The sequence below is a fragment of the Chryseobacterium vrystaatense genome (assembly GCF_000737765.1).
In the GTDB taxonomy this organism is placed as follows: Bacteria; Bacteroidota; Bacteroidia; order Flavobacteriales; family Weeksellaceae; genus Chryseobacterium; species Chryseobacterium vrystaatense.
In genome coordinates, this window is record NZ_JPRI01000011.1 from 57,672 (window position 1) to 98,636 (window position 40,965).

The following is a 40,965-nucleotide window of genomic DNA, read 5'->3' on the forward strand; positions in this document are numbered from 1 at the left end:
TAAAGGGATTTCAGGAGAATACCATGCGATCCAATTTCTTCCTTTAAATGTAACTTCCGCTTTTTTACAATTAAATGTATTAATTACTTTTGTTCCATCTATAAGTTTCCAATTCTTTATTATTGGCTCTTTATAGGTGAGGATTGACATAGCAACTAAATTAAAATACTGTATATTTTCATTTGATTGTATTATGGTAAATGAAAACTTTGTTTTTGGCACCGATACTCCTTTCGAACTTAACAGTTTTGCTCCATTATCTAAAGTTTTTATTGGAAGTGCTTGGAATACTGAATCTCTTTTTAGTGATTGAATACTAGCAAAAAATGTATGTTTGTCACCTATCTGTAATGAAAAAAATTCTTCATGTCTATAATCAGGAGTCAATGTATTCAATTTAGCTTTTAATAAATAGGTAAACTCACCACGCAGAGTGTCTTTTTTATTTAATTGAGAAAAATATGTTACCCAAGAAAATAATAAAAATAACAGAAATATTTTTTTATGATAATACATATAATTGTTTTAATTATAAAATTGCACTTATAACTTTTATTATTTGGTTATAAGTGCAAATGATTAATGTTTATTTTACATTAACAGTAATTTGCTTCAAGATTAGCAAGCCACTGATTTGCTTGTGCTGGAGTCCAATCTTGAGTTGTAGTAGCAGTCTGACCACAAAATTCTGCAATCCAAACTTGTTTAGTTCCACCTTTTACAGTTTTAAGGTCATCGCGAGTTAATTTTTTTAACTTTTTCATTTTAGATAATTTTTTTAAATTCCTACTTATTTTGTTAAAACATCAACAGAGATATTTTAACTTTCCATTCGGGGGTAGGTTTTCGGTTTTTCCTACCTTCTGTTGCGCAACATATTCTTTCCAAGGATTTACTATCATAAAACCTTTTTGATTAGTCAAATATTAAACTGCTTTTCGGAAAGTAAGAATAGCCATTTGTGCTTTTTGAAGGAGATCAAATATAATTACTTTTTCAATTATTGGTGAAATATTTATAGTTTATTTTCACAAAAACACTTCCAACAAACGACAAAACTCGACGTATTAAAACTTACTTTTTCTTCATTGAATTATTTTTTAGTGCATTAATAGGATCTTTTGATTGAGCTCCTTGATTTGTTTTGGATTGGGAATAAAAACCCGTTTTCCTCTAATTTTGTTATCCTGAAAACGCTCCGAAGCGGGACAGTTCTGGTTATGGAAATCCATTAAATAACCGGGATTTTCAAGATGATTTCGTCGCAGATTTCGGCAAGGGTCTGCCCCTGCCTGACATTGTAAATCATCATAAATTTTGTGTTTTTTTAAATTATATCACTGAAGTTAGATAAAATATTGTATTTACACAAACCTTTTTTGATAAAAATCGTAATTGTAATCGGGCTTCGATTTCAAGCTTATGTTGCTATTTTTAAGCCGTTTACACACTTATCATTGAACGGAATCTAGTGATTTTTCAAACAGCTAAAAATTAGTTTACAGTATCCTCAAAACGCGCAAAAATTTACATCAAGATTTTATCGTTTTTTGCAGTTATTTATAAAAATAATTTAACGCATCCACATCCAAAAACACTCCCCCGATCATTTCTATATTATAACCTGATAAAAACCAATTCGATCTTAGCGGGATCTTCTCATCTATTGCTTATTTTTGCAAAAGAATTAATCTGCTAAATTGTTTTTCCTGCCATATGAACAATACATTTTCTGACAATCCTCAAATTGAACTGGTCTCTGACTTTTCAGAATTGATCAATACCCCTTTTCAAGGCGTTATGAATGCGATTTGCTGGCACAGAAATGTAGAAGGAGATTTTAAAGAAATTGTATCTCAACTTCAGTTAAGAGAAAATGTTACTGAAGTTTCGGCTAAAGACCTTTTAGCGCTGAATCTATCAGAGAGAGGCGCTATTGCAAGAGAAACTATATTAAATGACTTGAAGTTATTAGCAGATTTCGGTGCATTGCCTACACTCAATTTATTAAAGTGTTATGAACGGGACGATGAGCTGGGTTTCATTTCGACGGACGTGTATTCCTATCATGTAGACCGTTCACCTGTGGCTACGGATACCTTCTTATGTACTTATCATGGCACCGCAAGTGATATTCTGCCCAACCATCAGGTTGAACAAAAAATTCTCATTCCGGAAATCAGAGCAAAACTCAGAGAATTACATGACGGTCCGGAAGATGAATTTGAAACTTTTCTGAAAGACTATTTCTTTGACCTGCATTATCAGCCTAAACCCAATGCAGAACCTGTTAATTTAGAATTCGGCCATCTTTGGCGTCTGGCAGTAGATCATCCGACACAAGAAGCCTTACCTTGTGTTCACCGAGCACCTGTGGAAAACGATGGTGAATACCGGCTGCTTTTGATTTGCTGAGTGATGGTTTGTGATAGACCGTATTTTTTGAGTTGTTTTTGAAAGATTATTGTTAAAGGTGAACCCTCATATTCATGAAAAAGCCCTATAAATAAGGCTTTTCAAATATAACTGATTAATTCTGATGATTAGTTAAATACCTTGGTCTTGATATAATCTACATCTACGTTAGCAATGTAATTGACTAAGTTAGTATACTGCGGATGAAAATTATATCCTCCCTCTTTCATTTCCTGAGTAGCATCTTGTTTGCTCCAATTCTGGAAAACAATCCGGTACATGGCGAGAGTCACCCCGGTTCTGTCGCTACCATGCTGACAATGAATATCTATTGGCTTGGGAGCCGTTCTGATGATCCTTAAAGCCTTGATAATTTCGACATCGGAAACTGATGAGGCAACCATCGGTACATTATACAGACTCCCTGTGTAATTAGTTCCTCCCACGTTATCTGTATGACCTGACCTCAGATTGAGGATAGACGCTACATTCTTTTGCTGAAGGTAGTTGTAACCATCACTATCAGGCTGTTCACTTCTGTAAATGTCATCATTGACTTTATACAGATTATCAAAAGGTGATCCTGTCACTTTTTTAGCCCATTTTTGGGGCCTTGAATCTTTGGAAACAGTTTCCAGTTCAGAATTTCTGGACGTGTACGATGATGATACAGGTACTGAATCATCATAATTTTCGGAATTACAGGCAAGTGTACTTAATCCCAAAATGATAAAAATTACTTTTTTCATGTTTCTACTTTTATTTTAAAAATGAGTATGTCGTATTCGTGAACATGACTATAGTTTTCAGACTTTTGCTATCTTTTCACCTTACTTAAACAGGTCAAAGTAATATGCATTCTGCCCTGTTTATCTATAGCCTGTATCTTATGATTCGAACTAACCAGGGGTACAATCTGCATGGAATAATTATAAGCTTTTATAATTATTGAGTAACAAGAAGCAAATATAAAAACAAATCAACATATCACAATACAATGATTTATTTTTTTTAGATATTGCAAATACCTATTCCTAAACGTAAGAAATATGCAATAGACTATTTTCTATGATACTTACTCAACTTACTTTTTTTCAATCCGTACAGAAAGTAAAAACCTATCCCAATCAACATCCATATCAATAATCTGATCCAGCTTTCTACCGGAAGCCCGATCATTAAAAAGACACAAACCGCGATTCCTAAAAGGGGCACAAAAGGTACAGCCGGAACTTTGAAGGGTCTTGGTATATCAGGTCTTTTATATCGAAGAATGATGACTCCGAGTGCTACCAGAGAGAAGGCGAATAGAGTCCCTATACTCACCATATGTCCCAGATCCGCTATCGGAACAAAACCTGCGAGCAGTCCCACAAATACCAAAAAGAACATATTGGTTTTCCAAGGGGTTTTAAATTTTGGATGAATATCGCTGAAAAAGGAAGGCAGTAAACCATCTTTTGACATGCTGTAAAATACACGCGACTGCCCCATCAGCATCACCAGGATTACTGATGTATACCCAGCTAATATGGCAATAATCAGGGCACTGTTCAGAAAGCTATATCCTGTTACAGCAAATGCTGTAGCTACGGGGCTGGCATCATCTTTAAAAGCAGTATAAGGTACAAGCCCCGTCATTACATAGGCAAAAACTACGTACAGGACAGTTGCCACCGCTAGCGAACCTATAATTCCAATGGCCATATCTTTCTGGGGATTTTTTGCTTCCTGTGCGGCTGTTGATACCGCATCAAAACCAATAAATCCAAAGAACACCACTGCTGCTCCACGTATCACTCCCGACCATCCAAAGTGGCCGAACTCTCCCGTATTTTCCGGTAAGAACGGACTGTAGTGAGAAGGATTGATGAATGACCATCCTAATGCTATGAACAGGATAATCACACTTATTTTTACAACCACCAATAAGGTATTTAAACCTGAAGATTCTTTGGTTCCTTTAGCCAATACCAACGATAGAAGTGCTACAATACATACTGCGGGTAAATTGATCACTCCTCCATGCAAAAGTGATCCATCGGCAAGTTTAACGGTATCAAAAGGTGATGCGGTAAGTTCAGGAGGTAAATTGATGTGGAATTGAGCAAGGAGTTTTGTAGCATAACTTGACCAGCTTACCGCAACAGTGGCCGATGCCAGCGCATATTCCAGGACGAGATCCCAGCCAATAATCCAGGCCATAAACTCACCTAATGTTGCATAAGTATAAGTGTAAGCAGATCCGGCAACCGGTATCATAGAGGCATATTCAGCATAACATAATGCACAGAAAGAGCAAGCCACCGCCGCCAATACAAAGGACAGTATCACTGCAGGACCTGCATTTTCAGAGGCGACGATTCCTGTCAGGGAAAAAATACCCGCACCCACAATAGCACCAATACCCAATGCTACCAGATGAATAGGCCCAAGACTTCGTTTAAGCGTATTGCCGTTTTTTGATTCCTGCTCTTTAAGAAGCTGTTCAATGGGTTTTTTAGAAAACATTTTAAATTGAATTAGAATTAGACGATTGTATTATTTTTTGAGAATTTTGAACGGATCAGACAAAAAAAAAACTCTACACTATGGTAGAGCCTTCTTTAAATATATAATTAAACATGTCATATGAAATAAGGTTAACCACAGTAATATTGAAACATAGACCTACACATGTAGTACTGCATCATCATTGTTTTGATGGTGTTATTGTTCATTAAATGGCGATGCGTAAACTCAGGTTTCATTTTCTATTTTCCTTAATTCAAGTGCAAATATAAAATATATTCTTTCATTAGTCTACTAAAATTATAGACTTTTAAAAAAGCAATTTTCTCTTTTCAATCTATGTATTTGATTAAGAATTAATTATCTATGATCAGTGATTTATTTTATGATAAAAGTCATTCCATACTGTATGAAATGACTTTAAACTTCGATTAAACCGAATCGTATTATAATAAATTGGCTATTGCCTTACTCCATTAAAGGTCTGAAATTCTTAAAACATGAATACTCATCTCTCCGTTTACTCCTGCATTTGTGCTGTTGCCGATCTCTTCAGCTGACACATAATATCCACTGGTCCTTATTTCCGGTATAAACTCAACAGTATTGTCCTGTAATACCTTTATATTTCCAATAGCAATACCGCTTAAACGGTTAAATCCTGTACCGTCTTTTGTTGGAGTAACGAAGGAATTATGTTTAATATTACTGATATAAGAAGCAGAAGGTGATGCCAGGAAATTAGGAATCAACTGATACGTAATCTGACTGCCCGGCCTGTCAGGTAAAGCTGCGTTTATTGGATTGGCTCCAGCAACATCCCTGTTGATAACATAGGTAAACTGTACCGTCACACTATATATCCCTCTCTTTAAAAATTTAATTCCCTGGATAGCATCAGTCGTCCTTTGCTGGACAAAAGGAGATGCACTGAATAAGGTCTCTACCGTAGCCGGGACAGTCGCAAATCTGGTAAAAGAGGCCTGGCTCTGATTATTATAGTCTGTAGCGCCTGAACCTCCGGAATATCGGTTGATCGCTATTGCTGAAGAGCTATAACTTGTGGAAAATACAGAATTATCATACGCATTGACATTATACCATCTGTTTGCCGATGCCAGATAATAATACAGACCACTTTTAGTAATAAGGCTTGTTAAATCATTGGAAGATGTAGGCACCGTTGTGGCAAATACCTGCAGTCCATCCTGATTGGGAGTCATGGACATCCCCTGTATCTGATCACCAGTCATTCGAGGAATTAATATTCCCTGTGCTCCATTTTTTGTTGAGTCGTACCTAATATCCAACGTTGCATCAGGATTAGATGTTTGAATACCAACCTGTGCCCACAAAGGTACAGCAGCAAAAAGGATATTCATCATGAGTAATCTTTTTCTCATCATAGCTTTTGTTTAAAAAAATTTTTGGTTATTAAAAAAGAAAAATCTAAAGTAAGTCACTTTAAAGATTCATATACTGCATTATAGTTTTAGGTGAAAGTATAACTAAGTAAATTAATAATCCCTGTAATTTTGTTAGCATATATGGAAAATTGGAGTACTGTTGAGAGGATGAGAGCCGCAAATCGTCAACATCTGCTTTTATATTTTGTCAGGAACTTTCGAAAGTTGATGTAAATAATCCTTACAATCATAAATAAAGGTTTTGCAAATGCTGCCAATCTACTTTAAGATATTATCTTCTAACCTATTACTTAAATAACAATGTAGAAAATTAAATAAATTTCATTTTTTTGATGAAAATTATCTAATTTTCCACCTGCTAATAATCAATTTCATTCATGGAAAATCACAGTAAAAGTGAAACCTTCTCTTTAGGAATTACCATGGCAGGCGCAGTATCCGCCGGATGTTATACTGCAGGCGTGATGGACTATTTATTTGAAATACTCGATCTCTGGGAAAAAGCAAAAGACGGTAAAGTACTCACAGAATTTTCTGATATCATTCCGAAACACTGTGTAAAAATTGATGCCATGGGTGGCACATCTGCCGGGGGTATGACAACCACTATATCGGCTATTTATGCATTAAACGGAAGTATCAACCCGGTAACGAAACCTGAAAGACTGGATGAGATAAAGAATAATATTCTTTATGACAGCTGGGTTTTGATGGATGATCATAATAAGAGTGATACAAGACCTTTATTTGAAAAGCTCCTGGATACGGATGATTTGGAGGAAGGCGTATTTGGCTCACTTTTAAATTCTAAGTTTATAGATACGATTGCTGATCAGGCCTTTTATACAAGTGAGGAAACCCATTTAGAAAAAAAGACGAAAGAGCTTCCCTCCTACATATCCAAAGACCTTCAATTACTTTATTCTCACTGTTTTCTCAGAGGTATTCCGCTTGATGTCAATTTTGAGACTTCTATTTCAAAGTATGGCCGGAAAAGTGTGATACCCAATCACAGCACATTTGAACACTATATCGTTACCCAATATCACTTAAATAATGGAATAAAACCGGATACAGAAAAATATCTCTGGTTAAATCCTTATGATAAGCCCTATTCAGATGTATTAAAGCTTTCTACAATAGCCACCGGAGCATTTCCGATTGGGTTGGCTTTCAGGGAGTTTAAAACGGAACATTTAGGCGACGAATATTTAAAAACAACGATAAAGCGTATTATTACCGGTGAATTTGGACTTAATAATCCAAAAGCTGACAACATCAAGTTAAAATATTTTCCAAAAAACTATTCATCCGTTGCTATTGATGGGGGTGCAATAAATAATGAGCCTTACAGAGAAGTATTGAGTATTCTCCAACATCAGAATGGTGATGATTTTGAAGATGGCTATCCCCGGTATGGCGTCATCATGATTGATCCCTTTCCTGACAGAGCTCAATCTAAGAAGTCTTATTCAAAACCCAATGATGCTGTAGATGTAGCACAGGGTATTATTGGAACACTCATGGACCAGTCCCGAATAAAACGCAGAGAGATGCTGGAAACAGATTCTTCCAAATATTTTAAGAGTATTATATTTCCCAGAAAATGGAGAACCAACAAAGAAAACAAGATCATTGGACCTCCCGGGACCATTACATGTGCTTCTGCGATGGCTTTTGGCGGTTTTCTGGATCGCCGTTTCAGACAGCATGATTTTTTCCTCGGGCGTAATAATGCAAGAAATTTTTTACGGTACTTCTACTCATTTCCATATGATAAGGAGAAGGGAGATATTCATCCTATTCACCGATGCTGGACAGATCAAATGGCAGATGCTTTTAAATTTGAAAAGAAAAAAGGAAGTGGAAAATTTTATTTACCCATCATTCCCGATCTTCATTTGTTAGCAGAAACTGAAACCGAGAGGATAACAAAGCGAAATCAATATGATATCCCTAAAACTCCAATATATGATCCGGAAGAACTCTTTAAATTAGAAAACAAAATAAAAAAGAGGTTTAGAAAAATTTTCACCGTGCTTCAGGAGCGCGATTTCAGTGAAGCTGTACATCAGGCAAAAGCAGCCGAATTTGAAACATTAACTACTCTTCAAAAGAATGCCATAAAAAGAGCAGAACAAAAAAATTTAATCGCCGAAAAATGGATACAGAAAAAATATGGGCCTAACGGGTTCTCCAAAATGGGAGCATTCATTAGCACCCCCTTTTTAAAATTAGGAATGTTCTTTACAAAACGTGTGGCCGCAAAAAAAATAGCCAGAATCGTTATATCAGAAATTTTAAAAGATCTTGCGTCAAAAGGTCTGCTCAAAAAATGATCATAAGTAAAGTCTGATTTCCCATTTTTTTCAGGCAAAGAATTGTATGGTGAAAGCAGTCATATATTAAATAAAACCCCCTTTAAACATTATATTTAGAGGGGCTTTGTATTATTATAACTGAGATCTTTATAGAATCGAAAACATTGTTTACTTTCCAATACCCATCTGAAAAATATTTATAATCAGACTTGCAGTACATTTAAGGACATCAGCATTTTTACTGAAACATCCTTCTCCATTTGGTCATCGAGTTTTTACTTAATCCAAAGTGCTGAGCTACCTGAAGATTGTTCATTTTATGATTCTTCTGGTAATCAAGAATACGCATTATATCTGCTCTATTGTAGGAGCGAAGCATTTGATTCATCTTTTTTGTATCTTGATTTTTGGTGCCGAATATTTTTTTATTCAGTTCCATAATGTCCATCGCGGAAAGTATTTTTTTCTCCAATAACTTTTCGCACTCGGCTTTCTTATGAGGAAATTTTTGGTCAATAATATCTGAATAGATCAGTTTATAATTGGGCTGATTCTGTTTTTCCATGTCTGATTTCTGATTTGATGCTGTTAACTATTGTATTTTATCTATTATGTTTTGCTACCCACTTGCATAAAGTGGTATAAGGAATCCCGTAATGATCGGTAATTTGCCGTTTGGTTTTTTGTTGCTTCTCGATCAGCTCCATAATAAAATCTATCATTTCGCGGGTATAGATGTTCTTCCTGAAGAGGGGAAGTTTTGAGACAGCGGAATCCCGGACTGAAGCAGAAGGTGGGGCATAAAGGATCAGATGCTGCGAATACAGCCGGAAGAAATCATATTCAAGCAGTTTGCTCCATCTCAGTAAGATATTAGTGGATAGGTCTTCCTGCATATACATTTCGTTGATTTCAATTTCTGTACATTTCATAAAGTTGCAGATCCGGGTTAAGTCAATCTTTCTTTCCTTAACGCGGAGATGAATGAACTTTCCAATATGAATATTTCTAAAATTTGTAGTCATAAGCGGTATTATTTTTTTATAGGATAAGGACTGTATTTGGTCTAAATCAACATCCTGATGATATTTGATTTCACAAATGCCTTAGAATTAAAATATTGTTGATATGTGATTATTTAGTTTTCATCATATAATTCACCCTGGTGAACTGTAATTAATTGACTAAAAGTGATAGTCTCAGCTCCGTTTTGTCCAATACTTTCCGGAGCTGAGTTTCTATCAATTATTGAACCTGTACTTCTCTAATCAGGACAGGTCTGTGTGGAGATACAGTGCCAGGCCATGGCTGCATCACCTTCCTTAAGGGTGTACATCTTCATGCATTTGTTGGTCATATCATACACCATCATCCCCTCTACAGGAACTGTAATAACAGGCGTTATCCCATCAGCAGCAACAGGTTGGTTGGATGCATTGAACTTTAGTCTGTTTGGAACAAAACCTTTGGTTTTTGCTTCCAACACCAGCCAGCCCCCTTTTCTTACCATTGGCCAGTTGTCTGTATTTCCGGCTCCGGCTCTTCCAAGAGCGGTAATTCCTACTTTTGAAGGCAATGCAGGGTTACCGGTGGCAGCAATAGCGCCAGGTTTATAGCAGTAGGTTTTTCCTTCAGCAAACGTTATATACCTTGTGGTATTATCCGTGTTGAAATCATTCATAAATACCCATTTGCCGCCTGTAAATGTTCCGGTAACAGATTTTACATTCGTTGTGAATGCTGCATCATCCGCTACAATCATCTGGATATTGTTTCCGGCTGAGAAAGTGACTCCATAGGCTGATAAATCTGCCTCAAAGTACAGACCTCCGGGAGTATTTGAACGTTGCGAAAGCCATGTTCTCTGGATTCTCTTCAGTGTATTTCCGGCAATCGTGATGTTGACAAGCGGGGTTGCTGTAACATTGTTATCCCCCAGAAGGAAATATGTTTTATCACTTGTAAATCCTGTTCGTGCTGCAAGTTGGTTCGGAGAAGCAAAATCATTGATTGTAGCAATGGTAAGAACCGTCCCTGCATTGACACTTTTCGATACTTTTTGTTCCAACATTTCAATATCGTCACGGGATATTCCAAAGATATTATTATTGAACGTCGTATTCGCTGCTCCGTTCCATACTGTATTTCCATCTGTATTCAGATAATGGTCAGTATTTACTTGTCCGAGCGTAATACCATATTTAATAGCGAGATACGAATCTACTCTTCGTCTTTCCGAAGTTGTAAGGTTCCCTTCTCCATACACAATCGTTTCTCCCAGGTTTCCGACAAAACCTCCATTATCACTTCCATTGGAGCCTATTTGTGTAGAACCGAAGGTATGTCCTCCGTTGAGAAAGCCTATGGAAGTATGTGCTCCGCTCATGGAAACAGTACCTCCGTTGATTCCTTTACCGGTAGTGGTATTTAACAGATTGTGATATACAATGCTTGGAATCGTGGTTGACCTCGTTCCTCCAGGATTAGCAAGATATCTATATCCTTCATCAGCTCTCACTCTTTCTGTTCTGCTGTCATACATATCACCAAAACCATCCCAATAGTTGATGCTTCCAGTTAATTTAGAATTATCCAGTAAAGAGCTGAATATCCTTCCATTACTGCCAGGGTTTGACAGTCCTTCTTTGGTCAGGATAAAGATGTCATAGGTATTGTTGCCAAAGGTTCTTACTGATGTATTTCCAATGGTTTGGGTATTTGCCGTAAAGCTGACCCCTGGATTGAAGTTGAAATAATTGGCAGCACCTAACTTGAATTTTGGCAGGGCATTGGTTCCCAATTGTGCTGAAGTGGTTCCCGAGAACTGGTCTGTCCATGCCGTAATATCTGTTCCATCTCCCGTGTTGGCAGCGTCTTTATCAGCTCTGTACCAATAAGAAAGATTATTCACAACTCCACCCGGAGCAAGTCCGAAACCTGCAAAAGTGAAAAACTGCCCATTGCTTAAGGTTACGTTGGCTGTTTTATACATCACCCCATTTATAGAAACTTCCGTAGTCATTGGAGTAAAATTATCCGTTGTATCGAATGTTTCGTCCGGAGATTGTACCAGATATAGGTTTTTGATTCCCTTTGGCCAGGCAACGGTTACCTGTCCTACATTTCCTGTGTTCTGTGCTTTCCAGATCGCTTCAAAACGGAAATTCGTTTCTCCGTTGGTACCATTGGTATAAGCCAGAGCCGTTTTCAGTCCCTGTTTCAAATTGTTGTCTCCAACTAGTAAGAATTGCTGATTAGCTGGCAAATCAGTATTGTTGGCTTCATTATTATCGGCAAGTCCGGTTGTAGAGATCACAAGCTTTTGACTACTGTTGATACTTCCTGACTGCTTTTGGTTCAATACAGTGACCTCATCTTTTGCAATACCGAAGATATTGTTGTTGTATCCGGTATTTCCGGTTCTATCCCATACCACGTTGCTTTCTGTGGAAAGATAATTTTCATTCAGGGTAACCCCATTCTTTACAGCCAGATAAGAGTTGATTCTTGACTGTTCATTAGATGTCAGAGCACGTTTGTACCAAATAACCTCCATAATGTCTCCAGGGAACGCACCAGCGGCATCCCATCCGGCATGACCTACCCTTAGGTTGCGGCCGTAAAGCTGGAATTTATTGGTATTAGTGAAGGTGGTTGCTTCATAATCACCATTCAATCCCAATCTTTTTTCTCCTCCAGAAAAAGAGGATGTCCCTCCATTGGCAACAGAATTATTGGCTATCGTAGAGAAAACATTGGATGAACCTATATTGAAAGCTGTAGAAAAATCTGTTGACGTGGTAATATTATAAAATTCATAATGTCTTGGCTTTCCATTGGCAATCGATGCCGCAGGTTCAGAAGCATAGGTTGCATCATCATCAATTCCCGTAATACGTCCGGTTCCTGCCGCAGTAGGTCTTACTGCTGAGAAAATGGAATGAGATATATTGGGCAATTCGCCAGTGGTAGGATTCAATGTTGAAGCATTATTGTAAAATAATTTCGAAGCACTATATCCTGTCGTGTACGGATGGAAGTTATGATCTTTATCTGCTGAAGAAAGAGACCATGTACCCACAGCAGGAATATCATTGGCGTTGATGGAATTGTCTTTCCATGCTGTTGCGATGTTTCCTGCATCATCGGATCTGATCCAGAAATCTGATCCGGCAACTCCTCCGGGAGCGTATACATATCCTGCAAAAGTGAACAGCTGCCCGTTGGCTAATGTTACATTAGCGGTGTTATATACCGTCCCATTTACAGTTACTTCTGCAGTCATTGGGATAAACATATCTGTTCCGTCAAAAATGGCATCAGAAGATTGTACCAGATATAGGTTCTTCAACCCTTTAGGCCATGCAACCGTTACGGTACCCACACTTCCTGAATTCTGCACTTTCCAGATAGATTCAAAACGGTAGTTAACCAAACCATTAGAACCAACCGTGTAAGACAATGGTGTTTTAAGACTTTGTTCCAAACCATTATCTCCTGTCATCAGGAATTGCATATCATTGGCTAAACCTATACTGTTGGCTGTATTGCTATCCGCAAATCCTGTTGTGGAAATCACAAGCTTCTGTCCGCTATTGGTACTTCCCGATTGCTTTTGATGCAATAAGGTAAGATCATCCTTGGCCAGACCGAAAATATTATTGTTGTAACCAGTATTAATGGTTCTGTCCCATATCATATCGCTTGCTGTGGATAGATAATTCTCGTTCAATGTAACTCCATTCTTTACCGCCAGATAAGAATTTACCCTCGACTGTTCACTCGCTGTTAAGGCACGTTTGAACCATAAAATTTCCATAATATCTCCAGGAAAAGCACCGGCTGCATCCCAACCGGCATGACCCACTCTTAGATTACGGCCATATAGCTGAAATTTATTAGATCCGGTAAATGAAGTTGTTTCGTAAGTACCATTCAGACCTAATCTTTTTTCTCCTCCCGATGAGGCAGCAGATCCTCCGTTGGCAACAGAATTATTGGCTATCGTCGAGAAAACGTTGGATGAACCTATATTGAAATTTGTAGAGAAATCTGTTGAGGTAGTAACATTATAATATTCATAATGTCTTGGCTTTCCATTGGCAATCGATGCCGCAGGTTCAGAGGCATAGGTTACATCATCATCAATTCCTGTAATACGTCCGGTTCCTGCCGCAGTAGGCCTTACTGCTGAAAAAATGGAATGGGATATATCAGGCAGCTCTCCATTGGTAGGATTCATTACAGAAGCTGCATTATAAAAGAATTTGGACGTGGTATAGCCGGTAGTGTAAGGATTGAAATTATGGTTTCTGTCTGCCGGAGATAATGTTACCCCTCCCACATTCGGAATAGGGTCGGCAAATGCAGATTGGTCCTTCCATGCTGTCGCAATAGTTCCTGCATCATCTGATTTCACCCAAAAACTGGCTCCCTGAACTCCACCGGGGCCAGGAGCTACAACGGTAATGGTAAGATCACTGGTACTTGTACAGGTACCGGTGGTAACAGTCCATCTGAAAGTATAGGTTCCTGAACCGGTAAGTCCTGTAACATTGGTATTATATAGGGCTGGGTTGACTATCACCGGGTCCGGAGCTCCGGCTGGTTTTGAAACCAAAGTCCATAAACCTGTGGATGCCGTTCCCGGATTATTCCCGTTGAGAGAGGCTTGTGAAACTCCTATTCCCAAGGTTTGGCCGGATCCTGCATTGGCATTTACCTGTGGGGATACAAATATGGAAAATGTACCCTCCGGAGAAGTTCCTGAGCATGCATATTCCTTATCCAGAAATCTTGGATCCACTCCACCTGCATTAGAAGCAGCCTTTATCTTAAATACATACTCTCCCTGCTTATCCAGGTTACTTATCGTGGTAGAGGTATTTGTAAATGTTCTGAGATTACTGGCTTCGTAAACAGGATTGGCTGCTCCGGCTGGCTTGGAAACCAAAGTAAAGTTATAGCTGCCGGAAAATCCCTGAAAGTAACTGGTATTGACTACTCCCTGATATACAGCAGGTAAAGGAACCGTCGCCGTAACAACACCTGACCCTGTATAACATATTGTCGTATTAGGTACAGCCACATTGGGGCGGCTACCATCTGAAATATGAATATAATAATCCTGGCTATTGCCGCAGGTGCCACTTTTGATCGATAAATTAACAATGTAGGTTCCCACTCTCCAACCTCCGGCAGGTGGTGTTACCACTACATTCCTGTTCATGGTCCCGGCTCCGTTCAAAACCAAAGCAGGATTTCCTCCTGGAGGGGCTACCCCTGAATTACCAACTGTGGTAATAAGTGTTGCAGGGTCTGCGGGATCAATTTTAAAATAAATGGTAATCGGTGCTGTTGTCCCTGCCTTATTACAATACACGGCACCTCCGCTACCGCTTGCATAGTAATATTGCATTTGTTCAGGATATGCGGAATCAATAAAGCTAACGAGCCTGGGGTCTGTCCCGTTGTAGTTGTAGGTAATCTGAGGAGTCGTGTATGTTCCGTTGGCGTTGGTAACGGTTATGGTAAATACATAGGCCCCCGTAACAGTTACACCATTGAAATAGATTGAACTGTTCCTGATCTGATAAAATGAAATATTTCCCCCTGCCGGCTGGCTGATGACGTTCATGGTAACTGTCGTTCCAAATGTCGGGTTTCCTGATGAGTTTGTTGTATTGCTTGCGAACAATGGAGAAGTTCCACTCAAACTGATATACCGGTTGATTTCCGTCGACGGATAGCATCTGTTGTGGGTTGCCGGAAGACTGATTTGTGGATTGGGAATGAAACGGACAACAGCATCATCTTCGTACCAACAGTTTGGATTGTTGATGGATGTTATTCTTAATACCGCACGATAAGCAGGATCAATATCATGATTGGCTTTCTTCGTAAGGGTTAAGGTAGGAGTTGCGGTTGTCGTATTGGACATGGTGGCATTCGTTGTGGTAGTCTGATTATAATATTCTTTATTATAAATGTTGTAATACGTCCACGATGCGGTATACCCTGCAGGAATTACTGCATTTAGGGTTGCAGTACCCGTATTGGCAGAAACATTGGTAATGTCAGGCCCTGCAGTAAAAGTAGAGACAGCTCCCGGGGCCGTAATGGTTACCTGTGAGGTTGCTGTTCCTGCGGTACAGGTCTGGGCAATCTGGAATACATAATTTCCGGGAAAGGTCATTCCTGTAACATTGGTATTGTAACCTGAGGGTGTTACAATCACCGGGTCTGGTGCACCAGAGGGTTTGGACACAAGAGTCCATACCGGGTTTCCAGCTGTACTTCCGCCAGGGCTCCCTGATAGATTGGCAGACGTGCCGCAAATGACCGCATTGGCTCCTGCATTGATGTTGCAGCTTTGTGCCAAAATCATCATATTCCCCATAATGAGAAATAGGAAGAAAAAGAGGGTTTGTTTTTTCATTATTTAATAGTTTTTAGTCAGATTTATTTAAGGTTTCCAGAAAGTCCAGACTTTGCCGTTGTAAACAGCAAGTTGTCGTTTTACGGTGTCATAAGCCATCATTCCGGGAGCTGGATCGATGATGTTGAGGTGCGGACTGGCCACTTTAGGTACTATCATCGCCTTGTTGGTGTCGGATAAAACCAACATACCTGGTGTACTGTCTGTAGCAGCAGCTGATCCGATGACTGATTTTGCGGCCGTAGATTCCGTTTTGCTGGTCTGGATTAAAATATCGGCTGTTCCGGTGTTGTCAACACTTAAATCAGCCCATGTTCCGGTATCCTTCAGGTATTTTACTTTGTGGTCGGTAGTATCATAAATGACGGTCCCGTTTTCTGTAATTCCTGTCTTTGTTTCTACATAGGGAAGCACGAATCCCCGATTTTCTGTATCCGCAAATTCCAGGGATACAAAAGCATTCGTTACGGTCGGTTTCCCTATGGCAATCTGAGATTGTACAGTACCCGTTACCGCAAGTAAAATTGCGATGGGCAGAAGTTGTTTTTTCATGATTTTCAATTAAGTTTATAGGAGTGATTGAGGGTTTAGATGAGCATATCCATTATTATAATTCCGTCATTTTCATTATGATTTGAAGTCATATAAATGAATACTCTCCGGGAAGATGTGTTTTCTGATTTCAATCTTTGGTTAGCGATACACATCATGATTTTATTTGAGTCAGGACATGATCGTATCTGTTCGCATCGGATGAACCGGCGAGTATGAGTGAATCATGCGAAAATTTTCGTTCAATAAAGCTATCTGCTGATTTGTTAAGCGATAGCTATGGACAGAAATGGTGGGGGCCGGTTGAAGTATCTAACCGGTTTCAGATCTGAAGATCCGCGGTTTTTATAGATTTTTTTCAGGAAAACATCCAGTAGACAAACCAGAACAGGTATCCTGTTTTCGGACTCAAAAAGAAGGAATTTCAGCGTTTGTTGATTCGGCCTTACGATTTGTGTATTATTATCGGAACCTGTTAGTAAGAATTTCTCTGATTGTGTGTTGTTACTGAACACTAATGGGGATTTATTAATATTTTTAACGATTTGGGAGAAATCCTTTCTTTTTTTGTATTTTCTTTTACTGGATACGAGTATGTTCTTTCTTTTGGGAATTTTCTCTTTTTTTTCCTTGGGTTGTGAAACATATATTTGTTCTATCCCTGAAACTACAGTACCCTCTGATACCACTATCATAGTTGACGTGGAGCCAGCATCTGGCGAAGGAGCTTCATCCTGCCTATCAACAGCCTGTATAACCTGAAAGTTGATGAACAACAAGATGAATAAGAAAAACCTCCTCCCTCCAGGTGAATGAAGAGAGAAGAGTTGTTTCATCATGTTATTTTCAGAATCGGTTATCATTTTGATGCAATATTATGATTACCGCAATAGCTGCACAAACCTTATACAGGAATAATTCGGAAAGTTTCATGTATTGTTTGATCTGTTTTACAAATTTTGACTACTGAAAATCAGCATATTGACAAATATCAATATATCCAGTTAAAATTTAAAAAATCACAAATAGGTATTTGAATTTTAGGAATATATATTTCATTACATTTGCTCAAATAACAATTATGGATACAATCTTTACCATGAAAGTACCTCATCCTATGAGAATTTATGAAATGTAAATAAGGAATGGATCATTATAAATTTTTAGAAATAAAAAATCAAAAGACCACACATAAGCTATTATGCATTAACCTCTTTGAGCCATATGAATGCCACAGCTATTCATCGTCACGATGTTAACTCTTTCTTCTAAAAACTAATTCCTTATGAATAAAATCTATTTATTTCTGACCCTTTTATTTTTTTACACAGCTAATGCGGAAGTTGTATGTCCTGGCAATAAAAACATAGACCAGCTGATAGATCAGGCAACCTCTCTTGGTAACCATGGAAAAAGTAAAGAAGCCCTGAAATTGCTTCAACATGCTAATAATCTTGCCAAAGCTATTGGATGTAAAAAAGGAGAACTGGAAGCAACAAAAAATATAATGTTGGTCTACTCTCAGGATTATGATTATAAAAAGGCCCTGGAAATATCGAACACAGCCATAGATTTGGCCGATAGTCAGAAGGATTATGAAACATTATCCATGCTATACAATAAAAGAGCAATATTGTATGAAAACCTGGGCCTGTATGATGAAAGTCTAAAAGAATATGAAATTGCTCTACAATATGCACAGCTGATTTCCGCAGCAGATCAGAGGTATTACCAGACTTCCCTGGTTTATTATAATTTTGCCCCATATTACCAGGGACGTTCAGACGAAAAGGTTTTGTATTATCTGGAAAAAAGCAGACAGGAGGTTTTGAAAATAAGTGATAAAAGCAAGGATGTTCCTTTAGAGAAAAAGGTTGATATGCTGGTGTCAGTAAATATGAATCTGGGAATTCACTTCAGGGATTCCAAAAATAAAGGAAGAAATGTCAAGAAGTCTGAATTCTATTTTATGGAGGCATTAAAACAGCTTGATTTAATTAAAAAAGAAATAAATCCGGAAACAAAAATAGATTTATATCAGGCCCTTCAGGAGTTTTATCAAATGAAAAAAGATTATCATAAAGCGATAGAATATGGAGAGAATATGCTGGCTTTGGAGAAGTCGAACAGCATGCCTTATAATCGGAGAGTTGGATATATGGTATTGGCAAAATCTTATCTGGGAACTGGAGATCATACCACTTCGCAAAAATATCTCGATCTTTTTTCAAAATTGAATGACAGTATTAATTCCGTAGAAAAGCAAGCCGTGGAAGTTCCTGTCAAAAAGATGATTTCAGAAACCAAAATTAATGAAGAGAAAAATATAAAGAAAATTGCTGTTATCTCTTTTGTTATTCTTATTCTGATAGCCGTAGGCATGATGATATACCGAAAAAGAAGCAATAAGATTATCCGTAAAAAATATGAAGATCTCATTGCTAAAATACATCATGAAAACGGGGATAAAACAATAGACCTAACACCAGAAAAGAATAATGAAGGTATAGGAGTCAAATCTTCTGTCACCATTACTGATGAAACGGTAAAGGCATTACTTCTTAAGCTTGAAAAATTTGAGACTTCAAAGAAATATCTCCGGAAGGATTTGAGTCTTACCTGGATGGCCAGCAGCCTTGCTACCAATCCTAAATATCTTTCCGAAGTGATAAAAATCTATAAAAATCATAATTTCACAAGTTATATCAACAATCTTCGTATCAACTACATCATCAACAAGCTCTATGAAAATCCAATCTACAGGGAATATAAGATCACCTATCTTGCAGAAGAATGCGGATATGTTACGCCCAGGGTATTTGTAAATGCTTTTAAAAAAGAAACCGGTTTAACCCCCTCCTACTTTTTGGAAGAATTGAAAAATTCAGTGTAATGTTCAATGTACTTGGTGATCGGTTCTCAAGCCTTTTTAGTAGGTTTTCTCAATGCTTTAATGTTGTTGAAAGTCTGAGAATCATGAAAAAATACTCATCCGTAATCAATATACTCTTATGGATAAAAAATTATCTTGATGATGATGCTGTCTGGGTTGGACAGACAATAGTCAGTTTATTATAATTTTATTTTGTATTAGACTGTTTCCGGTTCAGTTTCATTTTTTAGACTGTTAATAAAATCTGAGGCGGTCAGGCCTGTTTCTTTTTTAAATGCAGTCTGAAACACCCTGGGATTGGCATAGCCACATAACTCTGCCAAAGAAGTAATCTTATATTTTCTATATACTTCATCCTCATACAGTTTCCTCGTAATGTATTCGACTCTAAGCCTGTTAATATAATGATTGAAGTTATTGTCCTTGTGTGATTTTATGACTTCTGAGAGATATTTAGTATTGGTGCCAAAACTACTTGCCATACTGGCTATTGTAATATCATTTTTCAGGTATTTTTCTGTTTTTTCAAATTTGGACAGCTTACTCAATAATTGGTTGACAGTTCCCTCCCCGATTGGAGCCTTTATTGTTTTTTCTTCTCCCTTCTCCTCTTCATCCTTTTGATTCTCTGACTCCTGCTTTATTTTGCTAATAAGTTCCTGAAACCTCTGCTGTAAGACTTTATTCCTGTTTTTCCAATAATACCAAATACCACCACATCCCAACACTATTACAATGAAGAAGACATATAAGTAGTTTCTGACACTACTGGTTTTTTCCTTATCCTTTTCTTTTTTAATTGCTGTGGTAACTTTATTCACCGAATGTTTATCTGCAGTTCTAATACTGTCCCTGAGTACTGTAAGAAGTTGATTGTATTTTTTTCCCTCCAGGGTATTGTTTTTAGCCAAATAGGCCTCTGTCAGGATTTCGTAGAAGACTTCCCGGCTGGAAGGAGACGAAATTTTCCGCTCCAGTTCTAAGCCTTTCTGGGCATAGTATATGGCCTTGTCGTTATTCTTTTGATCAAAATAAAAATCGCCTGCCGTTCTATAGAGGTTCATTTTATTGAGTGAACTTATGTCCATATTTTCAGCAATCTTCAACGATTTTAAAAGATACATTTCTGCCGTCTTTGGATCGTTGGGCGTAATGATCCATAAATAATACAATGTGAGGTTGGCCTGTATGGAAAGAATCAAATCATATTTCTTTTCCGGGGATATACTGGATTTTTTTTCTGATATTTTTTCTGCCTCGGCTAAACCTTTTATAAGGGCTAAGCGTACGGAATCAGGTTGTTTTTTGCTCTGATCAAAATATCCGGCATAGTTGGAATAAAATAGGCTGCTGTAGTAATGACGCACATCCTTATCTTTGATTTTCCCCAAATATCTTTTTGAAGCCTGATAAGCTTTGTGAGAGTCTTCCAGAAACCCCAAAGCTCCCAGTGAGGTTGCTTTCATCTTGTACATATTGGATACTTCCTGGGGTGATGACTCTTCATTGATATGGTTTTCCAGATCCGTTGAAACTTCAATCACTTTCTCCGAATTATCCAATGTTGAATATGTTCTCATCAGTTCAACACCTATGGAGAATGCAACATTATATTTATTCTCCTTGGCTGCTATGTAGCTTTTTTCCAGTTGTTTTATGGTAGTGGTTACGATACTTGTACCGCCGATCTTGTGTTGTATCTCGTGTAATTCTTTCTTTAATTGTTCTTCAGATATACTCTGGCCTTTCCCTAAGGCGAACAGGTGTAGGATAATGAGGAATAAAATAGATTGGTATGCTCTCATTTGATTGGAATTCAATGGTAATTAGTTAGAAAGGATGTTTTTACAAATGTATAATATTTCAAGTAAGCCACCAGTTAAGATTGTTGAAGATGATACAATTTTAATAATTAAGGAAAATGTGATGAAAATAAAAAAGATCAGGTAGATGATCATTGAAGCTTTGCAGGAAATTCAAGTTCGAAAAATATGGGTTGACAACTTAATGACCCAAGCTAAACCCTTGTTATAATCACCCTGAGGAACTCATCCATGCAGTGGAGAAGTCTGTAGAAAACTACAATAACAAGCGCTATCAGGAGTCGATAAATAACGTCACTCCCACGGATATGTACTTCGGAAGATCAGAACAGATTTTGGAAAAAAGAAAGCAAACAAAAGCGGAATCCATCCGAAAAACAAGACAAATGTATAATCAACAAAAATTAATAAGTTTATAAACCGAAAATCCTCCTTAAGGATTTAAACTACAATGTCTAAGTTGGTTTAAAGACGTACAGAAACTAGCTTGTCAATTTTATGAGCTTCTAATACTTCTTCTAAATGTTTTTGTTTGTCTGTTGCCATTAATTTAAATTTACATGATTATTGAAAATCAGCACAATAAGAATACCACTTTATGTTTTTGACAAATTGACATACAAAATAAATTTAATGTGATATTTATTACATAAAACAACCTATACATAACACTTTTTATATTAAAAATCTTTTTTTAAAAGAAAACTCTTCAATAATTATCGCAAAATATCTGAGCTATTCTTATATGATTAAATAAATAATTTCCTTTCTATTGAATAGTGGTGTTCAACTTATACTGCAAGTATTCCTTGTTTGATTTGGTATATTAAGTTTTCTGCTATATCACAATTAGTGAAGATCATTTGTCAGTTCTTCTGTTGATTCTCCGCAACTATTAAATAAAAAAGCCGCATCATTTAAGAAACGGCTTATATTATTATTCTTTATATTGATATTTTAAAGGTTTATTAGCTTTTAAATGTTCTTCTAATAATCCTTTAAAATCAATAATTCTATCTATTAAGCTGTCAATAGGAAATGTTTTAGTATGTAAATAATAAGTTTTTCCATGAAATTCAAAAGGTTGGCTTCCATATTGTTCTGGAAATCTTTGTCTCAACTCTTCTTTAAAAGGATTAAAATCTGGATGCTTTAAAAGTTCTTCTATTCTTTGATCTAAAGCTATTTGTATTTCATTAAAATCTAACAATGGAATTTCAAAACTTTGATTAGTATTAATATTGGTTCTAATATTTTCTTTTAAGAGATTTGATATTTTTAAATTTTCAAAATCAGATATAAGATATTGGCTTAATACTGAATTATAGTACATTCCGTTTTCAAGTATTCGTCCTAAATATTTCGATTTATACATAATTTTACTATTTTTTTGTTAATATTACTTTGACAGATTTTTCAGGAAATGCTGATTTGACTTTTGTAAATCCTTTTTTACTCATCGTTTTATAAAAAGTGGTTGATTTTACTGCTTCATCTGCATCACCAATTTCATCAAAAACTTCATAAAACTGCTTATATCCTAAAGATTCTCCACCAGGATAATCAGACAATTCCTTCCATTCTACTTTTATCGTTTTCACTTTCTTTCCAAAATGGTTAAATGCCTCATCTGTAAATTTTTGTCCTAATCCCTTTACTCCGTAAGTATTAAAATCAAACTCTAATTCACCTCCCCATACTCTTGCAGAATTCTCCCAAACAAACCTTTCATCAGCCACTTTCCAAATAATTTGGTCTTCGTATATTAAGATCCTATATTTCAGACCTTTGTAGTAATGATATATACTTTTAAGCAGACCTGCCTTCTCAAAATCTGTAAGTGATTCTATAAGCACACCTTGTATAAATTCTGTTGCTTTTGTTGGTGAAGCATAATATACTCTACTCAGAAAAGCTCCTACTTCTGCCTCTGTACCTGTTTTTACTATATGCCATTTATAATAAACCTCGTAAAGATTATTTCCTGCTTTTCTTACAGTAATTTTTTTCTCAGTAAGATTTTTTACTATATACTCGAAATTTGCATCTGAAGAAGAAAAAAACTTCACTAATTTTCGTAGTAATCCATTTTTCTCACCCATCAAAATCACTTCTTCGATTACATTACTCGGATTTCTCAGTCGGTAGGCTTCCAGCTCTATAATCAGTTTTTCCAACTGCTTTGTAAAAATAAGATAATTTCCTTTTATGTTTTTAAGATTCTTTATCGTTTCCAAAAGAGCCGGACCATGAGTAAGAATTCCCTCAATCATTACAGCACTTAAAATTCCTGCTCCAATCAAAGCGTAAATAGTATCCCAGTTTTCTACAAACCATTTTCCACCCGGTAAATCCGAAACCCATTTTTTTACATCCTCATTCATTAATGCTAAATCTATACTTGCTAAACCGATATCTGCAATAGCCAATACAGATAAATTACCAGTAAGTCCCATCGACATAAATCCTGCAATAATAGCAACAATATCTCCACCAATACGGATATTCTCCATTACTTCTGCCCATTCTTCTTCATCTGCAGTAGCTTTTATAAATAGAGCAGTTACCAGATTAGCTTTTTCCTGCCCTTTATCTGTAAAATGAACCAAATTCATTGGGTGGTATAAATGACCAGAATCTATATTTTCAGATGATGTTTGGGTTTGTTCTACTGTACTTCCTCCTTTGCCAAATTCATCAGTTTCTCGTTGTTCAATAGTCTTTGTAACTATTTTTTTCTGTTGTAGGAAAATGGCATCCTTGTAATCGAAATCCCAATCAAAACTCACAATTCCTTTGATCGTATTTAAGGTTTGATTCAATTCCAGAATATTACTTTCTATAAAATAACCTCCCCCATTAAGAAGTGCATTTTTAGTGGTTTTGCTTTTAGAATTGACATCTCTTTGAGCAAATACATTTAGTACAGAAGCAAAAAGAATACGGTTAGATTTACGTTGTCCCAACACTTCTGAATGTCCATCCAGATTATCATAAATCTCAGTAAGCAATTTTGGATTTTTCCAAAAATAATCTGCTACTTCCTGAAATTTCCTGAACATTCCCATTACCTTTATTAAAAGTGAGGTAGTATCTTTTGTCCAGCTAAACCATCCTGTATTATCTTCTTTTGTTAATATTTTCAAATGATTTACCACTACATCAGTAGGAAGATGTATTTTTATAATAAAACTGGTTGGCAAATCTCCATATACTTTATATAAATCATCTGCTCTTCCAGAGCCTTCTAAAAAGTGGGTAAATTCTCTGATGAAAAATAATGAAGCATCATAATCTGTTTCCACATTTCCATATCCCAAATAAAGTAACAGATCTTTGTATTCTACAAAAGAATGTGTCCTCAGCTCTATGGCATCCTGCATAGTGTCTTCATAACGAAATGTTAGAGAATAGGTAAGCCTGTCCTCTTCATCAAAAAAAACTTCCATGCGAGGTTTATCTAATCCCAAGTTTTGAGAAACTTTTACCATTCCGTTTTTGAGGTAAATCTTAGCGGAAACATCAATATGTTTTTTCCCATCCATTATATAGGTTTGGGCTATATCTTGAAAATATTCGTTAAATACATATTGCAACTGCTCTCCCTTCCCCTCACGATAGCTAGATTTTAGATCTCCCAGTAATTTGGTAAGATTAATGTATTCGTCATCTTTAGTTTCAATTTCTTTTGAATTTTGTATTCCTGAAAGTCCTTGCAAAGGATTTTTATTTCCTTTAAATCCGTTATTTACTTCTTCGAAAGACAAAACCTTAAATCCTGATAAATCCCCCAATTCGTGATCAAATTTTTCCATTTTCGTTGTTTTAGTTTCTGCTTTGTTTTACATCTATACTTTGTTTCTCTAGCGTAAATTTAGAGGCAGTGAACGACAAAACTTGACGTATTAAATTTTAATTGAAAATTTTTTATTTATTTTTCAATTTTTTCCAAAGGTCAGCTTATTACCAGAGAAAGTGAGTTTTCCTTCGGTGTATATGGGTGGGTTACAGGGTAAATCATCATCTGTAAAATCTAATTGATAAACGAAAATTTTCCGTTGGTTATTTCCTTCAATTCAAACTGATAATCAGGCTCATATCTGATTTCATCTACGCCTGTTCCTTATTTTGATATACTAAAATACCCCTGCCTACATAAATGCATCCTCCAATTTTTTCTACCAAATTGTAAATCTGGTGTTCTGAAAATTTGCTCTTTTTCATAATGTTTAACAAACTAAATCTAAATAATTTTAATTAGTCTGAAAAACAGGGAAGTTTAACGTATAAAATATGTCAGAAAATGTCAAATAACACTTTCTGTTTTTCCTTTATTAATGCGGGTTGTATTGTTGTATTATGATACTTAGAAAATGGCAATTACTTCCCGATACAGTATCTAAAGAACTCTGTATTAATGGTGGTTTACACAATACGAGGTGTACAAAAGTGGTACACGATTAAGATGCTGCAACATCTTTTTTTTCTACTTTTCCGCAAGAATTTTGTCTTAGCAAATACCGATGAATACAGGGTTTTATCGATTTTATAGTTAACATAAAAATAGCATATGTACTACTTCTGTACACCTTATATGTTATAAATTGCTGTAAATCAAATTATTAACAATTCCCGACTGTGTCGATGATAATTGATACATTTCGCCTGTACAACTCAATTTTTATATATATTCGAACAAAAATAAATTTACAAATCTGTCCAACGTTCGGGGAGACTTACAGATCTTTATCCTTTGCCGGAAAAAGAATTTCGGCTGTACTACACGTCAGAATCTTTAGTTTCACAACAATTTGATGTGTGGATGGTAGATAGTTTCGGCAATGAAAAGCAAATTTCATTTCAGTTTAACAATAAAAAAATAAACCCCATCATTATAGGACCGGTCAGTATCAACAGGGCGAAGGCCTTACACTACCAGAGTGAGAGCATGCTCATTAGGACAGCCGTTGGCTGTCCTTTTTTGTTTTTAATAGTTCAAGAATACAAGGTATTTTTTTCGATGTAAATCAATTTTTGCGTAAATTAGCTTTACTAATTACCATGTTATGAAAAGATTAAACCTATTATTGACTAGCATAGGGATATGCACGTTAGCAATTTCTTGTTCATCGGTTCAGGAGATTTTGCCGGGATACAAAATGTATGCAGCTCCAAATGGTGCAGATAAGCCCGGAAGAATTTATAGACTGGGAAATGATAAAAAAACTGATTTTCTGGTTGGATATCTGGATGTAAATCCTACTGCACAGATTATTGTAATTCCGGAACGGGAACAGACCAAGACTTTGAATTTGGGAACTTTAGTATCATTTATATCGACGGGCGGTACAATCTTTGGAGCCAATGCGGGACTAAATTTAAATCAGATTTCGAAATTTAAAATTAAACTTAACGATGCACATGTTTACAAGATTAGTGATCACGATATAGTAGGAATCTTTCCTGATCTTAAGAAACGTTTACAAGATGATATTAAAATATTCGGACACAAAGATCCAAAGTATTTCATCGTTCGTGAAGCAGTAACAGCCAAAGATATCTTTATACAAATTGATAAATCTCTTTCTTCAGATGCTGATGTAAAGGCAAATTTAGAAAAATTGGTTGATGGAAAAGTGAATGTGAAATGGACTAATTCTGCAAAGGATGAAATCAAAATAACATTGGATGATGGCTTATTTGTATTTTATAAACCAGAGCAGATAGTGTTAAGCAATAGCATCGACGGAACGGGAAAAATAGCCATTACCGAAGCTGATAAGGAAAGTTTTCAATTACTATCAATAGGTAATTAAAATGAAACCTATTTTTAAATTTCTCCTATTTTTTTTGCTTAGCCTTAACTTAATAAGTTGTTCATCTGCAAGGAGAAGCATGAAAAAAAATAACAAATCCAAAGAGACGCAAATAAAGGTTCTTTTAAAATGGCACAATGATCTGGTCAAAATTCCGGCTTTACCAACCTATGTTTTTGAGACTGAAATTCATAATAAAAAGAATATTGAACATCCTGATTTTGATTATATCCTTATAAATCCAAGCTGGTGTTTTGATGGGGATGCTTGTGCATTTCAGGGGGACCAAAAGCTTGTAAACATTGCTAAAAGCTATATGATAAAAGTGTACGGCACCAAGTATGACTCATTGTTTTTAGAACCTGAAATGCAAAAAGCATACACCTATCTTGATGCTAAAAAACTTAAATATGAGAATGTATGGCTTCAAATTCCTGTACAGAAATCAGGCCGTGCAAACGCTGATAGTATTCTTCAAGCCAGCTATTTGTTGAGTCCAAAATTACCATCGTATATACCGGATGACCAATTTGAAAAGATCTTTAAAACTTCTTACGAAAATTACGATAAGACAAATAGATTAAATAGTTACTACAGTTTCAAAAGAGAATGGGTTAAAAGGGAGCTATTCAAAAAATATTACGCACAACCGTTCGAAAATATTTCAGAATTAGTTGAATCAGATCGTTATAATCCTGGATTTAAGGTAAATGATCTTCCTGCTCCCTTACTAGATTCTCTATCTAAACGTTTTGATTATTTAAAAAGCTTACTTCCGGATTCTTTAAGAATAAAAATTTCCCAAAGTAAATTAAATATAGGTTATCTGTCACAGCCCTATTCGGTACCCAAATTATTTCTTGAGAATTTTGGAAAAGATATTTACATTTCGCCTTTGTTAATCCGAGCCGCCATAATCTCCGGGCTTTCAGAAATATTTGAATTTTATCGAAATGCTGAAGGTTTTGAAAATCCAAATTTATTCTCTGTGCAATTGATAGAAAATTATAATAATATTGTAGGAAAATCATATAAGAGACCGAAAGATAGAGGGAGTACTCTTTCATTAGAAATGGATGTTTTTTACCCACACATTCAAGATCAATGGAGAACTCAATTTGATTTTGTTTTGTTACATGAGTTAGGACACATCGTCGATAAAAATTTCACTGAAGAAGAGTGTGATCGTTTTGCAATAAATATATTAAAGAGGAACTTTTCAAAAGTAGATCTAGGTGTTTTCAGCAGTATGGTATTAACCTATAAAAATGACTATTGGGGCCGTTCAAATGATAAAGTAATGAGGAAAATTTTACTGGATCGATATGATAAAGCTATTAAAATGATCGAAGAATCGAGATAAAAGATCCGATAATATGATTTAGGGTCGTTTTACTTAGCTAATTGTTCTGAAATTGAACCATTATGAGAAGTTAGAGTGAATTAAATGTTGCAACTTGTATTGCTGATATATTATACTTGAAAACTTCTTTATTAAGGTATTTTTGTTTATTCTCGTTTATTAACATTACAGTTTATACCCAACTTTACGCAATGAGTTTATAAAAAATTATTTTCTGGATATACTTTTCCCACAATTTTTTTCTTAATCTTTTCACAATGGTAACTCATTCAAAATCTTTTTCTGTACTCTCCAAGCTGGCAAAAATTTATCCATCAAAATAATAAAATTCTTATTGTGATTTCTTTCTAATAGATGTACGAGTTCGTGCACAACAATATATTCTATGCATTCAATTGGTTTCTTAGCTAATTCAATATTAAACCAAAGCATCCGTTTTTCAATACTGCAACTGCCCCATTTGGTTTTCATTTTTCTAATTCCAAAATTGATGTCTGTGATATTCATTACTGGTGCATAATCAGAAATGAGATTTCCAATCTTAGCTTCTAATTCTCTTTTATACCAGTTATAAAGCGTATTATGTTTTTGTTCCAATAAAGCGTTTGGTATTGCATAAAGTTCAATTGTATTATGCTTTAAAACTAATTTTGGTCGATTGGCTTCAATGACTTTTAATAAATAACGCTTTCCAAGAAATTGATGACTTTCATGAGTAATCATCAACTTGGTCTCTTCACGTTCCTGACTTCTGATCTTATTCTGCTCTCTTTTAATCCAGCCTAATTTTGTAGCTGCATATATTTTAATTTTCTCCAAATCATAAAAATTGGGAGATGCAATGGTGACTTTTCCGTAAGGCGGATGTACACTTAAATGCAGATTTTTAATCTCCTTAAAAGTGACCTCTATTTCCACTGGACCAATATGTAATATTTCACTGGCCATTAATATTCATCTTTGTGGGCATCAATGATTTTGTAAATCTCTTCCACTTTACTTACATCATCCAGCACGTCAAAAATAGCCTTCTTTACTAACTTTTGCTTTGCTAAATTTTCTCTGAAACCTTCCTGCTTCGCATACTGAACTTTTTCTTCAAGTACCAATGCCAATTTTTCGTCTCCATCTAAAGTATGGTACAATGCTACTTTTCCTTTTGTATTTAACGACTTCGGAATATCATCTTTTTTACCTTGGTTAACTTGTCGCGCAATATCACTAATTTCTATCAAGTAATTTCTGTATTCGACCGTTTCTTGTTTTCTGCGTTCAATCAGTTCCTGCAGTAACACTGACATGTAATCGAAGTATTTTGGATCTAATAAATGCTCTTCAACGATTTTACTTCGGATGTTATTTTCAATAACCTCTGCCATTGCTTCTTGACTGCCCTTAATCCCCTCTGGAAGGCTTTCAATAGCCTTATCAATGTCAATTTCCAATAAGTCCAATAAAGAGATATTTTCAAACGGAGAAATCACTTCGGATTCATCTGCTTTGATATAGGTGTCAATTAAAAAACGCATGTCTGCTTCGTATGCTTTTAAATCAATGGTTTCGCCTGATGCAATACGGATTATTTCACGCAGGTTTAAATATTCATCCAATTTATCATTAAACCTTTTGATTTCTGCATCTGTAAATTCTGCAGCAATAAAATCTGCCTTAACATTGGCATAAGCACGGATGTATTCTACAATCGCTTTGTACAAAGCCATACGTTTGTATTCTGTTGCTTTTAAATCCTCCGGATTTTCGGTATTACCACAGAAATAATGAATGTAAGCTAAATCATTTTTGGGTAAAGCTACATTTTCACAAATGCTTTCTACCGTTTCCAAGGCAGTGAACAATCGGTCTTTTGCGATTTTTAAACGGTCTTTCAACTGAATACTTACTTGCTCATTCGTAAACCCTTCACTGTCTAATTCAGAGGTGTAGACATTAATGGCATCAGTAACATTTCCAAACAATTCCATATAATCGATGATGTAACCATAATCTTTATCGTCAGTATCCAATCTGTTTACTCTGCAAATCGCCTGGAACAAGGTATGATCCTGCATTCTCTTGTCAATATAAATATAGGTGCAAGGTGGCGAATCAAAACCTGTTAACAGTTTAGAGACCACAATCAACAACTTCATTCTTGCTGGTTCTTTCCTAAAACTTTCCTTTGAATCGGTTTCGTAAGTCTCTGTTTTTGATTTGTTGCCTTTTGGACTGACGTCTTTTAATAAGTCGGTATAAGTTTTAAAAATGAATTGTTTATCCGTTTCATTATCTGCACCTGTATCTTCCAAAGATACATCACTTGCATTTGGATTATACGAAGTGATAATGGCGCATTTATTTTTCAATTCTGTATTGAGAAAGAGATTGTAATATTTTGCAGCTTCATAAATACTGGAAGCAACTAAAATAGCATTTCCACTTTGTGATCTTAAACGAGGTTTCACAGAAAAGTCAACCACAATATCTGCCACAATTTTTTCCATACGACTTTTAGAGCTCAGGACATTTTGCATCGTACCCCATTTCTTCTTCAATTCATTTTTCTGAAAATCATTTAAGCCTGCTGTTTTCGCTTCAAACCATTGGTCAACCTTAGTTTGTGAAGTTAGATTCTGTTCAATGGAACGACCCTCATACATTAAGTCTTTTACAACACCATCTTCAACAGCCTCATTAAACTTGTAAGTGTGGATGTATCTGCCAAATACATCCATTGTTGTTTTCTTATCCTCCTTTAGTAAAGGTGTACCGGTAAAACCTATAAATACAGCATTGTGTAAAACTGCTTTCATTACCTGATTGAGCTTACCGCTTTGCGTACGGTGACATTCGTCGATAAACACAAAAATTTCTCCTTGCGTCTGTACAGGGTTGTTCTGCAAATCTTTGATGAAAGTGTCGAAATCGGTTTCCGTTTTATTGCCAAATTTGTGGATCAGTGAACAAACCAATCTCGGTCTGGATGAAGTTAAAAACTGCATCAATTCTTTTCCAGACCTTGTTTTGGCAACATCAGTTTCGCCTACATCTTTGAAGACCCGCTCAATCTGGTCATCGAGTTCAGTACGGTCTGTTAAGATGACAATTCTGGAATTGGCAACATTCTCCAAAATCCATTTGCCTAACATTACCATCATCAAAGATTTGCCCGAACCTTGCGTATGCCAAATAATACCGCCTTCTTTTTTACGCACAAATTCCTGCGCTTCTTTTAAAGCAAAATACTGGTGTGGACGAGGCAATTTTTTTATACCTGCATCGAATACTACGCCGTTGTAAATGATATCTAGAATTCGCTCTTTAGTACATAACTTTTTAAGATACTTATCCAATTTATAACCTGCATTATCTGCTTCGTCTTCTTTCCAGGACAAATAATATTTTGATTGCGTTTCTATCGTTCCATATTTCAATCCCTGCGTATTGTTACCTGCCATCAACAACTGAACGGTAATATAGAACCATTCATTGAACAACACTTTTTGGTTGGAAATAGATTGGTTGATACTTTCCGAAATATCGGTAGTACCTCTTTTTAATTCCAATACGCCAATGGCAATCCCATTGATATACAAAACCACGTCGGGACGGCGGTTGTTTTCTCCTTTGGTCAAAGTAACTTCTTCTGCAATACCAAATTCATTTTTATCAAAATCATTCCAGTCAACCGGAAAAATGGTATCGAACTGTTCGCCCAAATCTGGTCTTGCTTTTACTCCATAACGCAATAATGAATACATTGCTTTATTGCGATGATAGAGATTGCCGGAATTGGTGGTCGCCAAATCATACACTTCTTTTACCGCTTTATCTGCAAGGGTTTCGGAATAGCCACGCTTCAACAAATTCTGTTTTAGAATTTCTTCTTCCACATTGCTGTTGTGTTCTCTTTTTTCCCAATTGCCGTAATAGGTGTAACCCAATTCTTTTCGGAAGAGTTGGATAATGCGATTTTGGGTAATGCGTTCTATGGGATTTATCATTGTACTACTATATTGTTTGGATTAGAAGTATAACAACTCATACTTTCAATTAATTGATATAAATTTTCATCAATGTTTTTTATACTGTCTTTTGAAATTTCAACTTCACTATCTTCTCGTTTATCATAAAAGCGTAATACTAAAGTATCATAATCAAATATAATTTTTATTTTATTGCCGTTTATTGGCATTAAAATAAAACAATCATCATCTGATTTCATTTCTCCATAATTGTCTTTTGACAATGCCAGTTTTTCTTTCAAAAATCGATTAAATAATATCGACGTTCTCAATTCTCTATGATAATGACTAAGACGAGATTGCCCTAATAGACGGATATAATCTCCATTTTTTTGATAATTAATCAGGCCTTGTTTACAATAGTTCAATTCACCGGGATAATCCAAAATTAATCTTCTCCAATCATTTATGTCTTTCTTCCTTTCTAAAATTATATCTTCAAGGCTCCCAAATTGGCTGTATAAATCAGCTAAATCTTTAAAGATTTTTCTTTTACTAGGATTATTAAATACTCTTCGCCAATTCTCATCCCTTTCCCTTGAATTTGCTCTATCAGACAGACAGAACAAATATCGGTTACTACCATAATCAGGCATCCAATGATGATTAATGGTTAATAAACTTCTTCCGATTAAATTTTTGTCATTAAGATTTTCTTCGTTGAATATTTCTGAAAGTTGCGCATATAGATACCTAAATCGCTCTAGGTTTGGTTCATTTTCAACTTTAGACAATCTTATCAAAAAACCTATCTGACCATAGAAATACGAATGATTTTCTGCTGTAATAAAATCATCTTTCCATAGTTTGTATTTATCTTGGTTTTTTTTGAATTCTTCTTTTCTTTGCTGTTCTGGAAAGTATTCAATGAATTTTTCGTGTGTAACTACTGATTTTACACCGAGACATTTATCCCCAAACTTTTTTATATTTTGTATAGCACTAAAGAAGGGCGTAGCATCATCTATTCTTGAATTGTAGATAAGATTCCTACTTAGCCTAATCCAATCTAAAAATTTTTCTCCTTTAAACTCTTCTGAATTAATATTGAGCTGTTCTACATAAGTAAAAACTGCAAATAGAAAGGTTTGATGAAACAAATTAAAACCTGCAATATCTCTAACTAAGAAATGTTTAAATAATTGGTCATTGCTCCAATTTGCAATAAATGTTTTATTCCATACCTTCCGAATACAAGTTTCAAATAGTTCATCACATGAATTTTCTGTTAGTTTATCAAGATTGAACCAAATAAAATTTAAACTATCAGCATCAATAATATTGTGCTCAATGTAGAATTTAAAAGAAATGGGGTCTTTACCATTTAGCTTGTCATAAATCAGCTTTCGTGTTTTTTGGTTTTTTTGTTTTTCTTCCTCATCAAAGCCTACAATTTCTTTACTACAATATTTAAACACCAACATTTTTTTGATGAATTGATAAAGAAGTTCATCCGTTTTGTTTTTATCTACTTCCCAAAACAAATCATACCAAACAGTATCCAGCTTAGTTTCCCAGTCTTGCTCGTCTACTACAATGTTATTTTTTTTATCTTCTACATATTCGATTAGCCAAGATTTGAATTTTTCAAAATCTGTCAATTCTTTACCAGAGGCATTCATCTTAATATATAAAATGTCATCCAATTGATGCTCGTCTATATCCAAAAAATCAAAAGTCAATACATTTTCGCTTTCTAAGTTGGAATGTATGGTAACGATACTTTTGTGTAAATCTTCCTGCGGGGTTATTTTTTCTCTAAAAGCTTCCAGCATTACCATCATACTCATTACTGTAGGGTCGTATTTCCAAAAGTCATAAAACCAATTACGGTCTTGTATAAACGTTAGGAAAGAATGTGCCCAAACCTCATTTGTGGCAAAATCAGAAGCATTATTCAACAAGGCTTCCAGAAAATCTCTTGAGCTCTCACGTGTTTTATATAAAAATTGGCGTAGAAAAGAAATGTCTTTATCGAGTTTTGTATACACTAAAAAATGAAGCAAAAAAAGTGTCGTCAATCGTTGCTGACCATCAAAAGGAATAAATGTGTCTTTTGATACAAATTCGTTTAACCTTTTAAAATTTCTTTGAATTTCATAACCGCTTTTTTTAGCATATTCGCTTACGGTATCTAATAAACTTTCCAGATGCTCTTCACGTCTTTCCTGTTCTTCGCTCAAATCATCATCAATAATTTTGCCGTAGATAAAATCCAAAGTCATTTCATCAGGTTTCGGTTGTATCAAATGATTTACCAAATCTGCTACAAAATCTTCCCTAATGTTTTCTGCTTTTTTATCCTTCAAATTTCCTTGCACATAATCTCTTTGCAATACAGGAATTTCAACTTTTTGAGCCGTTAACAGTTGTTTTAATGTGAATTTTTTATTTCCCATACATTATAGTCTTTATATTTTCAAGATAACTTTCGGCATCTGCTTCACTCCAAAATTCATTTTGCAAATTAATTTTACTGGTGTATCTTTTTAAAAAGCAATTTACAGTAGCGTAAGGAACATAATTTCCCTCATCTTTCCCATCAATCTTCAATATTATTTCACGCTTATTTTTAAACAAGCCGTTACCCAATTTACTGTTTGTTGTTTTATCCAAAAGCGCCAAATTATTAATTTTATGAGTGGTAACTTCTATTTCAAGGAGGTCTTTAATTTCTCTTATTTTATCTTTTTTCTCTTTATTATAAATTGTATTTACGTCTTTTGCTGCTGTTATAAAAGCGTCAATCTTTTCTAATACTGGAAGTTTTTCATCTAGTAATTTATTTTTTTGTTGCAATGTATTTTTGGTGTCTTCTAACCAAAATAAAACATCATCTATATTTGTAAAATCTTGCGGATTTTGTGGGTGAATATGTTCTAAACTCCATTCTTCATTTACATACATATCAAACGGAAACTTCTGCTTAGGGAAATCTTTTTCAAAAATCAGAATGTTATACAGCAGTAAAACATTCTTACAGATAAAGCGCTGGTCTTTGTAATTGATACTACTTAAATCAAATGATTTTTTAAAGTTCTCTATTGTTTTTTCCAGTTCATTATAGAAAACAGATTTAGGCTTTGTTTTATGAGTTTCATATAAATCTTCAATAGCTGAAAAGCTCATTTTCTTTGAGTTTACCAAAAAACCTATGCGATGATAATATTTTTCATCGGTATACCATTCGTGTATTTTTCTGAATATATCCAATATTTTGTTCCAGTCCAAAGGTTCAGAACCTTCAGCATATTTAATGTAGGAAGCATACTTATTGCTGCTGTCTGTATTATTGGTAATTATGTCAAACAGCAGAGCGATACGGGTAGCATAATTTTCATTTTCCCCATTATTAATAAAAAACCAAAAGCTGTCTTGATTGAGTTGTTTTTCAATCTCATTCCATTGGTTTGCAAATTCCGTTTTTAGCTGGTTTCTTTTGGCGAGTGGTAGGTTCAGATTTTGGAAGTGTAATACAAACAAAGCCTTAATCAAGTCAGAACTTGTCAATCTTATTTTTCCGCTATTGATATTTCTGAACAGCTTTTTGGCATTAGAACTTTCCGAAACCATCACGGGATGCCATATCAGCTTTACATCGTTCACCATCTTTTCCAGAAAATCGCTTTCATTTATTTTTGCTTGTTCTAACCATTGAAAGATGGTGTGATAGGAACTAAAAAGATGATAATTATCTACGTTCTTGTCTTGGTCTGGCACAGCATCCCAGCTTACTTCAATGTCTTCTTTTTGTGTAACAAAGGGATGCGCTTCTATGTCTTTTAAAAACCCGATACAAGATTTTCTGGTGGCATAGTCAATGGTAAAAGGCAACTGGAATTTGTTGCCTCTCTTATTTAAAACTTTTAGAATAATGAAGAGCGTGGTTAATCGTTGTTGCCCATCAATCACTTCAAATGAATGATTGGCATCTTCTTTTTTAGTGAGCATTACCGGTTGCAAACAATAGGTTTTAGCTTTGAGATTTTCATTAACGTCTTTAAGCAATTGTATCACTTGAATACTTTCCCAGCGATAGCCACGCTGATAATCTGCTACGTAAAAAGTGAGTTCATTATCAATCTTACCTAGCTCATTAATACTCAGCAAGTCAATATTTTCAAGTTTATTTTTAGAGAACTCCTTTTCCATAATTTACATAATTTTCTACACCAACCTCACTCTCCCTGTCAGTAATTCCTGCATCATTCCTTGTTTTATCTGTTTAGCTTTGCCCAGTTGCCCTTCCAAAGCTTCCAGCTCCGCATCCATATCTGATAAGATCGTGGCGATGCAGGTTTGCTCGGTAAGAGATGGAATTATTAACTCTACAGTACTTACTACTTCTTTATTTAAATTTAACACACCACTTCCTGCTGCTTTACTTTTATATTGGTCTGTAACATATTTAGAAGTCAATAAATAATATAAAAATTCTGTATCAAAATATGCTTTATAATTTTGTAAAACAAGCCATCCATCGTGTATGCAACCATCTATTTTAAGAATATAAGGTCTTCCAAAACTCATTGAATTTGATAACAGAAAATCTCCCGGATAAACTCTTCTAGAATTCTTTTCACCATCTGGAGTAATTTTCTCATTAGTACTTACAATATATTTTCCAGACGATGATGTATCGCCAATTTTTATCCAATTTATTCCATCCGATTTATCTGTAATAAAATCTTGAATTGGTCGTGGCGAACCTCCTCGATAGACATGTACAACCTCACCCAACTTCTTCACCTCCCAATCCTCTTTAAGCGTTAACAATTCCTGCATTGCCCCTTGCTTGATGAGGCGTTTTTTGGCGATGAGTTGCTCCAGGCTTCCTATCCACGCATCGGCATCACTCAAGGCTTCCGCTATCGCTTCTTGTTCGGGTAAGGGTGGAACTATAATAGGCATTTTATCCACAACTGTTATATAAATGTGCTTGATAGTAGAGCCTCCTGCATTTTCAATCATTACTTTTTGATAAAAATTATCTTGAAGTAAATGTTTTAAGAAAAATACATTTATATATTTATTAGTTTTGATAACTGCAACAGACTGATTTATACAAATTACCTCATTGCCTACAACAGCTAAGCGACCTAAAGTACCATCTTTTGTTAGTAATAAATCATTCTGCTTTGGTTTACTTTTTTCAGTGAGATATTTATTAAATGCTTCTATCGAAGTTTTTCGCGCAGTTTTAAAATTGATTTTTCCATTCTTAACATCATTTGCAGTAACCATCCAAATTCCAACATTAGTTGTTGGCATAGGATTAGTGAAACCATAAGAAATATAACTAATAACTTCACCTAACTTTTTCACATCCCATTCCTCCGGCAACAAACCAATCTCTGTTTGTTTCATTGTATTTTCCTTTACCATACCAATCCCATTTTTTGCAGGTGAGCCAATACTTTTTGCGAAGCTTCCGCCGTCTTGGTTTCCAAAGTTGGTAAAGCCTGTTGGTAGCGGTCTGCCAGTTCCTTAATGCGTTGCGTAAGGTTTTGGCTCAGCTTTTCCTGTTCGCTTTGCAATGCCTGTTGCAATACGGGTGTCCATTTGTGGTTAATAACCATATCTTTTATCTCGGCTTCGGTTAATAAAGGATATTGCGCCACCACTTTTACTTCCAGATTCTCTTTTGCAATTTTTATCAGTTTGGTAATGCCACCCAAAGCTTCCTGAGTATCAATATAGTTTTTAATGTATTTCAATTCTTTCTTAGAGGCATTATCGGCTTTACATTCTTTGTAAAAGTCTTTTACATTTTTAAGATTTATTTTTTCCAAATCACTGAAGATGCCTTCCTCTCCGCTGTTTTCCTCTTCTATTTCCGCGAGGGCTTCCTGTGTAAGGTTCAGTTGATTTTCTAAATCCTGCAAACTGTCATTTTGTTCTTTAAAGAAATAATGTATCATCATTTCCGGCGTTACCATTCTGCCTTCAATACCCGCCAAACCTGCAATCTCTTTGTCCTGTGCAGTTTTACCGTCTTTTCCTTTTTTACCTTTGATGACCAATCGGGTGTATTCGTTTCCTGCCTTCCAACCGTCTAAAGCAATCGAATAAAAATCGTCCTGCATCGCTTCGTTCCAGTATTGCATCAGGTGTTGGTACATCGCATACCGGTTCACCAAAGCATTGTTTTCAAAATGGCTCAGAATGGTTTGTGCCGAGGTTTCTATGACTTCTTTTACTGCAAAACCTTTATCCAAATTATTCCACTGCGTTTGTTGTTCGTGCAACCATTTATCAAAAGCGGTGTGCATTTTTGTATTAAAGGCTACAAATTCGGGATGATTGAAAATGGTGGTTTTAATGGTTTCCGCAGGTACTTTTAATTCAAAATAACCTGCTCTTGCCGGATTGAACAAATCGGCTTTCAACGAAGGGAACAAATCCCAATACACCTGCAAGCCATCCACATCTTTATGCGGAATGCCACCAGACAAATGCCCCGCCAAATCCTGAATATCTTCGGCTTCCTGTGTATCAATATACCGTGGAATGTTGAGATTGTAATCGTTTTTAGGGTCGGCAATTTCCGTCATCAACACCATTCGGCTAAACTTTGGCACTTCGGCAAAAGCATCAAATACATCGGTAATCTTGCGGATGTCTTGCTCTCGCAATCGATTTTTGTTGCCGTCTTTCACAAAGCCTTTACTCGCATCAATCATAAACAAACCTTTGCGGTGTTCGGCATTTTCTTTATCCAGCACAATAATACAAGCCGGAATGCCCGTACCATAAAACAAGTTGGCAGGTAAACCTATAATAGCTTTAATATACCCTTTCTTTAAAATATTCTTACGAATTTCACCTTCGGCATTCCCACGGAACAAAACGCCGTGAGGCAATACCACCGCACCTTTTCCATTGGCTTTTAAAGATTGTAAAATGTGCAAAAGAAAAGCATAGTCACCGTTTTTTTCCGGCGGAACGCCTAAAGCAAAACGGTTATATTCATCGCTGTCTACGTTTAACCCATTTTTCCAGTTCGAAGACGAAAACGGTGGATTTGCAACTACATAATCAAACTGTTTCAAAATCACTGAAGAATTGGTACTGCCAGTTAATACTGAAATTGCGTCTCCTTTTATTGGCTTTGAAATGTCAACGGGAATTGTTGTTAGGTATGCTGGTCGAGAAAGTGTGTTATCAGCTGTAACAGTAGCTGTTTCAGCACCGTGCAGAATCATATTCATTCTTGCAAGGTTCGCTGTAGCTGTTTCTTTTTCTTGTCCGTACAGGTCAATGTTTTTGCCCGCTTCATTCATCACCTTCAGCAACAGTGAACCCGAACCACAGGTCGGGTCATAAACCATTGTCTGGTGCGAAGAATTGTTTTGGTTAATGCCAATCACTTTTGCCAACACCCTTGAAACTTCGGCAGGTGTGTAAAATTGCCCTTTTGATTTCCCGCTATCTTTTGCAAAATTCTGCATTAAATATTCATACGCATCGCCCAAAATATCGTCGCCCTCGGCAGAATTGCCAGAGAAGTCCAGACTCGGGTCGTTGAAAATACGCACCAGATTAGACACCGTATCTACCAAATCTTTTCCCTTACCTAATTTGCTTTCGTCATTAAAATCAGGAAATTCATTCAGTTTATTCGCTTCCTTTATGGGATTCAAAATTTGCTTGTTGATTTTATCGCCAATTTCTGGCGTTCCCACCAAATCAACCATATCGTCAAAAGTCGCTCCTTCGGGAACAGTAATAGCCCCAAACGGGTCACCTTTATATTTGTCTGAAATGTACTTTACAAACAACATCGTAAGTACATAATCTTTATATTGAGAGGCGTCCATTCCGCCACGTAATTCATCACAGGAAGCCCATAAAGAGCTGTATAATTCTGATTTCTTGATTGCCATTAACTATTTTATTCAATTCAATTGTTAAATATAATCAAAAAACCGTTTTTTAAAAACTTGTTTTTAAGTTTAGGATTATTTCGGTCGTCATTTATTATCGTAAAAGAAAATTATTAATCATCTTCAATAATATTTTCTTTAAGTATAAAAATCCTTACATCAGCTGAGAAATATTTACTCTTCAATTTTATATTTCGTAATATCAAAATCGAAATCATATAATTCTTTAGGATGTATTCCAAACATGATAGCAAACTTCGAGATTGTTTTTAGGGGTTAAATCAATTTCAAATTACTAATATCCGTTTGAAAATCAAATAAATACAATAAAAAAAAAAAAAAAAAAGAAATCAAAAGAAGTATATTTACTTCCCGATACAAAACTTAGAAAAAATATTCCCCAGCACCTCATCATTCGTTACCTCACCTGAAATTTCTCCAAGATGTTCTAATGCATTTCTCAGTTCATAAGCCAGAAGCTCTGTAGAGATCTTGAAG

General features: G+C 35.7%; 26 protein-coding genes (1 of these 26 cut by a window edge). 6 read left to right on the forward strand and 20 right to left on the reverse strand.

Going from position 1 to position 40,965, the window contains the following annotated elements; genetic code table 11:
- Nucleotides 1-516, reverse strand: the 5' portion of a protein-coding gene (locus IW16_RS22230; RefSeq protein ID WP_034749902.1) for a GLPGLI family protein. 333 nt of this gene lie to the left of the window's left edge; the window shows 516 of its 849 coding nt (coding positions 1-516); it begins with the start codon at nt 514-516; its stop codon lies beyond the left edge, outside the window.
- 80 nt (nt 517-596) lie between these two features.
- Nucleotides 597-764, reverse strand: a complete 168-nt coding sequence (locus IW16_RS26760; protein WP_165572023.1) for a bacteriocin-like protein — start codon at nt 762-764, stop codon at nt 597-599.
- A gap of 952 nt (nt 765-1,716) precedes the next feature.
- On the opposite strand from IW16_RS26760, the gene IW16_RS22235 reads away from it, so the two are divergent.
- Nucleotides 1,717-2,415 (forward strand): DUF1826 domain-containing protein, encoded by a 699-nt coding sequence (locus IW16_RS22235; protein ID WP_034749905.1) that lies wholly within the window; start codon nt 1,717-1,719, stop codon nt 2,413-2,415.
- Between the two features lie 128 nt (nt 2,416-2,543).
- On the opposite strand, the gene IW16_RS22240 is transcribed toward IW16_RS22235, so the two are convergent.
- The 3 genes from IW16_RS22240 to IW16_RS22250 all read right to left on the reverse strand — a co-directional run bounded on the left by IW16_RS22240 (nt 2,544) and on the right by IW16_RS22250 (nt 6,332).
- Complete coding sequence (locus tag IW16_RS22240) at nt 2,544-3,164, reverse strand: phosphatase domain-containing putative toxin (RefSeq protein WP_034749908.1); 621 nt, start codon at nt 3,162-3,164, stop codon at nt 2,544-2,546.
- A 310-nt stretch (nt 3,165-3,474) separates the two neighbouring features.
- Nucleotides 3,475-4,926 carry an amino acid permease gene (locus IW16_RS22245; protein WP_034749911.1) on the reverse strand — a complete coding sequence of 484 codons (1,452 nt, stop codon included), beginning with the start codon at nt 4,924-4,926 and terminating at the stop codon, nt 3,475-3,477.
- A 476-nt stretch (nt 4,927-5,402) separates the two neighbouring features.
- Nucleotides 5,403-6,332: a hypothetical protein gene (locus IW16_RS22250; RefSeq protein WP_131327958.1), complete on the reverse strand. Its 930-nt coding sequence runs from the start codon at nt 6,330-6,332 to the stop codon at nt 5,403-5,405.
- Nucleotides 6,333-6,730: 398 nt separating this feature from the next.
- Here IW16_RS22250 and IW16_RS22255 point away from each other — a divergent pair, with 398 nt between their 5' ends.
- Nucleotides 6,731-8,692 (forward strand): patatin-like phospholipase domain-containing protein, encoded by a 1,962-nt coding sequence (locus tag IW16_RS22255; RefSeq protein ID WP_034749917.1) that lies wholly within the window; start codon nt 6,731-6,733, stop codon nt 8,690-8,692.
- A gap of 220 nt (nt 8,693-8,912) precedes the next feature.
- Here IW16_RS22255 and IW16_RS22260 read toward each other — a convergent pair whose 3' ends face one another.
- From IW16_RS22260 to IW16_RS22280, 5 genes are all read right to left on the reverse strand, one after another.
- Nucleotides 8,913-9,239 (reverse strand): hypothetical protein, encoded by a 327-nt coding sequence (locus IW16_RS22260; RefSeq protein ID WP_034749919.1) that lies wholly within the window; start codon nt 9,237-9,239, stop codon nt 8,913-8,915.
- 37 nt (nt 9,240-9,276) lie between these two features.
- Nucleotides 9,277-9,699 (reverse strand): hypothetical protein, encoded by a 423-nt coding sequence (locus tag IW16_RS22265; RefSeq protein WP_034749921.1) that lies wholly within the window; start codon nt 9,697-9,699, stop codon nt 9,277-9,279.
- 239 nt (nt 9,700-9,938) lie between these two features.
- The gene (locus tag IW16_RS25910) at nt 9,939-16,112 is read right to left on the reverse strand and encodes a hypothetical protein (RefSeq protein WP_131327959.1); all 6,174 of its coding nucleotides are present in this window, start codon (nt 16,110-16,112) and stop codon (nt 9,939-9,941) included.
- A 27-nt stretch (nt 16,113-16,139) separates the two neighbouring features.
- Complete coding sequence (locus IW16_RS22275) at nt 16,140-16,664, reverse strand: hypothetical protein (RefSeq protein WP_034749924.1); 525 nt, start codon at nt 16,662-16,664, stop codon at nt 16,140-16,142.
- A gap of 266 nt (nt 16,665-16,930) precedes the next feature.
- Entirely contained in the window at nt 16,931-17,527 is a 597-nt protein-coding gene (locus IW16_RS22280; protein WP_034749926.1) for a hypothetical protein, read from the reverse strand.
- Between the two features lie 422 nt (nt 17,528-17,949).
- On the opposite strand from IW16_RS22280, the gene IW16_RS25915 reads away from it, so the two are divergent.
- Nucleotides 17,950-19,557, forward strand: coding sequence for a helix-turn-helix domain-containing protein (locus IW16_RS25915; RefSeq protein WP_051890597.1), 1,608 nt, complete (start codon nt 17,950-17,952; stop codon nt 19,555-19,557).
- 197 nt (nt 19,558-19,754) lie between these two features.
- On the opposite strand, the gene IW16_RS25920 is transcribed toward IW16_RS25915, so the two are convergent.
- The 3 genes from IW16_RS25920 to IW16_RS22305 all read right to left on the reverse strand — a co-directional run bounded on the left by IW16_RS25920 (nt 19,755) and on the right by IW16_RS22305 (nt 25,195).
- Nucleotides 19,755-21,362, reverse strand: coding sequence for a helix-turn-helix domain-containing protein (locus IW16_RS25920; protein WP_051890600.1), 1,608 nt, complete (start codon nt 21,360-21,362; stop codon nt 19,755-19,757).
- 955 nt (nt 21,363-22,317) lie between these two features.
- Nucleotides 22,318-22,755, reverse strand: a complete 438-nt coding sequence (locus IW16_RS22300; protein WP_034749930.1) for a hypothetical protein — start codon at nt 22,753-22,755, stop codon at nt 22,318-22,320.
- A gap of 7 nt (nt 22,756-22,762) precedes the next feature.
- On the reverse strand, nt 22,763-25,195 hold the full coding sequence (locus IW16_RS22305; protein ID WP_034749932.1) for a hypothetical protein: 2,433 nt from the start codon (nt 25,193-25,195) through the stop codon (nt 22,763-22,765).
- Nucleotides 25,196-26,085: 890 nt separating this feature from the next.
- Between IW16_RS22305 and IW16_RS27285 the strand changes: the two genes are divergently transcribed.
- The 3 genes from IW16_RS27285 (at nt 26,086) to IW16_RS22320 (ending at nt 28,559) form a co-directional block, all read left to right on the forward strand.
- Entirely contained in the window at nt 26,086-26,406 is a 321-nt protein-coding gene (locus IW16_RS27285; protein ID WP_449390381.1) for a TraQ conjugal transfer family protein, read from the forward strand.
- Nucleotides 26,407-26,446: 40 nt separating this feature from the next.
- Nucleotides 26,447-27,196, forward strand: coding sequence for a hypothetical protein (locus tag IW16_RS22315; protein WP_131327960.1), 750 nt, complete (start codon nt 26,447-26,449; stop codon nt 27,194-27,196).
- 79 nt (nt 27,197-27,275) lie between these two features.
- Nucleotides 27,276-28,559, forward strand: a complete 1,284-nt coding sequence (locus IW16_RS22320) for an ImmA/IrrE family metallo-endopeptidase (RefSeq protein ID WP_131327961.1) — start codon at nt 27,276-27,278, stop codon at nt 28,557-28,559.
- Nucleotides 28,560-28,811: 252 nt separating this feature from the next.
- On the opposite strand, the gene IW16_RS22325 is transcribed toward IW16_RS22320, so the two are convergent.
- The 7 genes from IW16_RS22325 to IW16_RS26205 all read right to left on the reverse strand — a co-directional run.
- The gene (locus IW16_RS22325) at nt 28,812-29,507 is read right to left on the reverse strand and encodes a M48 family metallopeptidase (RefSeq protein ID WP_034749941.1); all 696 of its coding nucleotides are present in this window, start codon (nt 29,505-29,507) and stop codon (nt 28,812-28,814) included.
- Nucleotides 29,507-32,560 (reverse strand): type I restriction endonuclease subunit R, encoded by a 3,054-nt coding sequence (locus IW16_RS22330; protein ID WP_034749943.1) that lies wholly within the window; start codon nt 32,558-32,560, stop codon nt 29,507-29,509. Before IW16_RS22330 ends, IW16_RS22325 begins: the two co-directional genes overlap by 1 nt.
- A complete protein-coding gene (locus tag IW16_RS22335; protein WP_034749946.1) occupies nt 32,557-34,980 on the reverse strand; it encodes a GmrSD restriction endonuclease domain-containing protein in 2,424 nt (807 codons plus the stop codon). Before IW16_RS22335 ends, IW16_RS22330 begins: the two co-directional genes overlap by 4 nt.
- A complete protein-coding gene (locus IW16_RS22340; protein ID WP_034749950.1) occupies nt 34,970-36,733 on the reverse strand; it encodes a DUF262 domain-containing protein in 1,764 nt (587 codons plus the stop codon). The genes IW16_RS22335 and IW16_RS22340 overlap by 11 nt, the downstream gene beginning before the upstream one ends.
- A gap of 15 nt (nt 36,734-36,748) precedes the next feature.
- The gene (locus tag IW16_RS25925; protein WP_051890602.1) at nt 36,749-37,966 is read right to left on the reverse strand and encodes a restriction endonuclease subunit S; all 1,218 of its coding nucleotides are present in this window, start codon (nt 37,964-37,966) and stop codon (nt 36,749-36,751) included.
- Complete coding sequence (locus IW16_RS22350) at nt 37,960-40,467, reverse strand: type I restriction-modification system subunit M (protein WP_034749953.1); 2,508 nt, start codon at nt 40,465-40,467, stop codon at nt 37,960-37,962. The genes IW16_RS25925 and IW16_RS22350 overlap by 7 nt, the downstream gene beginning before the upstream one ends.
- Nucleotides 40,468-40,832: 365 nt before the next feature.
- Nucleotides 40,833-40,965, reverse strand: a 133-nt coding sequence (locus IW16_RS26205) for a hypothetical protein (protein ID WP_131327962.1), incomplete at its 5' end; no start/stop codon positions are given.

What these genes read in the sequence shown, in the direction of transcription:
- IW16_RS26760 (WP_165572023.1), bottom strand. Translation starts at nt 764, where the DNA reads ATGAAAAAGTTAAAAAAATTAACTCGCGATGACCTTAAAACTGTAAAA.
- IW16_RS22235 (WP_034749905.1), top strand. Translation starts at nt 1,717, where the DNA reads ATGAACAATACATTTTCTGACAATCCTCAAATTGAACTGGTCTCTGAC.
- IW16_RS22240 (WP_034749908.1), bottom strand. Translation starts at nt 3,164, where the DNA reads ATGAAAAAAGTAATTTTTATCATTTTGGGATTAAGTACACTTGCCTGT.
- IW16_RS22245 (WP_034749911.1), bottom strand. Translation starts at nt 4,926, where the DNA reads ATGTTTTCTAAAAAACCCATTGAACAGCTTCTTAAAGAGCAGGAATCA.
- IW16_RS22250 (WP_131327958.1), bottom strand. Translation starts at nt 6,332, where the DNA reads ATGATGAGAAAAAGATTACTCATGATGAATATCCTTTTTGCTGCTGTA.
- IW16_RS22255 (WP_034749917.1), top strand. Translation starts at nt 6,731, where the DNA reads ATGGAAAATCACAGTAAAAGTGAAACCTTCTCTTTAGGAATTACCATG.
- IW16_RS22260 (WP_034749919.1), bottom strand. Translation starts at nt 9,239, where the DNA reads ATGGAAAAACAGAATCAGCCCAATTATAAACTGATCTATTCAGATATT.
- IW16_RS22265 (WP_034749921.1), bottom strand. Translation starts at nt 9,699, where the DNA reads ATGACTACAAATTTTAGAAATATTCATATTGGAAAGTTCATTCATCTC.
- IW16_RS25910 (WP_131327959.1), bottom strand. Translation starts at nt 16,112, where the DNA reads ATGAAAAAACAAACCCTCTTTTTCTTCCTATTTCTCATTATGGGGAAT.
- IW16_RS22275 (WP_034749924.1), bottom strand. Translation starts at nt 16,664, where the DNA reads ATGAAAAAACAACTTCTGCCCATCGCAATTTTACTTGCGGTAACGGGT.
- IW16_RS22280 (WP_034749926.1), bottom strand. Translation starts at nt 17,527, where the DNA reads ATGATAACCGATTCTGAAAATAACATGATGAAACAACTCTTCTCTCTT.
- IW16_RS25915 (WP_051890597.1), top strand. Translation starts at nt 17,950, where the DNA reads ATGAATAAAATCTATTTATTTCTGACCCTTTTATTTTTTTACACAGCT.
- IW16_RS25920 (WP_051890600.1), bottom strand. Translation starts at nt 21,362, where the DNA reads ATGAGAGCATACCAATCTATTTTATTCCTCATTATCCTACACCTGTTC.
- IW16_RS22300 (WP_034749930.1), bottom strand. Translation starts at nt 22,755, where the DNA reads ATGTATAAATCGAAATATTTAGGACGAATACTTGAAAACGGAATGTAC.
- IW16_RS22305 (WP_034749932.1), bottom strand. Translation starts at nt 25,195, where the DNA reads ATGGAAAAATTTGATCACGAATTGGGGGATTTATCAGGATTTAAGGTT.
- IW16_RS22315 (WP_131327960.1), top strand. Translation starts at nt 26,447, where the DNA reads ATGAAAAGATTAAACCTATTATTGACTAGCATAGGGATATGCACGTTA.
- IW16_RS22320 (WP_131327961.1), top strand. Translation starts at nt 27,276, where the DNA reads ATGAAAAAAAATAACAAATCCAAAGAGACGCAAATAAAGGTTCTTTTA.
- IW16_RS22325 (WP_034749941.1), bottom strand. Translation starts at nt 29,507, where the DNA reads ATGGCCAGTGAAATATTACATATTGGTCCAGTGGAAATAGAGGTCACT.
- IW16_RS22330 (WP_034749943.1), bottom strand. Translation starts at nt 32,560, where the DNA reads ATGATAAATCCCATAGAACGCATTACCCAAAATCGCATTATCCAACTC.
- IW16_RS22335 (WP_034749946.1), bottom strand. Translation starts at nt 34,980, where the DNA reads ATGGGAAATAAAAAATTCACATTAAAACAACTGTTAACGGCTCAAAAA.
- IW16_RS22340 (WP_034749950.1), bottom strand. Translation starts at nt 36,733, where the DNA reads ATGGAAAAGGAGTTCTCTAAAAATAAACTTGAAAATATTGACTTGCTG.
- IW16_RS25925 (WP_051890602.1), bottom strand. Translation starts at nt 37,966, where the DNA reads ATGGTAAAGGAAAATACAATGAAACAAACAGAGATTGGTTTGTTGCCG.
- IW16_RS22350 (WP_034749953.1), bottom strand. Translation starts at nt 40,467, where the DNA reads ATGGCAATCAAGAAATCAGAATTATACAGCTCTTTATGGGCTTCCTGT.